The following is a 57,671-nucleotide window of genomic DNA, read 5'->3' as shown; positions in this document are numbered from 1 at the left end:
AGGTCGCCGCCGCCCTCGTACGCCGCCCTGATCCGGTCGAGGAAGCGGGCCCGGATGATGCAGCCGCCCCGCCAGATCGTGGCCATGGCGCCGGGGTCGACGCCCCAGCCGTACTCCTCGCTGCCCGCCTGGATCTGCTGGAACCCCTGCGCGTACGCGACGATCTTCGACGCGTACAGCGCCTGCTCGACGTCCTCGGCGAACCGGTCGGCGGCGGCGCTGTCGAGCCAGGTCTCCGTGGGGCCGGGCAGGTCGGCGGCGGCGGCGCGGAGTCCGGCGTGCCCGGAGAGGGACCGGGCGAACACCGCCTCGGCGATGCCGCTCACCGGCACGCCGAGTTCGAGTGCGGTCTGCACCGTCCACCGCCCGGTGCCCTTCTGCTCGGCCCGGTCGAGCACGACGTCGACGAAGGGCTCGCCGGTCGCCTCGTCGGTGTGCGCGAGGATCTCCGCGGTGATCCCGACGAGGTACGACTCCAGCCGGCCGCCGTTCCACTCCCGGAAGATGTCCGCGATCTCGCGGGGCTGCCGTCCCCCGGCGTGCCGCAGCAGGTCGTAGGCCTCCGCGATGAGCTGCATGTCGGCGTACTCGATGCCGTTGTGCACCATCTTCACGAAGTGTCCGGCGCCGTCCGGCCCGACGTGGGTGCAGCAGGGCTCGCCGTCGACCTCGGCCGCGATGTCCTCCAGCAGCGGGCCCAGCACCCGGTACGCCTCGTCGGTGCCGCCGGGCATGATGCTGGGACCTTCGAGGGCGCCCTGTTCGCCGCCGGAGATGCCGGCGCCGACGAAGTGCAGTCCGCGTTCGCGCAGGGCCTGTTCGCGGCGGCGGGTGTCGAGGAAGTGCGCGTTGCCGCCGTCCACGACGATGTCGCCCTCGTCGAGGAGGGGCACCAGCTCCTCGATGACCGCGTCGGTGGGCGCACCCGCCTTGACCATGATCACGAGGCGGCGGGGCCGTTCGAGTGCCGCCACGAACTCCTCCACCGACCCGGCCGGGACGAACGCGCCCTCCGCGCCGAACTCCTCGACGAGTGCGGAGGTGCGCGACGCGGTCCGGTTGTGCACCGCGACGCGGTAACCGTGTCTCGCGAAGTTGCGCGCCAGGTTGCGGCCCATGACGGCCAATCCGGTGACGCCGATCTGAGCCAGGGGCCGCGCAGTCATGACGGTGAACTCCAGGGGACTCGACGGGTGGACACACACCGACACCACCCTCCCGCGATCCCCGCCGGCCCGCATCCGGACCGCACCCGGACCGCACCCGGCGGCGATACGGCCGCGATACGGCCGCGATACGGCCGCGATACGGACGGCATCCGGCCCGGCGGGCGTCGAGGAACCCGCTCCCGCCGGGGCGGGTCGCTCCCGTCCGCGGGGCGGCGTTCCCGGACGGCGCAGTACGGGGGCGGGCCGGAGGAGGCCGTGGGTACGGTCGCAGCGTGCGCTTGTCATGTCACCTCATATGCCTGGTGTCGGCCGCCGCGATAGGTGTGGGGCCGCTGCTCGCCCCCGCCGTCCCCGCCGCCGCCACGGGCCGCCCGCAGGGCGCGGTCTCCCCCGTCGGCGGCCCTCGGCTGGGACGCTCCGGCGTCCAGGCCGACCCGCTGGTGGGCGCTCCGGCCCTGCCGTCCGAACTCACCGCGCTGGCCTGGCTGGTGGCCGACGCCACCACGGGCGACGTGCTCGCCGCGCAGAACGCGCATCTGCCGCTGCCGCCCGCCAGCACCCTGAAGATGCTCTTCGCCGACACGCTGCTGCCGAAGTTCGACCGGTCGCTGGTGCACCAGGTCACCACGGCCGACCTCGCCGGCATCGGCGAGGGCAGCAGCCTCGTCGGGGTCAAGGAGGGTCTGGGCTACCGGGTCCAGGACCTGTGGCGCGGGGTGTTCCTCAGCTCCGGCAACGACGCCGTCCACGTCCTCGCCCGGATGAACGGGGGCATAGCCCGGACCGTCACGCAGATGCAGGCCCGCGCGGAGGCGCTGCAGGCCCTCGACACCCACGTGGTCACGCCGGACGGCTACGACGAGGACGGCCAGGTCTCCTCGGCGTACGACCTGACGCTGTTCGCCCGCGCCGGGCTGCGCGACCCGGACTTCCGCGGCTACTGCGCCACGCGCACCGCGGAGTTCCCCGGCGCGGTCGACCTCGCCACCGGGGTGCGCAGCAGCTACGCGATCGCCAACACCGACCGGCTGCTGGGCAGTTACCCCGGCCTGATCGGCGTGAAGAACGGCTACACCACCAACGCGGGCGCGACCTTCACCGGCGCGGCCGTCCGCGACGGCCGCACGCTGCTCGTCACGGTGATGCACCCGGAATCCTCCGGCACGGTCTACGACGAGGCCGCTCTGTTGCTCGACTGGGGCTTCGCCGCGGCCGGCCGGGTCCGGCCGGTCGGCGTGCTGGCACCGGACGGCGCGCAGCCCGCCGCCGCGGCGCCGGACGAACTCCCCCGGGCCACCCCGCTGCCCGCCGGTGACGACGGGATCGGCGCGGCCTGGTGGGCGGCGGGCGCCGCGGCGGGAACCGCGGTGGTGCTCGCGGGCGCAGCGGCGGTCACGGGCCGGGGCGGCCGCCGCCCCTCGGCAGGTCCGGCAGGTCCGACAGGTCCGGCAGGTCCGACAGCGGGCGGGGCGGGCGGGGCGGTCGCGCTCCGGCCCCGCACGGTGGCCGGCCCGGCGAGGCGGCCGGTGCGGCGGGCCGTCCGCAGGATGGTCGGGACGGCCCGCCGACGGCGGCGGGCGCGCTGACCCCGGCCGGTACGGTGTCCGGGCCCCGCCGCCTCCGCCCCGGCGCACGAGCCTGCGCCCGCCCGCTCCTGCACCCGGCGGGACGCCGGCTCCGGCACTGCGGCAGCATGGGCGGCATGCGCATCCTCGGACTGACCTTCGCCGGTTCCTCGACACCGCACCGCCCTGAGATGGCCCGGTTCCTCCGCAACACGCTGGCCCTGCCCGTCAGCAGGGTGGAGGGGGTCGAGGCCGACCTGTTCGACCTGCCCGACGGGTCCGTGTTCGCGGTGGCGTCCCCGGGCGGGATGGGTGACACGGCACGGTCGGTCGGCTTCCTGGTGGACGATCTCGACGCCGCCGGGCGGGCCCTGCGGGAGGCCGGCGTCGAGACGGGTCCGGTCGGCGAGAACGCGCGTGACCGCTACCTGCACTTCCGGGCGCCCGACGGCGAGCTCTACGAGCTGGTCGAGCGCAAGGGCGACGCCGGACGGCCCTGAGCCCTCCGGCGCCGGGCCCCGCCACCGCTTCCTCGGCCCAGCCCGGCCCGGCCGCGGCCCGGCAACCCCTCCCCCGGCGGGTCCCCGGCCCGGGTGCTGCGGCTATCCTCCCGGCGGGGACGGCCCGGCCGGGGCCGCACGGGGAGGGGGCGTCCGTGTCCGAATGGTCCGGCGGCCCGGCGGGCGGCACAGCACTCGACCCGGCGCCCGGCGACACGTGGCCGGCCTCCGCGGTGCCGGCCGGCGAGGAGCTCCACGAGCCACCCGCGGCCCCGGGCCGGCGGCGGGTGCTGCTCGGCGCCGGCGCGGCCCTTCTCGGCGGCGCGGCGGCCTGGCGGCTCACCCGTGACGGCCGACCGCCGCGCGAGCCGCGCCTCTTCTCCGGCCCCGCGCCGGTGTGGAGCATCGACGGCCCCGGACCACGGACCCCCGAGCGGCTGGTCGGCACCCTGCCGAGTGCCGCCTACGTCACCGCTGCGGCGCTGCTGCTGCTCGATCCGGCGACCGGCTCCGTCCGGCACACGCTCCGCCTCCCCGAAGGCCGCCGCCCCGCGCCCGGGCCGACCGGCGGGACACCGGACCCCGACCGGCTGGTCGTGGGCGGCGGCCGGGTGTACTCCACGACGGCGACGACCGTCCACGGCTACCGCCTCACCGACGGCGTGCGCGACCGCGAGGCCGCCGCGACCGGGCTGCTGGGCCGCTCGGCCGCGTTCGCCCTGGACGGCTGGGCGGAGGGCACCGCGTACGGCCGGGCGGCGGCCGGCGGCCCCGCGGCGCCGCTGGTGTTCGGGCTCGGCACCGGCCCGGGCGCGGCCGGCTGGGTGCGCCCGGCCGGCGAGGGCGGCGGGCAGCTGCTCGACCTGCGGCCGGCCACCGGCGGCCTGCTGCTGGCGCGGAGCAGCCGCGACGAACTGGTCGCCCTGGACACCGCGGACGGCTCGCGCCGGTGGCTGGTCGCCGCCGACCAGGCACTGCGCTGGACGGAGACCGACGCGACCCGGGTGTACGTCGCGCAGCGCGGCTCCGGTCTGCGGGCGGTGCGCCTCGCCGACGGCGGGCCGGCGTGGTCGCTGCCGCCGGCCGACGCGGCATGGCGGCGTCTTCGGCCGCTGGCGGCGGGCGGGGCGCTGTTCGTGCCCCGGGACGACGGGGTGGTGACCCGTCACGCGGTCGGCGACGGCGGCGAGGTGTGGTCGTGCCGGCTGCCCTTCCGTCCGGACGCCCGCTGCCGGCCCGTCCTCGCCGGCGGCACGCTGTTCGTGCCCGGCCCGCGGACGGGCGGCATCGCCGCGCTCGACGCCGCCACCGGCGAACTCCGGTGGACCTTCCAGGACTACGCCCCCGGGGCCGGCTACTGGCAGCTCGACACGGACGGCCGTCAGGTGTACGCCGGGCACGACAGCGTCCTGCACGCCCTGCGGGTCTGACGGCCCGTCCACCTGCCCGCCTGTCTGCCTGTCCGTCCACCTGCCGGCCTGCCCGCCTGCCCGTCCATCCACCTGCCTGCCCGCCTGTCTGTCCGGCCGCCTGCCCGGCCGCGCGTCGCCCGGGAGCGGTGACGGCTGCCGGGGCGCTTCCCTCCGGTCGGGGGCGCGCTGTCCGCAGGGCCCGGTTCGGGCGCATTCCCGCGATGTATACACCGAGTGTATACACGTGGTGTACGGTCGCCCCATGAGTGTTCCCCTGACGCTTCTCGGCCTGCTGGAGCGCGAGCCCAGCCACGGCTACGACCTCAAGCGCGACTACGACGCCCTCTTCGGCCGGGGCAAACCGCTGCCGTACGGCCAGGTCTACGCGACGCTCGGACGCCTCGCCCGCGACGGCAAGGTCGTCGCCGCGGACGCGGAGCCCGGCGACGGGCCCGAGCGCAAGCGGTACGTCATCACCGACGCCGGGGTGACGGAGTTCGAGACCTGGCTCACCGAGCCCGTCGCGGCCGAACCGCACCTGCAGACCGTGCTGTTCACCAAGGTCGTGCTGGCCCTGATGCTCGGGCGCGACGCCGGGCAGTACCTCGACACCCAGCGCGCCGCGCACATGCAGCGCATGCGCGAACTCACCGAACTGCGCCGCAACGGCGCACTGGTCGACGCCCTGCTCGCCGACCACGGCCTCTTCCACCTGGAGGCCGACCTGCGGTGGATCGACCTGACCGCCGCCCGTCTCGACGCGCTCGCGCAGGAGGTACGTCCATGACCGCCCTCATCGAGGCCCGCGGCCTCGAACTCTCCTTCGGCGAGACGCCCGCCCTGCGCGGGGCCGACCTCGCCGTCGACGCCGGCGAGATGCTCGCCGTCATGGGTCCCAGCGGCTCCGGCAAGTCGACCCTGCTGCACTGCCTGGCCGGCATCCTCGTGCCGGACGCGGGCGAGGTGCACGTCGACGGCCTGCGGATCGACACCCTCGACGAGGCCCGGCGCAGTGCCCTGCGCCGCGACCGGTTCGGCTTCGTCTTCCAGTTCGGCCAGCTCGTCCCCGAACTGACCGCGGAGGAGAACGTCGCCCTGCCGCTGCTGCTCGGCGGCGCCCGCCGCGCCTCCGCCCTCGCCGAGGCCCGCCCGTGGTTCGCCCGGCTCGGCCTCGACGGGCTGGAGCACCGCCGTTCCGGCGAACTGTCGGGCGGCCAGGCGCAGCGCGTCGCCCTCGCCCGCGGACTCGTCACCCGCCCGCAGGTGCTGTTCGCGGACGAGCCGACGGGCGCCCTCGACTCCCTGACCGGCGAGCAGGTGATGGAGCTGATGGTCGCCGCCGCCCGCGCGGAGGGCACCACCGTCGTCCTGGTCACCCACGAGCCGCGGGTCGCGGCCTTCGCCGACCGCGAGGCCGTCGTCCGCGACGGCCGGGCGACCTCCCTGCGCACCGAGCGGCTCGCCTCGTGATCCGGTTCGCGCTGCGCCTCGCCGTCAGCGGCGGACGGGAGGCCGTGGCCCGGCTCGTCGTCATCGCGGCGGCCGTGGCGATCGGCGTCGGCCTGCTGCTCTCCACGCTCGCCGGCATCAACGCCGTCGCCGCGGCCAACGACCGGCTGCTGTGGCTCAACAGCGGGTCGGCCGGAAACACCGCAACGGCCGACGTCGCCCCTCTCCTGTGGCGGGCGCACGAGGACTACTACGCCGGCCGGCCGATCGTCGAGGTGGACGTCGCCGCGACGGGCCCCACCTCGCCCGTCCCGCCCGGTCTGTCGCAGGTGCCGGCGCCCGGGGAGTACCGGGCCTCGCCGGCGCTCGCCGACCTCCTGCGCGACACCCCGGCGGACCTGCTCGCGGACCGGCTGCCCGGCCGGATGGCCGGGCTGCTGGGAGAGGAGGCGCTGCAGTCGCCGGACTCGCTGGTCGCCGTCGTCGGCCGCACCCCGGAGCAGCTCCGCGCCGTGCCGGACGTCCGGTCGGTCACCGCCGTCGCCGACTCGCTCCCCGCCCGCTGCCAGGACTGCCCCGGTCTCGGTGTCCGCGGTGACGCCATGACGCTCATCCTGTCGGTGGTCGCCGGCGCGCTGATCTTCCCGGTGGTGATGTTCATCGGCACCGCCACCCGGCTCTCCGCGGCCACCCGTGAGCAGCGGTTCGCCGCGATGCGGCTGGTCGGCGCGACCCCCCGGCAGATCTCGGTGATCTCCACGGTCGAGTCGACCCTCGCCGCAGCGGTCGGCACGGCGGCCGGCTTCGCCGTGTTCGCCGCGCTCCGGCCCGTCGTCGCGACCGTGCCGTTCACCGGTGAGCGCTTCTTCACCACCGACCTGACCCTCACGGCCGTACAGATCGCGGCGGTCGCCGTCGGTGTCCCGGTGGCGGCCGCCGTGGCCGCCCGGCTCGCCCTGCGCCGGGTCGTCGTCTCGCCGCTCGGCGTCAGCCGCCGGGTGACGCCTCGGCCCCCGCAGGCCTGGCGGCTCGGGCCGCTGCTGGCCGGCCTGGCCGAGCTGGCCTGGTTCGTCGGCCGCCGCCCCGAGTCCACGAACGCGCAGACCGCCGCCTACCTCACCGGCTTCCTGCTGATCATGCTGGGCCTGGTGGTCGCCGGGCCGTGGCTGACCATGACCGCCGCCCGGGCCGTCGCCCTGCACACCCGCCGGCCGGCCACACTGATCGCCGTCCGGCGGCTCGCCGACGACCCGAAGGCCGGGTTCCGCGCCGTCAGCGGCCTCGTGCTGGCACTGTTCGTGACCAGCGCCACCATCGGCATCATCGGCACCATCGACACCAACCGCGGCGGGCTCGCGGGTGATCCGCTGACCCGCGCCGCCGTGGAGCACGGCGCGATGCTCGACGAGCCGCCGATGGCCGACTCGGTGCCGGAGCGGGTCCTCGCCGGCCTCCGGGCCGTGCCCGGCGCCCGCGGCCTGGCCGTCGTCCACGCCAACCCCGACCGGATCGGGATCGAGGCCGACCCGGCCCGCCGCTGGGCCCCCGGGCTGGTGCTCTGCTCGGACCTCGCACAGATCCCCGTCGTCGGCCACTGCCCGGCCGGGGCGAGCGTCGCGGCCGTGCCGCTGTACGAGTTCCTCGACCTGCGCGCGAAGACGGGCACGGAGTGGCCGGCCGCCGCGATCGCCCCGGAGAGCGTCGCCCGGCTGCCCGTCCAGATGGTGTACGCGACCACCGACGGGTCGACGGCCGCCATGGAACGCACCCGCACCGTGCTCACCCGCGCCTTCCCCGCCCAGCAGGCCCGGACGGTCGGCGACTGGGGCTCGTCCCAGCAGCAGGAGCTGGCGGGCTGGCGGCGGCTCGCCGACGTGGTGCTGCTCACCACCCTGCCCATCGCCGGGTGCAGCCTCGCGGTCGGCGTGGTCGCGGGGCTGTCCGACCGGCGGCGGCCGTTCGCGATGCTGCGGCTGACCGGCGCGCCGCTCGGCCTGCTGCAGCGGGTGATCGCCCTGGAGAGCGCGCTGCCGCTGCTGGTCGCGGCGGTGGTCGCGACGGGCACGGGATTCCTCGCGGCGCAGATGTTCCTCACCTCGCAGATGCACTACGACCTCGTGCTGCCGGGCCTCTCCTTCTACGGGCTGAGCGGGCTCGCGCTGGCTGCATCGCTCGGGATCATCGCCTCCACCCTGCCGGTGCTGCGGCGGATCACCGGTCCGGAGGCGGCACGCAACGGGTGACGGGCCGCGCCGGGGGGTGCGGAGCCGGAGGGCGGGGTGAGGGGCGGTGTCCTCACCCTCCGGCGTCGGCGCTGCGGCGCGCGGCGGCGGCCCGCACCTCGGGCTCCTCCATCGGGTCGTCGCGCAGAGCGGCGACCTGCTCCCGTACGCCCGGCCGGTCGGGGGCCTCGGCGATGCCGAGCAGGCGGGCCTCGGCCTGGCAGTCCCACAGCGACTCGACGTGCGCCTCGTCCAGCCCGGATGGGTCGATCGCGGCGAGCGCCCGCAGGTAGGCGGGGCGCTCGTACGAGTGCGGTGTACGCAGCCAGAACCGGCGCAGTACGGGGACGGCCTCCGCCGCGGCCGGGCCGCACCGGGCCAGGCCCGCCGCCAGGGTCTCGGGGCCGCACCAGGCACGCTCCCGCCAGTTCGCCTCCAGGGCGGCCACCAGGACGGGCAGGTCGCGCGGCTCGCCGTGCCGGGCGAGCACGGCGAGGCCGATCCGGGCCAGCCAGGGCCTGCCGTCGGCCGCCCACTCGCGGGCGGCGGGCACGGCGGGGGCGCCGATCCGGGAGACCGCGCGCGGCAGCCCCGACAGCGGCCGCTCGCCGTCCGCCGAGCCCAGCGAGGGCACGAGCGGCAGCAGGTCCGGCCGACCCGGGCGGTGGGCCAGCCTGAGCAGGGCGGCGGCCCGGGCGGCGGGGTCGGCCGCCGGGTCGGCGAGCACGGCGACGAGACGGCGGCTGCTCGCCTCCACCTCGACGGCGCGTACCCGCGGCCGCGGGGGCGGTGCGGGCGCTGTCGCGGGCAGGCCCCAGCGGGTCCACGGCTCGGAGCACCGGAGCAGCGGTTCCTCGCCGGTGAGCCGGGCCCGCGCCGTGCCCGCCAGGTCGTCCCACCAGGCTGCCGGCCATCGGCGCGCGACCGCTTCGAGGACGTCCGTCCAGTGCTCGCCCTCCCTGATGTACGTCCGCAGCGCCTCGCGGGCCGGGAGGGAACCGGAGAGGGCGAGCAGCTCCAGCACCCCCGTGGCCTGTTCGCGGGCGTCCGCGTCGCCGGTGAGCAGATCGGCGATCGGGCCGGTCGGCAGGTCGAGGTCGCGGACCAGACGGGCCAGGTAGAGGTGGCGCTCGTCCACGAGGGAGTCCCAGCTCCAGTCCTGCCGGATCATCTCGTGCACCGGCGCGGCGGCCCCGGAGTCGCGGGGCGCGGCAGCGGCTCCGAGGCCGCGGCCGCGCTGCAGCAGCCCGCGGAGGGTGGAGACCGGCGCGTAGGCCTGGCCGGGATCCGGGGCGGGCTCGGGGTGCGGGGCGTGCGGTCCGTCGGGCGTCGCATCGTTCATCGCGCGGAGCCTGCCGGGGAACGGGCGTCCGCGCCAACGCTTTTCGGCCGCGGCCGGGCCGGCGGCGGTGTGGCGGCGGTCGCATTCGGGGTCGGCGGTCGCGACCGCGCGTGGTGGCAGGAGTTCACCGGGTGACGGGCGGGCCGGGGCCCCCGGTGAGGGTCCTCACACGAACGACCCTTCCACGACGGTGGGTAGTAGCGGCGCACGGGCAGTACGGCGGCGGGCTCGCCACCGCGCGGCACGCATCCGCCGCGGCACGTCCCCGCAGGTCGGACGGCACGGACCGGCGCCCGGTCATCGGCGGGGGCCCTCGGCGGCGGAGTGCATTCCCGGGCGCACCGTCGGGGCCGGTCTACGACGGAGGGTCGTAGCCGGGGGTCTTGGCGGGGCCCGGGGTGGTCTGGCAGCTTTGGCCGAGTCGAAGCCGTACCGGCACCTGTCCCGCCGGGTGCGGCGAATCGCCGAGTCCCGCCCTCGCTCCCACGGCCCCTGTCCGGCCCGGGAAGGTCGGCGGACGGGACACCGGCCCAACCTGATCGAGGTCAAGCTCTTCATGCCCGCTTTCAAGCTTCGTATGCGCACTTCCGCTGCTCTTCTCGCCGGCACCGCCGGAATCGCCGCCCTGGGCGCCGGCCTCATGCCCGCCACCGCCACCGCCGCGACCGCCTCCCCGCAGAGCATCGCCGCGCAGATCGTCCCCGCCGGCCAGCTCGCCTCGTTCAAGCAGATCATCAGCCACGAGTCGGGCTGGAACGTCCACGCCACCAACCCCTCCTCCGGCGCCTACGGCCTCGCCCAGGCACTGCCCGGCTCCAAGATGGCCTCCGCCGGAGCCGACTGGAAGACCAACCCCAAGACCCAGATCAAGTGGGCCTACGACTACATGAACTCCCGCTACGGCAGCCCCAACGCCGCCTGGTCCTTCTGGCAGACCCACCACTGGTACTAAAAACCGGCCGCTCCCCCCGAGCGCCCGCACCACCCGTACCACCCGCACCACCCGTCCGGCACGAGCCACTCCCCCCACCGCCCCGGTGGCCGGACAGGGACCACCAGGGGCGCCCGAGGGGGCCCGGCAGGCACACACCGCCGCCGGGCCCCCTCGACCCGTCTCCGCACCCGGCCCGTTTCGCAGACCCGAATCCCGCCTCGCACCCCGCACTACCGCTTCCGGCAGGTCGGTCGCCGCCGCACGGCGCGCGCGACACGGACCCGGCGACATGACGGTCCGTAATATTTTCAGGTTAACCTGCCCTGTACACAGCAAGACGAACGTGAACATGTACGGGGGTGGGTGGGGTGGGCGTTGTGCTGCCCGACGAACTGGCGTGGGTGCTCGACCTGATAGGCATCGACTGGCCGAACGTCGACGAGGACGACTACCGGGAGATGGCGGACTCGCTACGGGAGTTCGCCGCGGACATCCGCGATCACGCGGCGGAGTCGCACCAGGCCGTCCAGCGGATGATGGCCTCGAACTCCGGAGCCTCGGCCGAGGCCTTCAACGCGCACTGGGAGAAACTCTCCGGTGAGCACATCGAACAGCTCGTGACCGGCTGCGGGGTGGCGGCCGCCGTGCTGGACGGGGTGGCCGTCGTCATCACCGCCGCGAAGATCGCCGCCATCGTCCAACTCGTCATCATGGCGGCCGAGGTGATCGCCGCCCAGGCGGCGGCGCCCTTCACCTTCGGCCTGTCGGAGGTCGCCGCGGTCAGCGCCACCCAGGCGACCCGGGTGATCGTCCGGCGCGCGCTGAAGGAGGCCGAGGAGCAGATCGTCGAACAGCTGGTCTCCGCCGCCACCGGGCCGATCATCAGCGCCGTCGCGGGCATGGCCGCGAACCTCGTCATCCAGCTCGGCTCCGAGGCCGTCGGCCTCGGCGACGGCGTCGACATGACGGAGGTCGCACGGGCGGGCGAGGACGGACTGCGCAGCGGCGCCGACGACTCGATGGACCAGCTGGGCATCGGCGGAACGAGGACCCAGGCATGAGCGGCGAGTTCCGGCACGACCCCCTCGAAGTCGACACCCTCGCGGGCAGGTTCGGCGAGCACTCCGAGAAGATGAACGACTCCGGCGACCGGCATCTCGGCCGCGCGCGCCGGGCCCAGGGCCGCACCCGGGGCCGGGGCGCGCTCGCGCAGGCCGCCGAGACCGGCGTCGACCAGCTGATGGAGGCCGTCACCAAGGGCCAGAAGGCGCTGGGCAAACACCTCGACGACGTCGGCAAGGGGCTGAAGCAGACATCCGCCAACCACCGCGCCAACGAGGCCGACGTCGCCCGGAGTCTCGGCGGGATCACCAGCGGCACCCCCGCCCCGCGCACCGTCCCGGCCGCCGGCTCCGGCACCCGGAGCTGGGCGAGCGTCGCAGGAGGCAGCGGCAGCGGCGGCGGCGCGCCCAAGCCGACCCCGCCGAAGCCCGCCCCGCCCAAGCCCCCGGCCGACCTCCGCGGCAACGCCGACGGGCCCGGCCGGACGGACATCCAGTCGAACCGCCGCAACACCCGGAGCGACCCGGTCGACATCGCCTCCGGCGAGGTCGTCCTGGCGCAGACCGACGTCACCCTGCCCGGTGTGCTGCCCCTGGTGCTCTCCCGCACGCACGTGTCGAGCTACCGCAGCGGCGGCTGGTTCGGGCCGAGTTGGGCCTCCACCCTCGACCAGTACCTCGAACTCGACGACGAGGGCGTGGTGTTCGCCACCGAGGACGGCATGCTGCTGGTCTACCCGGTGCCCGCGCACGGGCAGCAGGTGCAGCCCGTGCAGGGCCCGGCCTGGCCGCTCTCCTGGGACGGCCCCGACGGCGGACTGCGCGTCACCGACCCCTACTCCGGCACCTGCTGGCACTTCGCCCCGCTGCCCGACGGCGCCCGCCCGCCGACGCGCCGCACCGGGGCGCTGCCGCTGCCGCTCGCCGCGGTGACCGACCGGGCGGGCAACCGCATCGAGATCCTCCACGGACCGCGGGGCGTGCCCACCGAGCTGCGGCACAGCGGCGGTTACCGGGTCGGCATCGACACCGCCGGGCCGCGGATCACCGGTCTGCGGCTGCTCCCGGCCGAACCACCGGCACCGGACCCGGTGGCGGCCGGGCAGGCACCGGCGGACACCGTCCAGGGGGATGCCGCCCAGGCGGCTGCCGTCCAGCCGGACACCGCGGGCGCGGACGCCGCGCCGGCCGAACCCGACATCGTGCTGGTCGGCTTCGGCTACGACGGCAACGGCCACCTCTCGGCCGTCACCAACTCCTCGGGCCTCGCCATGGGGTTCACCTACGACCCCGCCGGCCGGATCAGCTCCTGGACGGACCGTCTCGGCTACCGCTACCGCTACCTGTACGACCGGGCCGGCCGCTGCGTGCAGACCCGGGGCGACGGCGGCCACCTCGACGCGGTGTTCGCCTACGACGACGTCCGGCGCACCACCACGATGACCGACTCGCTCGGCCACCGCACCGTCTTCCACCTCGACGAGCACGGCCGCACCGTGCGCGAGACCGCCCCGCACGGCGCGGTCGCGCTGACGGAGTGGGACGACCGCGGCCGCCTCCTGTCGCGAACGGACCCGCTGGGCGGCACCACGGCGTTCCGCTACGACGCCGCGGGCAACCTCGCCGTGAGCATCCTGCCGGACGGCACGGCCGGCGAGGCCGTCCGCGACGAGCAGCACCGCATCACCGCCCTGACCGCGCTCGACGGCGCGCAGTGGCGCTACCGGTACGACGAGCACGGCGCGCTGGCCGAGTCCACGGACCCGCTCGGCGCCCGCACGGTCTACCGCAACGGTCCCGGCGGCCACGCCCGTACCGTCACCGACCCGCTCGGCCGCACCACCTCCGTGGCGACCGACCGGGCCGGGCTGCCGGTGCGCACCAGCGACCCGACGGGCGCGGTGGTGGAGGTCGTCCGCGACCACTTCGGCCGCCCGGCCACCATGACGGACCCGCTCGGCGCGGTCACCTCGTACGGCTGGACGGTCGAGGGGCGGCCCGCCTGGCAGGTCGAGCCGGACGGCTCGCGCCAGGAGTGGGGCTACGACCCGGAGGGCAACCTCGTCGAGCACCGCGACACCTCCGGGGCGGTCACCCGGTTCGCGTACACCGCGTTCGGCCGGCTCGCCGCCCGCACCGCCCCGGACGGCACGCGGTACGCCTTCCGCTACGACACCCAGCTGCGGCTGGTCGAGGTGGCCCGGGGCGACGGCGCCCGGTGGACGTACCGGTACGACGAGGTCGGCGACATCGTCGGCGAGACGGACTTCGCCGGGCGCAGCATCGCCTACACCCGCGACCCGGCCGGGCGGATCGTCGCCCGCACCAACGGCGCGGGCCAGACGGTCGAGTACCGCCGCGACGCGCGCGGCCGCACGGTCGAGCTCGTCGCCGACGGCCGCACCACCCGCTACACGTACGACGCGGCCGGGCGCGTGCTGACGGTCTCCGACGGCAGCAGCGTGCTGCGGCACACCTACGACGCCGCGGGCCGCCCCCTCACCGAGGAGTGCGACGGCGCGGTCGTCACCTCGCAGTACGACGGCACCGGCCGGCGGGTGCTGCGCCGCACGCCGAGCGGGACGGAGTCGCGGTGGAGCTACGGGCCGGACGGGCTGCCGCAGTCCCTCGCCGGGCCGGACGGCACCATCGCCTTCGAGTACGATGCGGCGGGCCGGGAGGTGCGGCGCACCTTCGGCGCCGCCGAACTCACCAGCACCTGGGACGCCGCCGACCGCCTGACCGCGCTGGCGCTGGCCTCCGCCGGCGGGCCGGCGCGGCGGCGCGGCTACCACTACCGCGCGGACGGCGCGCTCGTCGGGATCACCGGCCCGGACGGCGGCGACCGGACGTTCGAGCTGGACGCGGCGGCCCGGGTGACGGCCGTCACCGGCGCGGGCTGGACGGAGCGGTACGCCTACGACAGCGAGGGCGCCGTCACCCGTGGCGAGGCCCCCGGCCCGGCCGTCGAGGACAGCGACGGCGCACGCCTGCTGGAGCTGGGCCGGCTGCGGACGGCCGGGCGCACCGCGTACGAGTACGACGGGCAGGGGCGACTGGTCCGGGAGACCCGCCGACTGCTGTCCGGCGGGCGGCAGGTGCGCGAGTACCGCTGGGACAGCCACGACCAGCTGGTCGAGGTGCGGGTGCCGGACGGGACGCTCTGGCGCTACCGGTACGACCCGACGGGCCGCCGGACGGGCAAGGTGCACCTGACGGCGGACGGCACCGCGGTGCTGGCGCAGACCCGGTTCGCGTGGGACGGCGCGCAGCTCGCCGAGGAGGTGCACGCCGACGCGTCCGGCACCACCGTGACAAGCTGGGACTGGAGCGTCGGCGGGCAGCGGCCGGTCGCGCAGACCCGCCGGCACCTGCCGGCCGGGGCGCTGCCGCAGGACGAGGTCGACCGGCGCTTCCACGCGATCGTCACCGACCTGGTCGGCGCGCCGACCGAACTGGTCGGCGCGGACGGCACGGTGGCGTGGCAGGCGCGGTCCACCCTGTGGGGTGCGCCCGCCGCCGGCGACCCGGCCGTGCCGGGCGCCGCGGACTGCCCGCTGCGCTTCCCCGGGCAGTACGCCGACGCCGAGACCGGCCTGCACTACAACGTGCTGCGCTACTACGACCCGCGCACCGCCCGCTACATCAGCCCGGACCCGCTCGGACTGGAGGCCGGACCCGACCCGTACGGGTACGTGCCGAACCCGCACGCGTGGAGCGACCCGCTCGGCCTGGACGCGGGCATGGTCAACCTCTACCACGGCACCACCGGGAACGGTGCCCAGTCGATCGTCGACAACGGCATCAACCCCAACTTCCGTCCCCGGCCGATGGACTTCGGCCGCGGCGGCTTCTACGTCACCAACGACCGCCGACAGGCGGAGCGCTGGGCGCAGCGGCTGGGCAACGACACCAACGGCGGGCCCGCGGTGATGCACTTCCAGGTGCCGCGCAACGAGCTGGACGCGCTGAACAGCCGCCGGTTCGGGGCGAACGAGGACCAGGCGCTCGGCGACTTCATCCGCCACAACCGCGGCGGCGGCGCGATGCACGACTACGACATGGTGGAGGGCAGAATGCTGATGAACATGCCCGCGCTGCGCAATCCCAACATCCCGATGACGCTGCGCGGCCACCAGATGGCCTTCTACACGGACCGGGGAGCGAGCCTGATGCAGAACTCGTACGCGGGGCTCGTATGAGCGACGCGTTCCTGATGCACGCCGACGCGGAGACGACCGCGTACTTCTCCGAGGTCGCCGACGCGCTGTGCGCGCTCTTCGGTATCCCGCGGGCCGAGGCCGTGGCCCGGCTGAACGCGCAGTGGGGGGCGGTGGAGTTCGAGCCGTACCCCGACCTGGTGTGCCACGAGGAGCCGGAGCACTGGGCGTACCTCCTCTACCACGGCGACGTGCCGTACTGGGAGGCGGACGCCGACCGGTCGGCGTGGCCGGTGCTGCCTCCGCCGCCGGCCGGGTCGGCGGCCTGGACGGCGCCGCCGCAGGGTTGACGCCGGAGGACCGGGAGCCCGGCCCGGGCGGTCTGGCCCGGGCTCCCGGCCCTCAGTTCTCAGCCATCAGGCCTCAGTTCTCGGCTCTCAGTCCTGGTAGTGCAGGACGAAACGGACGGCGTCGCCGCGCAGGCGGCGCCGGACGAAGTACACCGGCGTGCCGTCGGCGGTGCAGCTGACGCCCTCGCGGACGAGCAGCGGGTGGCCGGTCGGCACGCCGAGCAGCGGGGCGTCGGTGAGGTCGGCGGCGGTCGCGGAGAACGCCCGCCAGGCGTACCGCACGGGTTCGCCGAGCACCCGGTGGAGCGCGGCGGCGAGGTTGGCGGTGTCCTCCAGCGCGGGCAGCACGGCGGGCAGGAGGTCGGCGGCGAGCCAGTAGCTGCTGACGGCGAGCGGGCTGCCCCCGGGGTCGATGAGGGTGTCGATGCGGCGGACGTGCCCGGCCGGCAGGCCGAGGGCGCGGGTCGCCTCGCCCTCGGCGGTGTCGGCGGTGCGCAGGACGCGTTCGACCCGGGCGGTCGCCGGGTCGGGCTGCGGGGCCGTGGGGTCGGCCGGTGCGGCGGGGCTCCCAGAGGCGATCCGCTGGCTGCGCGGGCTGACGTCGACGGACACCTGGGTGGGCGGTGTGCGGACGAAGGTGCCGATGCCGCGGTGGATCTCGACGGCCCCGGCGCGGTCGAGCTCGGCGACGGCCTGACGCACCGTCAGCCGGTTGACGGCGTACCGGTCGGCGAGCTCGGACTCGCTCGGCAGTCGCGCGCCCGGGGGGAGGTCCCTGCTGTCGATGCGGCCCTGCAGGTGCCGGGCGAGCTGGAGGTAGAGGGGCACGGTCCCGTGGCGCTGCAACACCCGGCGCATCCTACGGCAGCGCGGTGGAGCGGCGCCGACACGTCACGTTCATCTCCGCTCCTCGTGCGGTCGCCCTGCGCGTCAGCTCCGACATCTAGACGTATAGATGTCCGCCCTGACCTTGGAGAACAGCATGTCCCAGCCCCTGAACGCCGCCGCTGCCGCCGGCCACCCCACGGCCCGCCCCACCGCCCGCCGGCTCGTCACGGCAGGCCTCGCCGGGGCGCTCGCCCTCGGCACGATGGCCGGCACCGCCTCCGTCGCGGACGCCGCCACCGCCCACCCGGCCGCCGCGCACGGACCGGCGCGGTCCGCGCAGGCGATCCCCTTCACCGCGGCGACCGTGACCCGGCAGGCCGACGGCTCGTTCACCGTCGCCTGGTCCGCCCCCGGCGTCCGCCACGTCACCGTCCTCGCCGGCCGCGACCCCCAGCACATCGACCGGCGGCACGCCGTCGCCACAGGCCGCGGCAGCGACACCGCCACGATCACCGGACTCGGCAGCGCGGACCGCTGGTGGTTCGAGATCGTGCCCGACCACGGCGCGTCCCTCACCCTCGCCGACCGCTCCCTGCACCTCGCCTCCGCCCCCAACTTCCGCGACGCGGGCGGCTACCGCACGAGCGGCGGCCACTGGGTACGGATGGGCGTCCTCTACCGCTCCGGCGACCTCGCCCGCCTCACCGACGCCGACCTGGCGACGCTCCGCCGCCTCGGCATCCGCACCGACATCGACCTGCGCACCGCCTCCGAGCGCGCGGCCTCCCCGGACCGCGTCCCCACCGGCACCACCTACGTCGTCGCGGACGTCCTCGGCAGCGGCATCGCCGGCTCGCTGCCCGCCACGGAGGCCGCCGCGGTGCAGATGATGGAGGACGTCGAGCGCACCATGGTCTCCTCCGACAGCGGCCGCGCGGCGTACACCACGCTGGTCGGCGCCGCCGCCGACCGCGGCGCGGCCGCCGTCCTCTACCACTGCACGGCCGGCAAGGACCGCACCGGCTGGGCGAGCGCCGCCGTCCTCACCGCCCTCGGCGTGCCCCGCGCGACCGTGAACGCCGACTACCTCGCCAGCAACACCTACCGCGCCGCCGAGAACGCCGCCGCCCTCCAGCAGGTGCCCGCGTCGATGCGGCCCGCCTACCAGGCCCTCCTCGACGTGCGCCCGTCCTACCTCGACGCCGGCTTCGCCGAGGTCACCCGCGTCTACGGCTCCTTCGACGGCTACCTGCGCACCGGCCTCGGCCTCGACGCGCGCGACCTGCGCGACCTGCGCCGGCAGCTGCTCGTCGGCTGAGCCGACCCGCAGCCCGCACCCGCGGTTCGGTCCCGGGCCGCGGGGCGATCCCGGCCCGGGCTCAGCCCCGGGTCGGGACGACCAGCGAGTGCGCGAGGTGGACGTGCCGGGGGCGACTGACGGTGTAGGCGATCAGGTCCGCGACGTCCTCCGCGCGCAGCACCGGGACGGCGTCCATCATCGCGGCGAACTGCGCGCTCAGCCCGGGGTTGTCGATGTGCTGCACGATCTCGGTGTCGGTCAGGCCCGGCTCGACCGCACTCACCCGCACGTCCTTCGGGCCGTACTCGGTGCGCAGCGAGGCGGACAGGTGGCTGACCGCGGCCTTGGTGGCGGCGTAGACGGCGAACGCCGGGTAGGTCGTGCGGGCCGAGACGGACGAGACGGTGACGAGGTCCGCGGACCGGCCGGCGGCGGCCGCGGCGACCAGGTCGTCGGCGAACGCGTCGATGACGTGCAGGGTGCCGGTGAGGTTGGTGTCGACCATCCGCGTCCACTCGTCGAGCCGGTGCAGGTCCGCCGGGTTGGGCAGGGCCACCCCGGCCGCGTTGACCAGGAGGTCGATGCCGCCGAGCGCCGTGCGGACGGTGTCCGCGGCGCCCTGCACCGCGTGCCGGTCGGTGATGTCCGCGGTCACCGCGAGGGCGCGTCCGCCGTCGGCGGCGATCTTCGCGGCCAGCTCGGCGAGGCGGTCGGTGCGCCGGGCGAGGAGCGCCACCGTGGCACCGCCCGCGGCGAGGAGCCGTGCGGTGGCGGCGCCCATGCCGCTGGCCGCTCCGGTGACCAGGGCGGTGCGTCCGGCGAGGGAGGGGTAGGTCATGCGGGTGTCCTTCGGTCGGCTCCGGTGCCGGCCCGGACGGGTCGGCGGTCCCACCCTCGCCCCGGGCACGGGGTTCCGCCCAGGGCTCGGCCCGTCGTAGGTCCGGCAGTACCAGGCTCGCCCGGCCGACGGCCCGTAAGCTGGGCCGATGGACAACGCCCTGGGGGACTTCCTGCGCTCGCGTCGCGCCCGGCTGCGCCCGCAGGACGTCGGGTTGGTGGGATACGGCCCGCGGCGCGTGCCGGGGCTCCGCCGCGAGGAGGTCGCCCGGCTCGCCGGGGTGAGCGTCGACTACTACGTGCGGCTGGAGCAGGGGCGCCGGGGGCCCGCGGCGTCCGACTCCGTGCTCGGGGCGGTCGCCCGCGCGCTGGCCCTCGACGAGGTCGAACGCCGGCACCTCTTCGACCTGGCCCGCCCTCCGGCGCCGCGGACGCCCGCGCAGCCCGCCGTCCGGCCGGGCGTCCGGTCGGTGCTGGACGCCCTGGGCGGCGCACCCGCCTTCGTCCTCGGCCGCCGGATGCAGGTGCTCGCGTGGAACGCGATCGCCGACGCCCTCCTCGGCTTCTCGGCCGTGCCCGGGGGCTACAACGCGGCACGGCAGATCTTCCTCGACCCGGCGGCGCGGACGCTCTTCACCCGCTGGGAGGAGGAGGTGGCCGCCGACGCCGTCGCCTTCCTGCGCCTGGACGCGGGCCGGCACCCGGACGATCCCCGGCTGACCGCGCTCATCGCCGAACTCTCCTACCGGAGCGGCGACTTCCGCGCCATGTGGGCGGCCCACCGGGTGAAGGACAAGACCCACGGCCGCAAGCACCTGTGGCACCCGGCCACCGGCGCGCTCGACTTCGCCTACGAGAGCCTCACCCTGCCCGGCGACCCGGACGTCCTGATCGTGGCCTACACCGCGGAGCCCGGTTCGCGGACGGCGCAGCGGATCGCCCTGCTCGCCGAGCTGTCGGCCCCGGCGATGGCGGGCGCGGGCGCGGGCTGACCCGTCGCGGGCCGCCCCGGACACGGCGGCCGGAAACCCGGAGTTCACCGACCACCCCTACCCAGGGTGGACATGGACACGGCACACTGGTGCCCGCACCGCGCGCCGCGCACGAACGGCCCGTGCCGCGACGGCACCGGCGCGTCCCGGCCGCACCGTCAGGAGCACCGTCCGGCAGAGGAGCCGACCATGCGGATGTCCCTCGCTCGCGCCCTGGTGGCGGTCGCCGCCGTGGCGGCACCCTCCGTCGCCGCCACCGGCACCGCCGGGGCGGTCGTCCCGCCCGAACACGCGGTCATCGTCTGTCAGAGCGCGAGCTTCTACGCCAACTACGACAGCGCCTCCGGCCCGGTGGGGCTGGTCCGGGTGCTCGGCGCCGGCAACAAGGTCGGCCACACCAGGGGCGCCCACCCGGTCTACAACGGCTGGGCGGCGACCTTCGACTTCGGCAAGGGCGACTGGGGCTACGTGCGCATCGAGTGCCTCGGCGGCTACGGCTCCTGGTGACGCGGCACGCCGCGCCCACTCCCCCGACCCGCCCGACCGAGGAGCATCTCCGTGACCGTCACCCGCACCCTCCTGCGCACCGTCGCGGCATCGGCCGCCCTCGCCGCGGCGACGCTCACGGCCGCACCGGCCCTGGCCGCCGACGGCACCGTCGGGCGGCGCGAGACCGTCTGCGCCCACGACCTGTACGTCCGCACCGCACCCGGCGGCGCCTGGACGGGCACGCTGTACACCGGCCAGACGTTCCTGGTCGAGCGCACCCAGAGCGGCTGGGTGTACGGCTTCGCCTACGGCGACATCAACCGGCACGGCTGGGTGCAGGACGGCTGGTTCTGCTGACCGGCCCCGCCGGGCCGCCCGTGGTACCTCCTGCGGCACCGCCGACCGGTGCCGCAGGAGGAGCTTCAGGAGGAACTGCCGTGACCCGCCCGTGGATCAGCCCGTCGGCAGGGCCTGCATGGCCTTGACGAAGCCGTTCTCGTCGATCCGGCCGGCGAAGAAGTCCTGGACGGCCCGGTGGATGGGCGTGCTCGCCGCCGGCGGGTACGCCTGGTCCCAGGACAGCTCGAACGACGGCGCGGCCCTGACCAGGTCGAACTGGTAGGTGGAGTAGGCCGGGTTGGGGGCGGTGGCCAGGAACTTCGGCGTGTTGGTGGTGGTGGGCAGGTTGCCGACGCCCAACTGCGCCTGCACGAACTCGTCGGAGTACTGGAGCTTGAGGAACTCCGCGACGGCGGCCGGGTGCTTGGTCCGCTTGGCGACGGAGTAGAAGTTGTTGGTGTTGCCGACGACGTTCTTCGGGTCGCCCTTGCCGCCGGGGACGGTCGGGAAGGAGCCGTAGCCGAGGTCGGACGCGGCGAACTCCGGGGCGGCGTCCTGCTGCGTGGAGTACTCCCAGGAGCCCATCAGCTCGAAGGCGGCCCTGCCGTGGGCCAGCAGCGCCGGGGAGCCCCCGTCGGTGAACTTCACCGAGTCGTACGAGGTGCCGAAGGCCCCCGCGTCGACGAGCTGCCGGATCAGCCGGAGGGCCTTCCTGCTGTCGTCGCCCGCCCAGGCGTCCCGGTTGCCGTTCAGCGCCTTCTGGAAGAGGCCGGGGTCGGTGAGGCCGCTCGGGCCCGCGATGCGGTCGTAGAGGTACTCGAACCACATCAGGGTGGGCCACTGGTCGCCGCCGCCGAGGGCGATGGGGGTGACGCCCTTCGCCTTCAGGGTGCGTACGGCGTCGAGCAGTTCGCTCCACGTCCTCGGCGGCGTGAGGCCCGCGTCGGCGAGCACCTTCTTGTTGTGGAAGAGCAGCACGGGCTGGGTGCCGCGCATCGGCACGCCGTAGGCCTTGCCGTCGATGACCGCGGTGTTGAAGACCGACTGCAGGAAGTTGGCCTTGAGACCGGGGTCCTGGACGATCATGTCGTCGAGCGGCATGAGCAGCCCCGCGTCGACGAAGGGCTTGATGCTGCCGCCGCCCCAGTTGAAGAAGACGTCCGGCGCCTGCTTGGTGTTGATGACGGTCTGGAGCTTCTGCTGGTAGTCGGCGCCCGGGATGGTGTCCAGGACGGCCTTCACCTCGGAGGTCTTGTTGAAGGTCTCGACGAGCTGCTTCTCGACCTTGTTCGCGGCGTCGCCGTAGACGAGCACGTGGATCTCGCCGGTGCCGCTGTCGACGGCCTCGGCGTCGGCGCCGGGGTCGGATCCGCAGCCGGCCAGTGTCAGGCCGAGGAGCAGGGCGGTGCCGCCCGCGAGCAGGTGAGGGAGCCGGATGGGGCGTTGCATCGGAGCATCAAGCCTTTCGAAACTTTTCGGCATCATTGCCGAAATCTGTGGCGCGGCTGCGACGCTAGGACCCGCCCTGACAGAGGGTCAACCCCCGTGCACAGGGTTATCGGAACGTGACGCACCGACCTCCCGGCCACGCCACGCCCGCACATCCGGGGGCGACAACCCGCCGACCGCGGGTGGGGAACAGCGCCCCCGGCAGGCCCCGACCCGGCGTCGACCCGCAGGTTCACCCCGTCCGGCCAGGCTCGACAACGGTGCGCGAAAGGGCAACTGACCTGCCGTCAGGAACGCGGCACGCCCGGAGGTCCGCACCGGTGGCGGCAAAAGTTACTTGGGGGTAACTCTTGCGGGCTCGAAAACAGCCGGACCATACTCCGCAAGGTTTCCGGAACGTGTCGGCCGCCTGTCGACGCACCCGAGCACCCCCAGCACCCCGAGCACCCCGTGCCACCCGTGCCACCCGGAGCCCGCAACCGCCCCGACCCCCCACCCATCCACCCCACCCACCCCACTCGACCGGGCACCCCCACTTCCCCAGGGCCCGGTCCGACGAAGGAGACCGACGTTGAGGAAACTCCCGCGCCGCATCCGCCCGACCGTCGTCCGCGCCCTCCTCGCGACGGGCCTCGCCGGCGCCGTCGTGACGACCGGCCTGGCCGGCAGCGCCCACGCCGCGTCCACGCTGGCCGGGTCCGCCGCCGCGAAGGGCCGCTACTTCGGCGCCGCCGTCGCCGCGAACCACCTCGGTGAGAGTGCCTACGCCTCCACCCTGGACGCCGAGTTCAACGCCGTCACACCCGAGAACGAGATGAAGTGGGACGCCGTCGAGGCCACCCGCAACACGTTCACCTACGGCGCCGCCGACCAGATCGTCAGCCACGCCCAGAGCAAGTCCATGAAGGTCCGCGGCCACACCCTGGTCTGGTACTCCCAGCTCCCCGGCTGGGTCGGCGGCCTCGGCGCCACCGACCTGCGCACCGCGATGAACAACCACATCACCCAGGTCATGACCCACTACAAGGGCAAGATCTACGCCTGGGACGTCGTCAACGAGGCCTTCCAGGACGGATCCAGCGGCGCCCGCCGCAGCTCCCCGTTCCAGGACAAGCTCGGCAGCGGCTACATCGAGGAGGCCTTCCGCACCGCGCGCTCCGTCGACCCCAACGCCAAGCTCTGCTACAACGACTACAACACCGACGGCCAGAACGCGAAGAGCAACGCCGTCTACGCCATGGTCAAGGACTTCAAGCAGCGCGGCGTGCCCATCGACTGCGTCGGGTTCCAGTCGCACTTCAACAGCGCCTCGCCCGTGCCGTCCGACTACCAGGCGAACCTGCAGCGCTTCGCCGACCTCGGCGTCGACGTGCAGATCACCGAGCTCGACATCGAGGGCTCCGGCACCGCCCAGGCCACCAGCTACGGCAAGGTCACCACGGCCTGCCTCGCCGTCACCCGCTGCACCGGCATGACGGTCTGGGGCATCCCCGACAAGTACTCGTGGCGCAGCAGCGGCACCCCGCTGCTCTTCGACGACAACTACGGCAAGAAGCCGGCCTACACCGCCGTCCTGAACGCCCTCGGCGGCACCACCGGCGGAGGCGGGGGCGGCGGCGGCACCGCGACCTGCACCACCACCTACGCCCGGACCAACGTGTGGTCGGACCGCTTCAACGGCCAGGTCACCGTCACCGCGGGGAGCAGCGCCATCACCGCGTGGAGCGTGAACGTCACGCTCACCTCGCCGCAGAAGATCTCCGCCACCTGGAGCGGCACCCCGACCTGGGACAGCAGCGGCAACGTCATGACCATGAAGCCCAACGGCAACGGGAGCCTCGCCGCCGGGGCGTCCACCAGCTTCGGCTTCACCGTCATGACCAACGGCAACACCAACGCGCCCAGCATCGGAGCCTGCACCGCCTCGTGACCCGTCCCGGCTCCGGCGGCTCCCCCGCTGCCGCCGGAGCCGGCCCGTCACCGCGCGGCCCCCGGCGGCCCCATCCGCCGGGGGCCGCCGGTGCGGGCCTCGTCACGTCGTGCGTCCGCGCTCCGAGCCGCTCACGGAGGACACCCGAACCATGGACCGAACCACCCCCACCCGCCCCCTGGCCACCGTCGCGACCGGCGCCGCCGCGGTGGCAGCCGTGGCCGCAGTGGTCGCCGCGACCTCGCTCGCCGCCACCTCGCTCGCCGCCGGTGCGCCGGGCAACGGTGCGCCGGGCGACGGCGGCCGCCCCACCGCCGCGCCTGCTGCCGGATCCGCCGCCTCCACCGACGGCCGGGCGGCCCCGGGGCACTGGCTGGACACCTGGGCGTCGATGCCCCAGCTCACCGAACCCGGCAACATGCCGCCGGCGCCGTTCACCCGGGACCATCTCGTGCTCCCCGACACCACGCTGCGGCAGACCGTCCACGTGTCGGCCGGCGGGCGGCAGCTGCGGCTGCGGTTCTCCAACGCCTTCGGCGGTGCCGCCCTGCCCGTGACCGCTGTCTCGGTGGCCCTGCCCGCCGGCGGGCAGGCGGGCGCCAGCGGCATCCGGCCCGGCAGCTCCCGGCCGGTCACCTTCCACGCGCGCCCGTCGGTGTCCGTGCCGGTCGGCGCCCAGGTGGTCTCCGACCCCCTCGACTTCGACCTCGCCCCCGGGACCGACCTCACCGTCACGCTCCACCTGGCCCAGGGCCAGGCGTCCGACGCCATCACCTCGCACCCCGGCTCCCGGACCACCAGCTACCTGCTGGCGGGCAGCCACGTCCAGGACACGGACCTGCCCGGGGCGACCCCCACCGACCACTGGTACTTCCTCAGCGGGGTCGAGGTGTGGTCGCCCCGGGGCGAGGCCGCGGCCGTGGTGCTGGGCGACTCGCTCACCGACGGCCGGGGCTCGACCACCAACCGGAACGACCGCTGGCCCGACCAGTTGCTCCGCCGCCTGCAGGCGCGGCCGGACACGGCCGGCACCGCGGTGATCAACGAAGCCGCGGGCGGCAACCGGGTGCTCGACGACGGCCTCGGCCCCAACGCCCTCGCCCGGCTCGACCGCGACGTGCTGGTCCGCAGCGGCGTGCAGTGGCTGATCGTCTTCGAGGGCGTCAACGACATCGGCACCGCCGCCGCCACCGAGGAGGCCCAGACCCGGGTCGCCGACGACCTCGTCGCCGCGTACGACCAGATCGTGGCCCGCGCGCACGCCCAGGGCATCCGGGTCTACGGGGCGACGCTGACGCCCTTCGGCGGCAACGCCGCCTACGACGACCCGGACGGCCGCCGCGAGGCGGCACGGCAACGGGTCAACCGGTGGATCCGCACGAGCGGACGGTTCGACAGCGTGATCGACTTCGACCGGGTGGCACGCGACCCGCAGGCGCCGCGGCGGTTGCTGCCGGCGTACGACGTCGGCGACCACCTGCACCTCGGCCCGGTGGGCTACGGCGCGCTCGCCGACGCCGTGCCCGGCACGCTGTTCCGGCAGGCTCCCCTGCCGCCCGGCTTCGACCGCGGGTAGCCGGAGCCTGCCGCGTCCCGCGCCGTACCGCGCCCCGCGCTGGGGCGGTACGGCGCAGGCGGCACGGCGCGGGCGGGCCCCACTCAGGCGGGCGGGGCGTCGGCGGGGGCCGGATGCCGGCCGTACCAGTCGAGGCAGACGAGGAGGGCGTCGTCACGGGGGTCGTCGTCACGGTGCCGGGCCAGCTCGGTCAGCACCGCGCGGGGCACCTCCGCGGCGGGCAGCAGCTGGGTCTCCAGGATGGCACGGGACAGGGCGCGTTCGCCGTAGGGCTCGCCCGCCCGGGAGGCGACCGCGTGGACGCCGTCGCTGACGAAGATCAGCCGGTCACCGTGCTCGACCCGGATGCGCTGCGCCTCGTACGGCGTGTCGTCGGCGAGGCCGAGCGGCAGCTGCGCCTCGAACGGGATGTGTTCGACCGTCCCCGAGCGGAGCCGCAGCAGCTGCGGCGATCCGGCGTCGACGATCTCCACCAGGCCGGTGTCCAGGTGGAACTCCAGGAGCAGCACCGAGACGTGGGCCTTGCCGCGGTACTGCCCGTACACGGCCTGGTCGGCCAGGGCCGCCTGGTCGGCGATGTCGACGCCGGCCCGGCGGGCGTTGCGCAGGGCGCTGATGACGAGGTTGGTGAGGAGGGACGCCTCAATGCCCTCGCCCATGCCGTTGGTGACCGTCAGGGTGAGGCGGTCCTCGGTGGCTGACCAGTCGAAGTTGTCACCGTGGATCGCGTACGCGGGTTCGAGCTGGGCACCGATGGCGTACTCGTCACGGATGCAGGCGCGCGCCGGCAGGAGCTGCCACTGCATCTCGGCGGCCAGGGTGAGGCGGTCCTTGCGGCGGGCCTGGAGGTAGAGGTCCGTGTCGCGCTCCGCGACGACGATGTGGTGCCCCAGGATCTCGGCGACCTCCCACAGCTCGTCCTGCACGGCCCGCGTGAGGCCGGACCGGTCGAGCTCCAGGCTCAGGACCCCGAGCCGGTCGCCCCGGACGGTCACCGGCAGGTGCAGCAGCACCGCGCCGCCGGCCGGACCGGGCTCGGTGAAGGGCTCCTGCGCCCCGAAGGCGCGGCCGGGAGCCGTCGTGTGCACCGGGAGCGGCCGGGCCGTGCGGGGCAGTTCCGTGACCGGCTGCAGCACGGTCAGGCTGTAGTCGGCCAGCAGCAGCTCGACCCGCCGTGCGCCGTAGAGGCCGGTCAGGCACTCCCGCGCGGCGTCGAGCAGGGCGTAGGGGGCAGCAGTGCGCAGTGCGCGCTCGACCGTCGACAGATTGGCTGTCACTCGATCCGCCTTCTCGTCCGACCGCCGGCCGTTCCGGCCGACGGGTTGTCCTGTGGTGTGGCAGGGGTGTCAAGATAGGCCCCATGAACACCGTCTCCCCGCTTCCGGGCCGCTCAGACACCGCGGCCGTCGCGTCGTCCGTGGTGGAGCTGCTGGAGGTGCTCTGGGGCGGCGGCCGCGACCTGGTCTCCGCGCCGGTGTCGGTGTCGCAGCTGCGGGTGCTGTACGTGCTGGAGAGCAACGACGGCATCAACCTCCGCACCCTCACCGAGACGCTGGACTCCCGGCCGTCCTCGGTGAGTCGGCTGTGCGACCGGCTGGAGGCGATCGGCCTGGTGCAGCGCACCGCCAGCGCGGCCAGCCGCCGGGAGCTCGAACTGCATCTCACGCCCGCCGGCCGGACGTTCCTCACCGATCTGCGCACCACCCGGGAGCAGGCGCTGGAGCGGATCCTCGACGGCATGCCCGGTGCGGACCGCCGTGCCCTGCTGGCCGGGCTGCGGTCCTTCCGTACGGCCGCCCTGGACACGGCGGCGCTGGACACGGCGGCGTCGGGCGTCCCCGCCGCGGGGACGCGCACGGGGCCGGTCGGCGGCACCGCCGGGGACACGGGAGCGTCCGGGAGCGTGCACGGCGCCGGAGCCGCCCGCAGCGCCTGACCCGCCCGGAGCGCCTGACCCGGCCGTCCCGCAGCCGGTCCGGGCCTCTCCCGGCGGGCCTCTCCCACCGGGCCCGACGGGCCCCTCCCACCTGCCGGCGGCCGCCCCGGACGGCCGTGCCCGGAGCGACCCGCCGATCGTTGCCGAGGGTGGATTGTTGTCGAAGTGCAAACGTTGCCTCTAGGGTGGGCACGTGCCGCAGTTCGCGGCCCCGGGCTGCGTCCTGCACGCCGCCCGGTGAAGGGAGGCCGTTGTGGCCGAACGACCCAGCACGGCACCGGGCTACCTGGCGGTGCGCATCAGGACGGGCACGAGCGTCATCTCCGTCGAACTGTCCGGCGAACTCGACATGGACACCGCCCCACAGGTCGAGGAGGCCGTCCGGCAGTCCCTCCTCGCCCATCCCCGCATCGTCGTCCTCGACGCGACGGCGCTCACGTTCTGCGACTGCGCGGGCCTCGGCAGCCTGCTGCGGGCGCGGCAGCGCATCGACGGCGCACGCGCCACCTTCCACCTGGAGAACCCCTCACCCGCCCTCCTGCGCCTCGCGGCCCTCAGCGGCACCTCGCACGTCCTCGGCCTGCCGGGGGCGCTGCCCGCGGCGCGGACCGGACCGGCCCGCCCCGAGAGCGCCGTGGTCGGCGCCGGCCACTGACCACGCGACGGCGCGGACGGGCCCCGGGAGCACGCTGTCCCGGGGCCCGTCCGCGCCGTCGTACCCGCGCCCTCAGCCGACGTGCACCCGGGGCCGGCGGGCCCGGTCGGGCTCGGCCTCGCGCAGCACCTCGCGGGTGACCGGCGCGACCTCCCCCTGACCGAACAGGAAGAACCGCAGCAGCTGCGCGAAGGGGTTGCCCTCCGTCCACTCGAAGTAGATGTGCGGCTGGCGCCCGGTGGAATCGCGCACGTGCAGGAGCAGCGCCGCGAGCGCGTTCGGGATGGACGAGTGCTCCAGGGTCAGGACGCGGTAGCGGTCGTGCAGCACCTCGCCGCGCACCCGCAGCTCGGCCTCGAAGTCGGACGGGTCGCGGACCACCACCTCCACGAAGACCAGGTCGTCCTCGGCCGGGATGCCGTTGTCGGTGCGGATCTGGTGCGCCTTGTCGCGGTACTCGGCGAGGTCGCGGCCGCTGGGCTCGTTGGCGATCAGCCGGATCGAGCGGTGCGCGCAGTCGCGGACGAACCGCTCGGCGGTGTCGTCGAGGACCACCTCGGTGACCCGCAGCTCGAACGCGCGGGCCAGCCGGGACGCGAACGAGATGAGGAGGATGCCGGCGATGAAGCAGGCGCCGATCTTCACGCCGTCCGGGCGCTCGGCGATGTTGAGGCCGGTGGTGTAGAGGAACACCGCGGCGATGACGCCGAACGCGGCCGTCAGGCCGTGCTGGCGGGCGCGCCGGGCGGCTATGGTCACGGCGATCGCGGCCGAGCTGATCAGCACGAGCACGCCGGTCGCGTACGCGCCGCCCTGCTTGTCGACGTCGGCGTCGAAGATCCACGTGACCAGGAAGGCCACCGCGGTGAGCACCAGCACGGTGGGCCGGACGGCCCGGGCCCAGTGCGGCGCCATGCCGTAGCGCGGCAGGTAGCGCGGGAGCAGGTTGAGCATGCCGGCCATCGCGGACGCCCCGGCGAACCACAGGATCGCGATGGTCGACACGTCGTAGACGGTGCCGAACGCGCCGCCGAGGTACGCGTGGGCGAGGTAGGCGAGGGCGCGGCCGTTGGCCTCCCCGCCCGGCTGGAAGGCGTCGGCGGGGATCAGCAGCGTGGTGATGAAGCTGGTGGCGATCAGGAACACGCTCATGATCAGGGCGGAGGTGGTGAGCAGCTTGCGGGCGCCGCGGATCCGGCCGACGGGTTCCTCCTCGGTCTCGCCCGGCCCGCCCTCGATGTGCGGCATGACGGCGACACCGGTCTCGAAACCGGACAGGCCCAGGGCGAGCTTCGGGAACACCACCAGGGAGACCCCGATCATCGCGAACACGTTCCCGTGTTCGAGCGTCAGCGCGTGCGACCAGTCCGCGACCACGTGCGGCGCCGTCGCCACGTGCCACAGGCCCACGGCGACGACCACGACGTTCAGCGCCAGGTAGACCCCGACCAGCCCCACGGCCAGGCCGATGGCCTCGCCGAACCCCTTCAGGAACACCGCGCCGAGCAGGGCGACGAGCACGAGGGTGACGATCACCTGGCGGCCGTGGAGCACGCCGCTCAGATGCGGGTTCTCGATCAGGTGCGCGGTGGCGTCCGCCGCGGACAGCGTGATGGTGATCAGGAAGTCCGTCGCCGCGAACCCGAGCAGCACCAGTACGAACAGCTTGCCCTGCCAGAAGGTCAGCAGCCGCTCCAGCATCGCGATCGAACCCTCGCCGTGCGGGCTCTCCCGGGCCACCCGCCGGTAGACCGGCAGCGCCCCGCAGAGCGTGACGACGACGAGCACGATCGTCGCGATCGGCGACAGCAGCCCGGCGGCGAGCGCGGCGATGCCCGGCTGGTAGCCGAGCGTGGAGAAGTAGTCCAGGCCGGTCAGGCACATCACCCGCCACCACCGCTGCCCCTGGTGCGCGGGCGCCTTCGCGTGCGGGCCGGGATGCCGGCTGGCCCGGTCCGCCAGCCCCTCCAGCAGCCACGCCCGGAGGCGGCCCGGCGACCCGGACGACGAGGGATCGGGGAGCGGAGCAGGAGAAACGGACACGGTGGACTCCGGGGAAACGCCGACGATCGAGCCGCCCGGCAGGGCGGCGACGCCAGCGTAGGCGGAGCCGTCACCCGGCCCGCCGCCCCGTCCGGGCCGCCCCGGGCCACTTGGGGCACGCGTACCCCGCCGGGCCCACCGGCCACCCGCTGCCGCCGGCCCCGCGCTGCCGCCGCCGTACCCCGCCCGGCGCAGCACCCGGTCCGGCTCCCCGCTCACGCCTCAACGTGCCTGCTCCGCAAGCCAGTCGGCGCCGGACCGCAGCCGTACGGGCCGACCGCCGGAGGCACCTGCCGAGCCGCGCCGACCGGCCGGCCGGCCGACCCGCAGGGCCCGGACGCACGGGCCGCGCCGCCCTCCCGGCGGCACCCTCGGGGCGGGCGGCGGGCCCTGCGGGCCGGAGCGGCGGGGCGAACCTTGACGCATCCTTAACGCCGCGCGTCCCCGCGCTCGGCCACGCCACGCCGCAGGCTCAGGGCCGGGCGTCGCCGCCGACGACGACGTGACCGTCGAACTCGCCGACACCGGCCTGTTCGACCGCGCGGTCCAGGCGCGCCCGAACATCCCGGACCGCTGCCCGGTAGCCGGACGCACCGAAGCCGCCGTCCGCGGGCCGGTACCCGCGCGAGTTCGGCGCCGCTCTCCGCGACCGCCCCTTCCATGTCAGCCATGCGGACACGGTCCCGTCCCGGACCGACATCACTGACGGACCGCCGCCCGGCCCGACCCGGCCCCACTGACTTTCGACGCCCGGTGGCAGGCCTCCGACGAGACGCGGCCGGACTGTCACGGCGAGGGCAAAGACCCGCTGAGTGCAGGTTCCTTGGGTGACCTCCACCTGGGACGACAGCAATGTGATATGCGGCACATCGCCTGGGTCATCTGATCCCGATTACTCCCCCCTTGGTCGCATGCGTCTGGTTACGGAGCGTCAAAACATGCTGGTCAGACGAATTTTGTCGTTGACTGCCCATGTGTGCGTGCCCGAGGCTTCGCAGTCGAATCTCCGAGTGTGAGTGAGTGCCGTTCATGGGGTCTGAAAGTGACCACGGCCGGTGGGGGTGGACCGCGGGGCGCCGAGCGCTCGCGGTGTGCCTGTCCGCCGGTCTGATAGCGAGTGCCGGGGCGGCGGGTGCTGTTCCGGCTGCAGCCGCCGGAGACGCGCGAACCGTTGACGTGCCCGCCTCGGGGTCGTCGTCGACCAAGCCGTCGACAGGGACCGTGGAGAGCATCGCGGTCGCGGAGGCGAAGCGGACCGGGAAACCGGTCGACGTACCGTCGATGCGCACGGAATCGGTCGATGTCGTCGCACAGCCCGACGGCCGGCTGAAGTCGACCGTCTACGCGCAGCCGCAGCGGGTACGCCGCGCCGGCGGGTGGGTGGACATCGACCCGGCGCTGCGGAAACGGACGGACGGCACCGTCGCCCCGAAAGCAGCGGTCGCCGACGTGACGTTCTCCGGAGGCGGCAACAGCGCACCACTGGTGCGCATGACATCCGCCGGAAAATCGCTGAGCCTGTCCTGGCCCCAGCCGCTGCCCGAGCCGGTCATCGACGGCGCGACGGCGGAGTACCGCACGATCCTGCCCGACGTCGACCTGAAGCTGACCGCGACCCGCACCGGCTTCACCCAGGTCTTCGTCGTCCACACCGCCGAGGCAGCCAAGAACCCCGCCCTGAACGCGCTGCGCCTGGGAATGAAGGGCGACGGCCTGCGGATCGAGGAGGCCGCTGACGGCTCTCTGTCGGCTGTGGACACGGGGGCCGGCGGTACGATCTTCAAGGCGCCGGTACCGGTGATGTGGGACTCCACCACAACCGGGGCCCCGGCAACCGGGGCCAGCGCTCCGGCCGCACCCGTCGCGGCGTCCGCTTCCGGTGCGCCGTCGCCGTCCGCCGACGGCGCGAAGGCGGCGGGCCGCTCCGCGGCGACCGCCGTACCGGCCGTTTCCGCAACCACTGTGCCCGCTGCGGGTACGCGAGTGGCGAAGATTGCAGTCGACTTTCCCGCTGCGCAGGACCAGCTCGTGCTGACGCCGGATCAGGGGATGCTGGACGATCCGGCGACGGTGTTCCCGGTGATGATCGACCCCTCGTGGGACACCCCGCACGCGAGTGACTGGGCGGGCGTGTCGAAGTACTACCCGACACAGGCGTACAACCACTTCACGTACAACTCGAACGTGGTGCATGACTGGGGCGTCGGTTACTGCGGCGACACCACCCGGTGCCAGCCCACTGATGTGAAGCGGGCGTTCTTCCAGTTCCCGACAGGGCAGTTCGTCGGGAAGCAGATCCTCAAGGCGACGTTCGGCGCGTACGAGAGCTGGTCGTACAGCTGCCAGAAGACGTCGGTGGAGCTGTGGAACACCGGGCACTTCACCAACAAGCTGACGTGGAACTCGCAGAACAACTCGACGTTCTGGAGCCGGTACCTGCAGACGATCGACGATGCGAAGGGCTGGACCGGTCCGGGCAGTTCCTGCAGTGCGGGCGGCTGGCTGGAGTTCGGCGGGGAATACTCGGACGCCGTGCGCACGCTGGTGCAGGACGGTGCGAACTGGGGGTGGCAGAGTTCCTCGTTCGGGTTGAGGGCATCCAACGAGAGCGATCTGAACGGCTGGAAGAAGTTCACCGACGGCGCCTACCTGCAGGTGTACTACAATCTGCCGCCCCGTCAGCCCGCCAACGCGGATCTGTCGATGCAGCCGGGTTCCGTGTGCTCGGGCACGGCCGTGCAGGTGCAGACGGTGCCGCAGCTGACCGCAGTGCTGAAGGACCCGGACGGCGAGGCGGTCGGTGCGCAGTTCGCGCTCGGCTGGGACGACGGCACCGGGTGGAAGCGCCGCTGGTTCAGCACTGGCACCGAGGCGACCGTCCCGGCGTCGAACACGTTCAAGGCATCCGGTTCGCTCTTCAACCAGACGCCGCCCGCGAACACCCCGACCGACCGCTCCTTCACCTGGGAGGTGCGGGCCTGGGACGGCGCGGCCTGGGGCCCGTGGAACTCCGACGGTAACCCGACAGCCTGCTACGTTCGGGTCGACTCCTCGATCCCGGCAGGGCCGGGCGTCACCTCCAGCACGTATCCGATCAGTACGTCCGCCGGATCGGTCCCGCCTGTTGACGGCGTGGGACGCTACGGCACCTTCACGATCGACTCGGTGGAGACCAACGTCGTGAAGTACCAGTGGGGCCTGGACACCGCCGCGTCCGCGGCCCACGAGGTCGCCACGACCGCCGGCGCTGCACAGACGATCAGCGTGCTCATGGACAAGCCCGGCCCACACCTGCTTTCGGTGCGGGCGATCAGCGGCGCGGGTGTGTCGTCCCAGTTGGAGACCTACTACTTCAACGTGCTGAGCGGGCAGGGCGCGCGCGACATCTGGTCCCTGGACGACTCCGGAGGCGGCACAACCCTCGCGGGTAGCAGCAACAGCGCCACCGCCACCCTCGGCAGCACCGTCACTGCGGGTGCGGCGGGCCATGCCGGCCAGGCCCTGGCGTTCAACGGCGCTGCCTCGACCGGCTACGCCCAGACCGACTCGGCTGTCCTCGACACGTCCATGAGTTACACGGTCTCGGCATGGGTGCGCCCGGACGCTGCGACGACCACTCGCGTCGCAGTCAGCCAGAACGGGGCCGACTCCTTTTCGTTCACCCTCGGGATCGGCATGGTCGGCACCGACCCGCGCTGGTCCTTCAAGGTTCAGAGCGACGGCGCGGGCCAGGATTCGACCAGCACCTACGTCGTCTCCGCCGCGACCGCGGCGAGCGGACAGTGGACCCACCTCGCCGGTGTCTACGACAAGGCATCCAACACGATCCGGCTGTACGTCAACGGCACCTCCGCAGGCTCGGCCGTCGTCCCGTCCTCCGTCTGGGACGGCCACGCCACCCTTCAGATCGGGCGTGACCGCTGGAACAAGCTGTGGGCTGCTCCATGGTCCGGTTCCATCGACGAAGTCAAGATGTGGGACCGCGCACTGTCCCCGGCAGATATCACCAAAGTCGCCACCGACCAGCCTCTGACCACCGGGGTACCGGCGAAGTCGGTATGGCACCTGGACGAGGCAGCCGGCGCCACCTCGGTGTCCGGCGCACCGGAGACCGACACCCTCACGCTGAACGGCGGAGCCCAGGCCGGCACTGCCGTCGGTGTCAGCGGCAGCGCCGTCACGTTCGACGGCACGGACGACACCGCCCTCACCGCCCGCACCGCCGTCGACGCGACGAGGAGCTTCTCCGTGGCGGCCTGGGTTCGTCTGCCGGCGATCACCAACGGTTCGACGGCCGCGCGTGTGGTGCTCAACCAGACCGGCGTGCACAACAGCGAGTTGTCCCTCTACTACTCGGCGTACGCGAAGAAGTGGGTCTTCGGCCGTTACAAGGAGGACTCGACCGGCGCCACCCTGATCAGCGCCAACCAGGTGGCCTGTACCGCTCCCGTCGGTGCCACGCCGTGTTTCGGTGCCACTGACGGCCAGTGGACCCACCTCGTCGGGGTCTCGGACGCCGTCGCACAGAAGATCCGCCTCTACGTCAACGGCTACCTCGCCGGCGAGGCCGACTACACGCAGACCACCCCGTGGCCGACCCCGGGACCGCTTCAACTGGGTGCCGCCTCCCGTGAGGGCGCCAGTGAACAGTTCTTCGGCGGCGACATCGACGACGTCCGCGTCTGGGACCGCGTCATCACCACCCCGGAGGTCGGCGACCTCGTCAACAGCGTGCCCCAGCTGCTGGGCCACTGGAAGCTCGCCACCTCCAGCGGCGACCCGCTCGCCTCGCCGAACGAGATCAGCGGCGGCGCTGCCGTCGTCCTCGGCGGCAGCGCCAAAGTCAACCCGACAGGCGGTGTCATCGGCGCAGGGAGCCTGTCCCTCAACGGCACCACCGGCTTCGCGGAGAACACCCCCACCCTGCTGCACACCGACCGCAGCTTCAGCCTGTCCGTGTGGGCGGCCACCGCGGGTGCTCCCGGGCGGGACATGACGGCCCTGTCCGTACCCGGCGCGAACGGCGGTTCGGTGACGCTGCGCTGGCACTACCTCGGAGACGATCCCGGTTCGGGCGCGCACCTGGGTGAGTGGCAGGCGTCGGTGCGGTCCACCGACACGGCAGGAGCCGCCCAGACCACCATCACGCACGTCCCGGACAGTGAGTGGGGGCTGTGGTCGCACCTGGGACTGGTCTACGACGGCCTCGCCGGGAGCCTTGCGCTCTACGTCAACGGCGACCTGGACCGGCCAGGCTGCGAGACCAGCGACCTGTCCTGCGCCGGCCGCAGCCTGTCGCTCTCCTCGTACAGACCGTTCGAAGCGGCCGGCGGCGGCCTGCAGTTCGGTCGCACGGAGTCAGCGGCCGCCTGGGGCGAGTACTTCTCCGGAGAACTCGCCGACGTCCGCGTCTACCAGGGAGTTCTGACCGGCGAGCAGGTCAGCGCCCTGTCGACGTCGTTCTGACCAGTACCCGGCGTCCGGTCTGACCGCGGCGCCACACGGGGCCGGGCAGCGATCGCTGCCCGGCCTGCTTTCCCTCCTGCTCCGCCCCCACCGCTGCGGTGGGGGCGGCAGTCTTCCGGGCCCCACCATCCGTGGCCGCTCGGCCGACAGCGCCCCAAAACGGGACGCCGACCTGAGGAAATATGTCCATGATTGTGAACAGGGCTGCCTGGCGGCGGTCCCGGCCCAGGACGGCTGCCGTGGTGGCTGCCGTCCTGGTCGGGTCCCTGCTGCCCACGCTCCCGATGGCCGCAGCAGCGTCCGCGGCCGGATCCCCGAAACTCGCTCCCCCCTCACCGGGTAAGCCGGTCAGGGTCAGCGACACCAAGGTGAAGGCTCGCAAGCCCGACACCACGGTCAGCAAGCCGGAGGCCAAGCACACCGCCTGGCCCAAAGCCGGCACCGCGAAGGTCACCGCACCCCCCGGCAAGCCCATCAAGGCCGGCGACCTCCCCGTCACCCTCACCACGACCGGCGGTGGCACCTCGCCGTCCGCCGACGTCCAGGTCCTCGACCAGGAGACGGCCCGCAAGGCCGGTATCTCCGGCGTCCTGCTCACCGTTGCCGCCCCGGGCGCTCCTGCCGGCACGAGTGCCAAGGTCGCCGTCGACTACTCCGGCTTCGCCCAGGCCGTCGGCGCCGGCTTCGGCGCCCGCCTGCACCTGGTACAGCTGCAGGCGTGCGTACTGACCACGCCCGAGAAGCCCGAGTGCCGGGTGCAGACGCAGCTCGAGGGCGGCAACGACACCGAGCACCAGGCCGTCACCGCCGATGCCGTGCCATTGACCGCACCTGCCACACCGGTGGGGCAAGTGCGTGTGCAGTCCGCGTCGGGCGGGGTGACGGTGCTGGCTGCGACCGCAGGCGATGCGGGTCCGACCGGTGACTACAAGGCGACGCCGCTGTCGGCGGCCTCCACGTGGTCGACGTCGCTGAACAGCGGCTCGTTCACGTGGTCCTACGACATGCCGCTCACCGCGATGCCCGGCGGCCTGACCCCGAAGGTCGGTCTCGCGTACGACTCGGGCAGTGTCGACGGCCGCACGTCGAACTCCAACAACCAGGGGTCCTGGGCCGGCGACGGCTTCACGCTGGACTCGGGCTCCGTGGAACGCACCTACAAGGCGTGCGCGGACGACGGTGCGCCGAAGACCGACGGCTCCGACCCCGGTGACCAGTGCTGGGCGACGGACAACGCGACGATCTCCTTCGCCGGGCACGCCGGTGAGCTGATTCCCGTCTCGGCGGACGAGTGGCGGATCAAGGGCGACGACAACACCAAGGTCGTCCGGGTGCGAGACACCGGCCGCGGCAACGGCGACAACGACGGCGAGTACTTCAAGGCCACCACCCCCGACGGCACCAGCTACTTCTTCGGCTACAACCGGCTGACGAACTGGACCTCGGGCAAGGCGGAGACGAAGTCCGTCTACACGGTGCCGGTGTTCGGCAACAATGCCGGCGAGCCCTGCTACAGCAGCAGTGGTTTCGGGTCGTCGTGGTGCCAGCAGGGCTGGCGGTGGAACCTCGACCTGGTCGTCGACGCCCACGGCAACGACATCACGTACTGGTACACCCCGGAGACCAACAACTACGGGCGCAACCTCAAGGCCACCGACCGCACCCCGTACGTGCGCGGCGGACGCCTGGACCACATCGAGTACGGCCAGCGGCAGAGCGACATCTACTCCGCGACGGTCAAGCCGATGGCGAAGGTGGAGTTCAAGACCGCCGAACGGTGCCTGGAGACAACGGCCTCCCTGTGCGACGCCGCGAACATCGACACCAACAGGCAGTACTGGTACGACACTCCGTGGGACCAGAACTGCAAGGACAACACCGACTGCACCGGTGTGCTCAGCCCCTCGTTCTTCACCCGCACCCGCCTGACCCAGGTCGTGGCCTCCACACTGCAGGGCGACGGCACGTACAAGGGCATGGACACCTGGGACCTGACCCACAAGTGGGGTACGGCCGACTTCGACTACCAGCTGCTGCTGGACACCATCCTGCACACCGGCACCGCCACCACCCCCACAGTCACCCTGCCGAAGACCACACTGGCCTACAAGCAGCTGGTCAACCGGATGGACCGCACCGGTGACGGCCGACTGCCGTTCATCAAGCAGCGGCTGGGCACCGTCACCGACGAGCAGGGCGGCCAGACCGACGTCAACTACTCCGCCGCAGCGTGCGACCCGGCCGCACTGCCCACCCCACAGACCAACATCACCCGCTGCTTCCCGCAGCAGTACCAGCCGAACAACGACACCCCGGTGACCACCGAGTGGTTCAACAAGTACGTGGTCGAGTCGGTGACCGGCACCGACCGCACCGGTCACGCCCCCGACATGGTCACCCACTACACCTACCTCGGTGATGCGGCCTGGCACTTCGACGACCTGGACGGCATCACCAAGGAGAAGCTGAAGACCTGGTCCCAGTGGCGTGGCTACCAACATGTGAAGGTCGAGACCGGCGGCACCACCGCCATGTCCACGCAGACCGACCACTGGTTCCTGCGCGGCATGGACGGTGACCGCACCAGCCCCACCGACAAGACGCAGAAGCGCACCGTCACCGTCCCCGATGGCCAGGGCACCACCATCACCGACGACCAGGCGTGGGCCGGGTTCGAGTACCGCACCGAGCAGTACGACAAGCCCGCCGGCAAGATCCTCACCAAGGCGGTCAACACGCCGTGGAAGAAGACCACCGCCACCCGGGTCCGTGACTGGGGCACCACCACGGCGAACCTCACCGGCACGCAGATCACCAGGGCGTTCACCTCCCTCGACCAAGGCGTCGGTGCGGCGTGGCGCGAGACGCGAGCGAATACGACGTTCGACGCCTACGGCCGGGCCACCCAGAGCGAGGACCTCGGTGACACCGCGGTTGCCGCCGACAACCGGTGCACCCGCACGACCTACGCCGACAACGCCACCGCCTGGATCCTCGTCGGTGCGATCCGCACCGAGACCGTCGCCGCGGACTGCGCCACGACCGTCGATCGCGTGACGAAGGCCGACGGCACCTCCGCCGTCCTCACCGACAACCGGATCCGCTTCGACGGCCAGGCCTACGGCAGCGCCCCCACCAAGGGCGACATCACCGTCACCGGAGCCCTCAAGAGCCGTACCTCGGCCGCCGCCACCTACCTCGACAACACCAGCACCTTCGACGTGTACGGCCGCGTGTTGTCCACCACCGAACTCGCGAACAGCACCGCCGTCGACAACACCACCGGCACCAGCACCAGCACCGCGCTGCCCGAGGCCCGCACCACCACCACCGTCTACACCCCCGCCTCCGGTCGTCCGACGCAGTCGGTGATCACATCACCCCCCGCCAAGGCCACCGACAGTACGACCACCCAGGTCACGACGAACACCTTCGACCTGTTGCGGGGCCAGACGGTCACCGCGACCGACGCCAACACGAAGAGGACCGACAGCACCTACGACGCACTCGGCCGGGTTCTGAAGGTCTGGCTGCCCGACCAGTCCAAGTCCAGCGGCAATACCCCCAACTACGAGTACGCCTACACCCTGACCGATCAGCAGATCACTGCGGTCTCTACGAAGACGGTTGCGAACGACCAGTCCCAGGAGACCTCCTACACTCTCTACGACGGCTTCGGACGCACACGCCAGGCTCAGGTCCCGGGTGACACCGGCGGGCGCCTGATCGCCGACACCTTCTACGACGAGCGAGGCCAAGCCGTCCTCGCCTACGCCCCCTACTACGCCACCGGCGCCCCCTCCAAGACCCTGTCCAAGGTGGAGGACGCCACCGGCGTCGACACCCAGACCCGCAGCGAGTTCGACGGCCTGGGACGTGTCACCAAGTCCACCGTGCTGGCGGGCAGTGGCGTCGGAACGCCGCTGGCGACCACAGTGACCGAGTACGGCGGTGACCGCGTCACCGTCATTCCGCCCGCCGGAGCAACCGCCACCACCACGATCAGCGATGCGGCCGGGCAGGTCACGGAGCTGCGGCAGTACAAAGCCTCGCCCCCCGGCCCCGGTACGGCCTACGACACCGTCAGCTACAGCTACGACCCGGCCGGTCACCTGACCGGGCTCACCGGCCCCGGCGGCGCGCAGTGGGCCTGGCTGTACGACCAGCTCGGCCGGCAGACCAAGGCCGTCGACCCCGACACCGGCACCAGCACCAAGGCTTACAACACCCGGGGCGAGGTCACCTCGACGACCGACGGGCGCGGCAAGACGATCGCGACCGTCTACGACAACATCGGCCGCCTCCTGGAAACCCGCGACGGCTCCGCGACCGGCCCGCTGCTGACCTCCCGCACCTGGGACCCGTCCGGCTACAAGGGCCAACTCGCCTCCAGCAGCCGCTTCACCACGGTCGGCGGCACCACGTACGAGTACAAGACCGCCTACTCGCTCTTCGACACGCTCTACCGCCCCCGCAGGACCAGCTACACCGTCCCGTCCGTCCCCAACGGACAGCAGAACCTCGCCGGCACCTACGACGCCCTCACCACCTACAACACGGACGGCACCACCAAGTCCGTCTCCTACCCGGCCGCCGGCAACCTCGCCGCCGAGACCCTCAACCTCACCTACGACCTGCTCCACCGGCCGACCAAGGCCTCCGGCCTGAACACCTACCTCACCGGCCAGATCTACGACTACGTCGGCAAGCCGCTGCAGTCCACCCTGTCCAACGGCACCGCCAACAAGGTGTTCCACGTCACCAACGCCTACGAGAGCGGCACCCAGCGGCTGAAAACGTCCACCACCGACGTCAACGCGACGACCGTTCTCCGCCAAGCCGGCTATACCTATGATCAGGCCGGCAACGTCACCTCCCTGACCGATGCCAGCGCCTCCGGTACCGACCGGCAGTGCTACCAGTACGACTACCTCACCCGTCTCACCGACGCGTTCACCCCCACCGCCGGCACCTGCCCGGCCACGCCCACCGGCGCGGCCCTCGGCGGCCCGGCCGCGTACTGGACCAGCTGGACCTACAACACCGACGGCACCCGCGCCACCGAGACCCGGCACAACCCCGCCGGCAACACCGCGCAGGACGCCACCAGCACCTACACCTACCCCCAGACCCACCGCCTCGGCGACACCTCCACCGTCACCGGCGCCCTCGGCAGCCCCGTCTCCGAGACCTACGCCTACGACCTCTCGGGCAACACCACCGACCGCCACCTCAAGCCCGCCGCCAACCAGTCCAGCGACCAGAAGCTCACCTGGGACGCCGAGAACCACCTCACCCAGGTCGCCGACACCGTCAAGACCACCAGCGGCAGCACCACCACCACGACCAACCGCACCACCGACTACCTCTACGACGCCGACGGCAACCGCCTCCTCGCCCACAACCTCGACACCGCCGCCCCCACCGCCGAGAACTGGACCCTCTACCTCGGTGGCACCGAACTCAAGCTCACCAAGGGCATGGCCAAGCCCGCCGCCACCCGCTACTACCCCCTCGGCGCGGCCACGGCCGTCCGCACCGACGACAACACCCTGACCTTCCAGACCGGCGACCACCACGGCACCGCCGAACTCAACATCAACGCCACCACCGGCGCCGTCGACCAGCGCCGCACCACCCCCTTCGGCAGCACACGCGGCACCCCGCCCACCGGCTGGGCCGGCGCCCACGGTTTCCTCGGCGGCACCACCGAACCCACCGGACTCACCCACCTCGGAGCCCGCGACTACGACCCCACCACCGGCCGCTTCATCTCGGTCGACCCCGTCCTGGCCGCAACCGACCCGCAGTCCCTCGCCGGCTACACCTACAGCAACAACAACCCCCTGGCCTACAGCGATCCGAGCGGCCTCAGGCTGGCACCGGTCGACGGCGGAGGCGGCACCGGATGCGAAGGCGCATCCTGCACCATGCAGTACCTGCCGCAGGAGGAACTTCCCACCGACGGCAAGTACACCGAGGTCTATCCCGGAATTGTCATCCGCAACAGCCACCGCCTGTTTAAGAAGATCCGCACCGCGCTCTACAAGGCGATCGAAGCGGATTGCGATGGTTGGATCCACGGGTTCGGGTGCCTGGACGTCACGGCCTACAACACCATGTCGGACGAGGGTCGCACTGTCACCCAGTCCATCCTTGCCCGGGACCTCTTCCTCGGCTGCGTCGATGCCGACAGCTGTGACTCCAGGATGCTCGCTGGTGCGATCATCGCCGGCAGCAATATCAATGACATGTTCGGTGACTTGCCGTCCGGCCGCTACGACAAGCTCAAGGGCAAGAAGCCGGGCGCCGAGCCCACGACCAACCCCAAGACCTGCAAGAACAGCTTCCCCGCCGGCACTCTTGTCCTCGAAGCCGACGGCTCGATGGTGCCGATCGAACAGTTGGCAGTCGGCGACGAGATCACCGCAACCGACCCTGAGACCGGCGAGACCGGCCCCCGCAAGGTCGACGCCACCATCGCGACGCCTGACGACCGCCAGTTCACCACCCTCACCATCCGGACTGCTGACGGCGCAACAAGTTCCCTGACAGCAACCGATCACCACCCGTTCTGGTCCGAGAACCGGCACCAGTGGCTCGATGCTGCGGATCTGGTGGCGGGCGACTCACTGCGCACGAGCACCGGTTCGACGGTCACCATCGCCAAGACCAATCACTGGGCCGGGCTGCAGGCCGCCTTCAACCTGACTGTCCGAGACCTCCACACGTACTATGTGCTCGCAGGCAGCACCCCGATCTTGGTGCACAATGAAGATAGGTGCTTCTTCGCGGGAGCAGCGAAGGCTCGCCCAGACGACCTTCCTGTGGACGCTGATGGCAATATCCACCCTCCCACGCCCGAGGATCTCGCCAATCTAAACGTCCACGGCAAGTCCGCATATTCCAGCGTTGATGATCTTGTATCGGCAAGACTGTCCGCTGGCCAACAGATCCGCTCGTTTTCTGAGCTGCCCGATGGCGTGGGATCGATCGCTGATGGTGTAAATGTTGGAGGGACCATGCCCGCGGGGCACGTGACCCTATATCCCACACGGGTCATGACCAGGGGGGAATTCGACCAGCTCCTGACGGACGGCGGATGGAATAATATTGGACAGAAGACCCCATAAACTCCCAAGGCCAGTCGCGGGTGGCAGACTGGCCTGCAACTTAGCAAGTCATTAGTGAAGGAGATGTCATATATGACCACTGGCGATACAGCCCTGTGGGAGTCCTTGGTCTCGATGGAGCAAAGTGCGGCAAAGTTGCGGGCTGCTGTAAATAACTCGAGCACGCGAATCGAGATGCTGACTGCTGCACTGAGAGTGGAGGCGAGCGTATGGGATCAAGGTGCAGCCTTGAACTTCCTGAGGTTGTTCACTCGAGACGTCTCGCAGTTCGTTCCGCAGATTTTCGGGTTTGCGGTCAGTGGAAGATGGGAGCGCGAGGCCCGCGAGGTTCTGGCAGCAGGCCCTCGAGGTGAAGTCCTTCCCGAGGTGATTCGTCGTGCAGCTGAATACCTGCCTAGACCTGATGTCGAGGACTACCTGCAGCTTGCTTCGATTTTGGCCTCCCTTGAGTCAGCCGAGGCTTTGGCTGGTGTCGCATCTGACGCGATGGCGAGCTCGGATCCTGAAATTCAGGAGGCGGGTACGTTTATTCGCCAACAGTACGCAAATATCATCGGCATGGGATTTTACGAATAGGAAACGGGCCACGCCTCCGATGGTCAGGCGCTGGCAAAGTTCTAAGAGTTTCTTCGATCGGCGCATTCGCAACCAACTAAAGAGATTCTGGAATTGCGCGAAAATTCGACCATCCGGATGATTTATACGAGCTCACAGCCGCAATTTCGGCGAAACTAGATTTCACGCCCAGCGGCCCCGCTGAAGAATCTTCAGCGGGGCCGCTGGGCGTCCTGACGGCCAGGCCTCGTTGTTTCACGGCAGCGGCCGGTTGATCTCGTGCCCGTGATGTCGCGTTGGTCCGTTCCCGGGGGCGGTGTCGGGTAGGGCTGCGCGTCGGCTGCCGTGCCAGTGACACCGGGTTCCACGGGCCCGGTGGACTGCGGGTCGGCCTCCTCTCACTGTTCGGCGGGGCCAGATGCGCTGGTCAGGTGGGTCGGGCCAGGGCCTGGATGCGGGTGAAGGCCCGCACGATGGCGTCGGCCCAGGGCCAGGTCGAGGGGATCTTCAGGCGGCGTCTGCGCTGGCCGCGTACGAGCCGGGCCGGGACATGCAGGATGCGGTAGCGCAGGGGCTTGGGGGTTGCGGTGGGACATCGAAGAACCGGCTCCACTTCGGCCGCGACACCGCCTTCGCTGAGGACGCTCTCCCGGCCTCCGGCCTGGGGTACCCACACAAAGATACTGACCGGCCACGGCCCGGAGAACATAGCGACCTGCGAAGCCTCGCGATCAACACCCTCCGCGCCCGGGCATCGCAACATCGCCGCCGGTATCCGGCAGGCCTCCTACGAGCCCTTCATCCGCCCGCTCGACCTGCTGGGCATCTCTGACCAGCGCGATTACAAGATCACAGGAATGTGCAACGGCCCTGGCCACAGGATCCGCCGCTTCGCCCAGCGGCTCGCGCACCTGCTCCGCGCCGCGGTCCCCGCGTGAGCGCACCGGGTCGTACGACCATGCCAGGCATTCCCTCGCCCGGCGGAGGATGTCCGCGGCCGTGCCGACCGTCGCACCCGGCCTCGCCCGACGTGCCTCCGGGCCGGAGCCACGGCGCACGGCGGGCCGTCAGGAAGCTGTCGAGCCGGGCTGGGTGGTGGGGATGCGTCCGGTGAAGAACAGTGCGACGGTCGCGGCCAGCGCGAGGATCGCCAGCGCGGCCCGCAGGCCGTCCAGGCGGGCCGCGGCGTTGGCGTCGAGCGCGGCCGCGGAGACCTCCGGCGGGACCCCGGCGTCGTCGAGTGCGGCGGTGAGCTGGGCGTCCGACAGGAACGGCACACCGCTCGCCAGCTGGACCGTCGCCTTGTCCGTGACCTGCGCCGGGATGTCCGGGCTCTCGCCGATGCCGGTCAGGAAGGAGGTCGTCAGTGCGGCGATCATGAGCGAGCCGGCGAGTGCCGTGCCGATGGAGGCTCCGAGGTTGGTGACGGCGTTCTGCACCCCGCCGACCTCCGCGCTCTGCTCGTCCGGCACCGCGGAGACGGTGACCGCTCCGAGCTGCGAGGCCAGGGCCCCCATGCCGAGCCCGATGAGGAGCAGCGGCACGGTGGTGATCTCGGCGCCCGCGTCCGCGTCGAGCGCGGCGAGCAGCACGACGGCGCCCGCGAGCAGCGCGATGACGCCGCACCGCACCACCCGCCGCGGCGAGACGTGCGGCAGCAGGCGCGGGATCAGCACCGCGGCGGCGAGCAGGGTCAGCGAGAGCGGCAGGATGCGCACGCCCGTGGCGAGGGCGGAGAGGCCGAGCGCGACCGACAGGTACAGCGGGACGACGAAGAACACCCCCATCTGCACGAGGTACTGGAAGAAGAACATCGTCAGGCCGCCGGTGAGCTGCCGGTTGTGCAGGAGGCCGGGGTCGACCAGCGGTTCGCGGCCGCCGCGGACCACCCGGGCCTCCCAGCGGAGGAAGAGCCAGACGAGCAGCAGACCGGCCAGCATGAGCCAGACGACGAGCGAGACGCCCAGCCACGACGGGGCGTCCGCCTTGGGGACGAACCAGCCCCACTCCGCGGAGCGGAGCACGCCGTAGACGAAGATGCCGAGGCCCAGCGCGGAGAGCGCCGCCCCGACGAGGTCGAGTCGGGAGCGGCCACCGGTGGGTGCGTCGGCGATGCGGCGGGCGACCAGCAGGATCGCGACGACCACCAGGACCTCGCCGGCGAACACCCAGCGCCAGGAGAAGTACGTGGTCGCGATGCCGCCGATGAGCGGGCCGAGCGCGATCGCCACGGCGCCCGCGGCCGCGACCAGCCCGTACGCGGCGGGTCGGCGTTCCGCGGGGAAGTTGCCAGCGACCAGCGCGACGATGGCGGGCAGGATGAGGGCCGCCCCGACGCCCTCCAGGAAGGACCAGCCGAGGAGGAGCACGGGCAGGTTCGGTGCGAGGGCCGTCGTCAGGGAGCCGCAGCCGTACACGGCGCAGCCGATCATGAAGGCGCGCCGGCGGCCGATCAGCACGCCGACCTTGCCGCCGGGGATCATGAACATCGCCATGACGAGCGTGTACGCGGTGATCGCGCCCTGGATGCCGGTGACGGTCGTGCCGACGTCGTCGGCGACCGTCGCGATCGCGACGTTCATGACCGAGCTGTCGAGTGCCATCAGGAACTGGCCGGCGGCGAGGGTCGCCAGCACCAGGCCGGCAGCCGCGGCCCCGGCCCCGGCAGGAGTGCCCGTTCTGGATGCCATGGCCGCATCGTCCCAACGGCGCTGCGCGGCGGGTGCCCGACCCGCCCCGGGGGTCACCCGTTCGGCTCCCGGCGCTGACGGCCGACACCACGGGGCGGCCTGCCCGACGGATCGCGCCGGGCGGGCCGGAACGTGCCACACCGGCCACAGGGCGTGTCGGCGCCCCGGGCGGGCGGCCGCGGGCGACCCTGTGACCGGCGGTTGTCCGCCGCCGGCCGTCGGCGGGAACGCCGGACACCGGGAGGTCGGGGCACATGCTCGTCATCGGGCGCTCGCAGGTCGAGGCGCTGCTCGACACGGACACGTTGATCGACGCCCTCGCGGCGGCGATGGCGGATCTGAGCGCGGGCCGCGCGTCGGCACCGGACCGGGTGGCCGCGACGGTGCCCGAGCAGGACGGCCTCCTGGCCGCCATGCCGGGCTACGTGCCGTCGGTGGGGATGCTGATGGCCAAACTGGTCTCGCTCTTCCCCCGCAACGCCGGCACGCCGCTGCCGACCCATCAGGCCGTGATCGTGGTGTTCGATCCGCGGACCGGTGAGCCCGCGGCGCTGCTGGACGGTGCGGCGATCACGGCGGCGCGGACCGCGGCCTGCTCCGCACTGTCGGCCCGGCTGCTGGCCCGCCCGGACGCGACGGTGCTGGCGGTGCTCGGCACCGGCGTGCAGGCCCGGTCCCACGCCCGTGCGATGTGCCGGGTCCGACCGATCCGGCAGATCCGGGTGGCGGGACGGGATCAGGCGAAGGCCGCCACCCTCGCCGGGGAGCTCGCCGCCTCGCTGGAGGCCGAGGTCCGGGCGGTGGCCACGTACGCCGAGGCACTCGACGGTGCGGACATCGCCGCGGCGGCCACCCACGCCGTCGAACCCGTGGTCCGCCGCTCGTGGCTGGCACCCGGGGTGCACGTCACGTCGGTCGGGTTCAACCCGGCCGGGCGCGAGGTCGACGACGCGACGGTGGCGGAGGCACTGGTGTGCGTCGAATCCCGGCAGGCCGCGCTCGCGCCCTTCCCTGCGGGCAGCAACGACCTGCTGGCTCCGATCCGCGCAGGCGTGGTCTCCGCCGGGCACGTCCACGCCGAGCTCGGCGAACTCGTCGCGGGCACCCGGCCCGGGCGCTCGTCCGCGGAGCAGATCACCCTCTACAAGTCGGTCGGCGTGTCCGTCCAGGACGCCGCGGCCGCGGCACTCGTGGTCGGTGCCGCCCGCGAGCGGGGCGTCGGCGAACGGATCACGCTCGGATGACCTGCCCGTGCCGGGCGCCCGGACGGGCCGTGAGCGAGCGCGACGCCCGCGTCCGGCTCCTCGCCGCCGCCTACCGCTCCGGACTCGTCCGGCCGGGGACGCCGCCGCGCTGCCGGACGCCCCGGCCCGCCGGCCCGCCCGGGCGGACCGGCAGGGCGGACGGCAGGCGGGTGCCGGGGTCAGTCCGCGCGGGCGGCCAGGCGGTCGTGCACGGCGGTGAGGATCCCGACGACGTCGGTGAGGTCGGGCCGCCCGGAGCAGCGCCGGATCGCGGCGGTGAGCCGTGCCTGCGCGTCGGCGGTGCGGCCGAGCGTGCTGCCCTCGACGAGGGCGGCAACCCGGACGACCTCGGCGCGGGGGCGTTCGCCCTCCGGGCCGCCCGCCTCGTAGGCGGTGATCGCGCGTTCGGCCCAGGTGAGCGACTCCTCGTGCCGGTCGGCGACGGCGTAGGCCCGGGCCCGCTCGTAGTGGGCGGCGCCGGTCAGGTACCAGGAGGTGACCGGGTCGCCCGCGGCCTCGGCGCGCTCGCGGAGGCCGTCGGCCTCCGCGAGGCGTTCCAGGGCCGCGTCGAGCCCGTCGGGGCCTTCGGCCTCCATGGTGAGCCGGGCGATCTCGCGGAGCATCGCGGCGACCTGGTCGGGCCGGGGTGCCCGGTCGTGCGCGGCGAGGGTGCGGAGGCGGGCGGCGTGGGCGGCCTCCCAGATGCCGGCCTCGGCGAGGGCGACGGTCGCCTCGCAGGCGACCATCGTGTGGGTGTCCGGGTCGTCCTCCCACTGGGCCGTGATCTCGGCGAGCCGGAGGAACTCCTCGGCCGCCTCGCGGTGTTCGCCCAGGCCGGCGAGGCCGCGGGCGAGGTTCAGCCGGGCCTGGGCGGCGAGCCGCACGGGGAGGTCCGCCCCGGCACCGGCGCCGAGCACCGACTCCAGCACCGCGACGGCGTCCGCCGGCTGTCCGGTCCGGTCGAGCACGTCGGCGAGTTCGAGCCGGGCGCCGGCCGCGTCCACGGTCTCGCCGGCCCGGTCGAAGCGGGCGGCGGCCTCGGACAGGGCCCGGACGGCGCCACCGTGGTCGCCGGTGTGGACGGACACGTGGCCGAGCATCATGTACGTGGTCGCGGCGGGGAACAAGTCGTCGGCCCACCGGACGCTCTCGGCCAGGGCACGGTGCAGCAGCGGCACCGCGTCGGCGTGTTTGCCCTGGACGGCCTTGACCTGGCCGAGGAGTCCGAGGACGCGCGGGGCGCGCCAGGGGCGGTCGGCGGCGTCCACCAGGTCGAGGGCGCGCAGGAGGTCGGCCTCGGCCTGCTCGAACCGGCCGCGGCGGGCGGCCAGGTCTCCGCTGAACTGGAGGGCGGCGGCGACCCGGTGGAGGTGGCCGTGGCCTTCGGCGGCCTCACGGTAGGCGGCGACCTCGGTGTCGAACCGCCGGGCGGCGTCCTCGAACCGCGCGGCCGCGGCTGCGGCCTCCGGCCCGTCGGTGGCCGGGGCGGGCGCGTCGCCCCCGGCCGGGGTGCCGGTGTCGGGCTGTGCGGCCAGCGCGTCGTGGTGGGCGGCGAAGGCGCGGGCCTGCCGGAGGGTCAGGTGGTCGTCGGGCTCCAGCAGGCCGGCGGCCAGCAGGTCGTCGGCCTGCTGCAGGTGCGCGTCCAGCAGCGCCCAGTCCGCCGCGACCTCGCGGCTCTCCGTGCCGCGGTGGCCGAGGGGGGAGACGTCGGCGCGGACCCGGGCGCCGAGGGCCCGCCCGGGCAGCCCTTCGGCGTCGAAGAGTTCGGCGGCGGTGCGCAGGGCTGCCTGCACGGTCGGCACGTCGGCGTCGTCCGGTGCGTCCACGGCTTCGCGTTCGGCGAGTTCGGCGCGGAGCAGGCGCTCGCTGCCGGCCTCGGCGGTGTGGTCTCCGGCGGCCGTCCGCTCGGCGATCCGCCGCCACAGTGCCGTGGCGTCGGGGTGGGTCTGCCGGGCGAGTTCGCGGGCCCGCTCGACGAGGGCGGTGAAGTCCTCCGGTACGGGCTCCGCGGGTGTGCGGCGGGCCGTGCCGAGCGTGGGGGCCGGGTGGCCGGGCACGGCGGGTGCGGCGTCGGCCGCGGCCGGGACGGCGGCGGCGCGGACGCCGAGTGCGAGGGGCTCGGCGAGCAGCGGCTGCCGGGCGAGGCGTTCGCGGCGGCCCGCGCCGACGGTGTCGCTGCCGTTGCGGGCGTCGAAGCGCGCGGCCAGGGCGTCGGCCTCGGCGGCGACGTGCGCGAGCAGGGTGTCGGCCGTCCAGGTGGCGCCGGGCGGGCCGCCGACGGCGAGGGCGCCGTGGCCGAGTTCGCCGAGCCGGGCGGCGAGCACCTGCACGCCGGTCAGGAACTGCAGGCGGCCCAGCAGGTCGCCCTGCCCGTCGAAGAGGTCGCGGTTCTCGGCGAGGATCTCCAGGCCGCGCGGCTCGTTGCCGGAGAGCGCGCAGAACTCCAGGTGGAGGCCGATCTGGGTGGCGGTGCTGCTCTTGCCGCGGGCCCAGCGGTAGCCGGTGAGGTGGGCGGAGCGCGCCTCGTCGGTGCGGCCCTGGCGCAGCATCGGCAGCAGCGCGTGGGCGTGGCTGGTGTACGGCTCCTCGCTGCACGAGCTGTTGCCGTCGAGGACGGGCTGCCAGACGGCCAGGGCCCGGGCGTCGTCGCCGGCGCGGAGGTGGTGCAGGGCGGTGGCGCGGATCTCGCAGGCCGTGCAGTCGCTGAGGCGGCTGCGCGGGCGGGTCGCCCACAGGTCGAAGGCGTCGTCGGTGCCGAGGCCGGTGTGCGCGGCGAGGTGGTGGCGCTGCGCGTAGTACGGCTGCAGGTCGAACTCGGCGGCGACGTACCGGTCGCGCATCTCGGTGTGCCAGCGGTGCAGCGCGTCGAGGGGCACGTCGGGGGTGCTGAGGAGCGCGGAGGCGACCCACTTGAAGCGCCAGTAAACCTGCAGGCGTGCCCAGTCGCCGAACGCCTCGGGGTGGGTGTCCCAGAGCCTGAGCACGCGGGCGAAGACGACGGGCGCCTTGCGGGGCTCGCCGTCGTACTCGTAGGCCTCCATCAGCTCCAGCAGCGCCGACGCGGACAGCTCCGGGTCGTCGAACTGCTCTGCCGTGTCGACGAGTTCCTCGGCGGTGACGGTCCGTGTCCGGCCGTAGGGGCGGGCGTCGTTGTCCCGCAGGGCCTGCTGGACGGCTTCCTTGGTGTCGAGCATTACACGTCCTTCCGCGGGGCGTCCGGCTCGTGGCCGAGCATGGCGTGGTCGAGCAGGCTGATGAACGACCGGTTGAGCAGGGCGCTCTCGGCCGCGCGCAGCGGGCGGCGGGTGAGCAGCACGGCCTGGCCGTAGAGCGCCTCGACGGCGGTCACGACCAGCTCCCGGTGGGTGATGGACGCGGCGCGCCGCACCAGCGGGTTGAGGTGGTTGAGGACGAGCTGTGCGCGCGGCACCTCGGAACGCAGCGAGCCGAGGATGTCGGCCCAGAGGCCGTCGGCCTCGTCGGCGAGCCGGGCCCGGGTGCGCTCGTGGCGGGCCTCCCGGTTGTCGAGCAGCAGGGCGGGGGCGCTGGTGGGGTGGAAGCTGCGGAGGGCCACGTCGCAGTCGAACCGGCCGACGACCTCGCGGGCGACGGTGAGGAAGGCGGCGGCGGCGAGTTCGGCGGCGGGGTCGACGCTGTCGAGGTGGGCGGTGACGGTGCCGGGGTCGAGGTCGGCGACGGAGCTGCCCGGGCGGATCTCGGGCAGGCGGTGGACGAGGTCGCGGTCGTAGGTGTAGCCGCCGTTGACGACGCCGAGGCCGGCGGCGCCCGCGATCGGGGCGACCTGGCGGAACTCCTCCACCGTGCGGGCGACGAGGATCACGGGGTGGGAGCGGGCGAACTCGTCGAGGGTGACGTTGCCGTCGGTGGTCTCGAACGGCAGCCACGGGAGCAGCATGCGCAGCAGTTCGTCGTCGTAGCGGGCGAGGGCCTTCACCGCGAGGTGGTGCACGCCGAGGAAGCGGTGGAGCAGGGCGGGGTCGCTGGCGGAGAGGCCGGTGAGCCAGTCGCGGACGCGGGCGCCGAGGGCGTCGCGCACGGCGGCGAGGGTCTCGTCGGCGTACAGGCCCTCGCGTGAGGCGGTGGGCCGCAGGCCGTCCGTGTCGACGACGCAGCGCACGAAGAACGCCCAGTCGGGGAGGAGTTCGTCGGCCTGTTCGGAGAGCAGCATGCCCTTGAGGTGCACGCGGTGCCCGGCGCGGCGGGACGGCGGGGCGGCGTCCGGCAGGACGTACGCGACACCGCGCAGGCCGACCAGCGGGAGGTCGAGCTCGATGCTGTCCAGCGGGGTGAAGTCGAACGCCCGGCGGCAGTGCGCGGTGAAGGCGTCGCGGCGGGCCTGCGGAGAGGCGTGCCGTTCGGCCCACGGCGGGGTGGCGTTGATGCGGGTGCGGGTGCCGCGCGGGTCGACGACGGTGACCTCGTGGCGGAGCATGCTGCCGTAGTTGCGGGCGAGTTCGAGCACGCGGCCGGGGGCCGTCCACTCGGCGGCGTCGGCGCGGGGTGTCAGCCGCACGGTGGTGCCGGGCTCGGGCTTCGCGGCGGACGGCAGGGTCGTGATGGTGTAGCTGCCGTCGGAGCGGCCGCGCCACTCGATGACGGGCGCGTCGGCGGCGGCCGCGGAGCGGGTGACGACGGTGATCTCGTCGGCGACGACGAAGCAGGCGAGCAGTCCGATGCCGAACTGCCCGATGAAGTCGCCGCGGGCGGCGGCGAGTCCGGTGCCGTCGAGGCCGCCGTCGGCGTCGCGCTTGGAGCTGCGGCCGATGGTGGCGAGGAAGGTGTGGACGTCGGCCTCGGTGAGGCCCACGCCGGTGTCGGTGACGGTGAGTCCGTCGTCGGCGTGGACGGTGATGGCGGCGGGCGCGCCGGGGTCGAGGGCGTGGCGGCCGGAGATCGCGTCGACCGCGTTCTGCAGGAGTTCGCGCAGGTAGACGCGGGGGCTGGAGTAGAGGTGGTGGGAGAGGAGGTCGACGAGGCCGCGCAGGTCGACCTGGAAGGTGTGGGCGCTCGGGGCGCGCTCGGTTTCGGACACCGTGGGTTCTTTCGCGACGGAGGGGTGCGGGGCCGGAAGGTGCGGGGCCGGAGGGTACGGGGCCGGGGACGAGGCGCCGAAGGGTGCGCGGGTCAGCGCGCGCAGGCGCGGCGGGCTGCGCGGTACGCCTTCACCGGGTCGTTGTCGAGGTAGTTCCACGGCGACTCGGTGACGGTGCCGCCGAGTTCACGGAAGAGCAGGTCGGCGGCCCTCGGCTGCCCGGAGAGGTGGAACACCATCGCGAAGGTGTTGAGGGCGGACTTCCAGCCGCGCGGCCGCGCGTAGGCGGGGTGGCGGATCGAGCGGTCGGCGGCCTCGTGCAGTTCGTCGCGGACGTCCTGGCGGAGGATGTACGCCCGGTCGTCGCCCGGGTCGAGGTCGAGCCAGTGCTCCAGGTGGGCGAGGGCGACGAGTTCGCCCAGCGGGCTGCCCTCGGGGGCGGAGAGCATCGCCGTCCGGGCGAAGTCGTGCATCTCCTCGTGCGAGCCGCCCCACTTGGCGCACACCTGCTGGAGCCGCTGCCGGTGCGAGCCCAGGTGGTCCGGGCGGCGCCGCAGCGCGGCCTCGAAGCGGTACCGGCCGATGTCGGCGCCGAGCGAGGCGCCGCGGGCGCTGATCTGCAGGAAGTACCAGGGGGCGAGCCACTGCGGTTCCCGCTCGGCCACCTCGTACAGCTGGGCCTCGGCGGTCTCCAGCCGCTCGTGGAAGGTCTTCCACTGCTCCTCGGAGACGTACTTGGCCCGGGCGCTGGTGCGGGCCTCCCAGGCCCAGGCGATCTGCCGGGCGCCGGAGAGGAGCAGCGGCAGGGCGGAGTCCGGCTCGGCGGCGACGGCGGCGGGTATCCACGCCTCGACTCCGGGGGTCTCGGAGACGACGGCGAGCATCCAGGTGAGGTCGGCGGAGTCGTGGACGCCCGTCAGCCCGCCCCGCAGGGTCGCCCAGTCGCCGGCCGCGGCGGCGGTGCGGAGGGCGGAGAGTTCCGCGTCGCCGCACGCCGGGTCGGCCGCCGTCGTGTCGGGGGCGGACCGGCCGCGGAGGAGTCCGCGCAGGCCGGCGGGGCCGTTCGCGGTCTCGCTGTCGTCGCGGCGGCGGAAGAGCGGCATGCGGGCCCCCAGGGTGTCGGTACGTCAGCCGGCCTTTCAACGGCCGTTCGAACGCAGTACATATCACGGAGGGCGGGGCGGGGCCCGAGCCGCCCCCGGGTGTTCGTGTGCCGAACGCCGCTGCTGGGGGCGCCCGCGGTGGTCCGCCCGGTGCCCGGGCCCGCGGCGGCGGGCCCGGCGGACGGCGCTTCGGCCGATCGGCGGGCCGGTGTGGTGCTCGGCGAGTCCGGCGGCGGCGTGCGGGAAGGCCGCGACGCCGTCCCGCGGGGAGCGCCGGGGGCGGGTCGGAACCGGGCGCGGTCGGAGTCGGGCGGCGGCGGAGGCCGCGCCCGGACGGGCCTCTGCGGGGGAGCCGTCCGCCGCTGACCGCCATGGGCATGACTAACCGTGCAGGTGGTGCGGCCGGAAGGCGCTGCCCCCGATCCATTGACACCGTCCGGACCCACTGCTGAAATGGCGTCGCCCGATGGGACGGGAGCGGCGGTCCACTACTACGTGGGAGCGCTCCCACAGCTGGCGGGCTCCACCCGCGCGCGCCGACCACCGACCCCGGCGCACCCACCCTCACCGCCCGGCCCAGCCGGCGCCCGACGCTGCCCTGCACGTCCCGCGCCGCGAAGTGGCCGTGCCGCCGTACCTGCACAGGGAGAACAGCCATGCACGCCTTGCCCGCCCGCGGCAGCGCCGCCACCTCCGCAGACGCGTCGCCGGGAGCGAGACGGTGAGCGCCACCGAGGAGGGCGTCGCCCGCATCTGGGCGGAGTCCGTCGGAGCGGCGCCGGCCACCCCCCACACCGACTTCTTCGACGCGGGCGGCACCTCGCTGGCGCTGGTGCACTTCCTCGCCGGCGTGCACGACGCGTACGGCGTCGAGCTGCCGCTGGACCGGCTGTTCACCGAGGGCTTCACCGTCGCCGGGGCCGCGGCAGCGGTCGAGCAGTTGCTGACGGAGGGCGTCAGTCAGGAAGAACTCGACGCACTGGCAGCTGAGTTGGACGGCCTGAGCGACGACGAGATCCGCGCCCTCCTGGCCGAGGAGGTGTAACCCCGCCATGGCCCTGTTCCTGCTCGTGACACACGGCAGCGACGGCGACGTCCTGCCGTTCGTGAGCCTGGGCGCCGCGCTCGTCCGCGCCGGCCACCGGGCCGTGCTGCTCACCCACGCGCCGTACCGGGAGGCCGCGGCCCGCGCGGGCCTCGGCTTCGAACCGATCGACGGCGAGGACGCCTTCGAGCGGGTCCTCGCCGACACGCCCCACCTGCTCGGCGGCACGCGGGCCCGGCTCGGCTGGGACGCCTTCTACCGGCGCAACGGCATGTTCGAGCAGATCGCCGCCGAGTGCCGCACCCTGCGGCGGCTGCACTCCCCCGGCGAGACCGTCCTCGTCGGCCGCCACACCTCGGCGGTCTCGGTGCGCTTCACCGCCGAACTCCTCGGCGCACCCGCCGCCTGGGTGGCCCTCGCACCCACCCAGCTGATGGCCGCACCCGTCGCCGCCCACCTCTACGGCACCGAACTCGCCGACGGCCTGCAGGCCGTCCGCGCCGGCCTCGGGCAGCCGCCGATCCGCGACTGGCGGGCCTGGTTCGCCGCGAGCGACGCCGAGATCGGCCTGTGGCCGAGCTGGTTCGACGCCGCCGGCACCCGCTCGCCGGCCCGGACCTCCCTGACCGGCTTCCCGCTGCCCGACGGCACGGCGGACGCCCTCGGCGCCCGGCAGGCCGGGCCGACGGACGCACCGGGCACCCTGCGCGGCGGCCCCGCGGACGGGCCGGCCGACGTGTTCGGCGGTGCCTTCGCGCCCGGCGTCCGGCCCGTGCTCGCCACCGGCGGCACCGGCCGCATGCTGGACCCCGACTACTACCCGGCCCTGGTGGCCGCCGCCGCGGAGACCGGGCTGCCGACCCTCCTGGTCGTCCGGCACCGCGATCTGCTGCCGGCCTCGCTGCCCGGCAACCTCCGCTGGTCGCCCGGGCTCAGCTTCGCCGCGGCCGTGCCGCGGGCCGCCGCGGTGGTGCACCACGGCGGCATCGGCACGACCGCACGGGTGCTCGCCTCCGGCACACCGCAGGTGCTGATGGCCGACGGCATCGACCGGCCGGACAACGCCGCCCGGCTCGCCCGCTGGGGCCTGGCCCGCACGGTGCCCGCCGCCCGCTGGCGGACGGCCGACCTGCCCGCCGCCGTGCGCGCCGCGGCCTCCGACCACGGCTACCGGGCGCGGGCCCGGGCCGTCGCCGGACTGCCCGACCCGCACGGCGCCCAGGACGCCGCCGCGGACCGCCTGGTCCGGCTGCTCGACCGTACGGAGACCGCGGCCCCGGACGGCTCCGTCCGTGACCGCCTGCGCGACCTGCCGCCGCGCGACCTCGAACGGATCCGGGCGCGCCTGCGCCTGCGGCTCGACCGGCCCGCCACGGCAGCCCCGGCCGACCTGCCCGCCACGGCGACCCCGGTCACCGGGCCCGCACCGGCCGACCGGCCCGCCACGGCGATCCCGCAGCAGGCCACCGCGCGGACCGCACGCCGCGCCGGCGACGCGCCGGACGGCCTGCTGCTGGGGGTGGAGCGGTGAGGATCCTGCTCGCCCAGAACCTCATCCACCTCCCGTCGCACGGCGGCGCCAACCGGTCGAACCGGCTGCTGCTGGAACGGCTCGCCGCACGCGGCCACACCTGCACGGTCGTCGGCCCGCTCACCGGCGCGCTCGCCACCGTGACGGGCGGCGCGGCGGACGCCGTCCGCGCGCTGACCGAGCGGGGCGCCACCGTGCTGTCCGACGGACCGGACGCCGTCGTCTACACCCACCGGGGCGTCACCGTGCACGCGGTGCGCACGCCGTCCCTGCTGCCCGGGCGGGTCCGGGCGGTGGCGGCCGAGCTGCGGCCCGACCGCACGCTCGTCCCCGGCGACGATCCGGGGCACGTCATGCTGAGCGCGGCCCTGGCGGCCACCCCGGACCGGGTCGTCTACCTCGTGCACACCATCCAGCAACTGCCGTTCGGCCCCGGGGCGTTCCATCCCAGCGAGGCCGGCACCCGGATGGTGCGGCGGGCCGCCGCCGTCATGGCGGTCAGCCGGGCCGCCCGGGAGTACGTCCGGCAGCACGCCGGGCTCGACGCCCGGGTGATCCATCCGCAGGTGTACGGCGACGGACCGTTCCCCGCGCTCGGCCGGTTCGGCCGCGGAGCGGTCACCATGGTCAACCCCTGCGCGTACAAGGGCATCTCGATCCTGCTCGGCCTCGCCGACGCGCTGCCCGCAGTGCCGTTCCTGGCCGTTCCCACCTGGGGTGCCGACCGCGCGGAGCGGGAGCAGCTCGAACGCCGTCCCAACATCACCGTCGCCCCGCCGGTGGACGACATCGACGAGGTGCTGCGCCGCACCGGCGTCCTGCTGATGCCCTCGCTGTGGGACGAGACGTTCGGCTACACCTGCGTGGAGGCGATGCTCCGCGGCATCCCGGTGCTCGCGTCGGACGTCGGCGGCCTCACCGAGGCCAAGCTCGGCGTGCCGGGCCGGCTGCCCGTCCGGCCCGTCACCTCCTACCTCCCCGGCGCGGGGTCGGCCCGGCCGCTGCCCGTGGTGCCCGCGCAGGACCTCGGCCCGTGGCGGGAGGCGCTCACCGCGCTGCTCACCGACCGCGGCCACTACGAGGGCCTGGCCGCGCACTCGCGGGCCGCCGCGGCCGCGTTCGCCACCGGCCTCGACCCGGACGCCTTCGAGCACTACCTCGCCGAACCCGTCACGCCCCCGGCACCGCCCGCACCGGTGCAGCCGCCCCCCGCACCCCGCACCGGTGCCGACCCCGGTGCCGACCGGACGGCCGTGCTCCGGCTGCTCGCCGCCCGCCGGGCCGCCGCCCGGCACCCGGCACCCGACGCCGCA

At 73.7% G+C, this 57,671-nt stretch carries 37 protein-coding genes (2 of these 37 cut by a window edge); 25 read left to right on the top strand and 12 right to left on the bottom strand.

Going from position 1 to position 57,671, the window contains the following annotated elements:
• Positions 1 to 1,166, bottom strand: partial view of an NADP-dependent phosphogluconate dehydrogenase gene (gene gndA / locus OG335_RS39380; RefSeq protein ID WP_405009049.1) — the 5' portion only. Its footprint begins 280 nt before the window's first position; the window shows 1,166 of its 1,446 coding nt (coding positions 1–1,166); it begins with the start codon at positions 1,164 to 1,166; its stop codon lies beyond the left edge, outside the window.
• A 275-nt stretch (positions 1,167 to 1,441) separates the two neighbouring features.
• Between gndA and OG335_RS39375 the strand changes: the two genes are divergently transcribed.
• From OG335_RS39375 to OG335_RS39350, 6 genes are all read left to right on the top strand, one after another.
• Positions 1,442 to 2,755: a D-alanyl-D-alanine carboxypeptidase family protein gene (locus OG335_RS39375; protein WP_405009050.1), complete on the top strand. Its 1,314-nt coding sequence runs from the start codon at positions 1,442 to 1,444 to the stop codon at positions 2,753 to 2,755.
• Between the two features lie 116 nt (positions 2,756 to 2,871).
• Positions 2,872 to 3,234: a VOC family protein gene (locus tag OG335_RS39370; protein WP_405009051.1), complete on the top strand. Its 363-nt coding sequence runs from the start codon at positions 2,872 to 2,874 to the stop codon at positions 3,232 to 3,234.
• Between the two features lie 155 nt (positions 3,235 to 3,389).
• Positions 3,390 to 4,664 (top strand): PQQ-binding-like beta-propeller repeat protein, encoded by a 1,275-nt coding sequence (locus tag OG335_RS39365; RefSeq protein ID WP_405009052.1) that lies wholly within the window; start codon positions 3,390 to 3,392, stop codon positions 4,662 to 4,664.
• A gap of 244 nt (positions 4,665 to 4,908) precedes the next feature.
• Entirely contained in the window at positions 4,909 to 5,433 is a 525-nt protein-coding gene (locus OG335_RS39360) for a PadR family transcriptional regulator (RefSeq protein ID WP_405009053.1), read from the top strand.
• Complete coding sequence (locus OG335_RS39355) at positions 5,430 to 6,116, top strand: ABC transporter ATP-binding protein (protein ID WP_405009054.1); 687 nt, start codon at positions 5,430 to 5,432, stop codon at positions 6,114 to 6,116. The genes OG335_RS39360 and OG335_RS39355 overlap by 4 nt, the downstream gene beginning before the upstream one ends.
• Entirely contained in the window at positions 6,113 to 8,338 is a 2,226-nt protein-coding gene (locus OG335_RS39350; protein ID WP_405009055.1) for an FtsX-like permease family protein, read from the top strand. Before OG335_RS39355 ends, OG335_RS39350 begins: the two co-directional genes overlap by 4 nt.
• Before the next feature lie 52 nt (positions 8,339 to 8,390).
• On the opposite strand, the gene OG335_RS39345 is transcribed toward OG335_RS39350, so the two are convergent.
• Positions 8,391 to 9,659 (bottom strand): hypothetical protein, encoded by a 1,269-nt coding sequence (locus OG335_RS39345; RefSeq protein ID WP_405009056.1) that lies wholly within the window; start codon positions 9,657 to 9,659, stop codon positions 8,391 to 8,393.
• Positions 9,660 to 10,236: 577 nt separating this feature from the next.
• Between OG335_RS39345 and OG335_RS39340 the strand changes: the two genes are divergently transcribed.
• From OG335_RS39340 to OG335_RS39325, 4 genes are all read left to right on the top strand, one after another.
• Positions 10,237 to 10,611, top strand: coding sequence for a transglycosylase SLT domain-containing protein (locus tag OG335_RS39340; protein ID WP_405009057.1), 375 nt, complete (start codon positions 10,237 to 10,239; stop codon positions 10,609 to 10,611).
• A 350-nt stretch (positions 10,612 to 10,961) separates the two neighbouring features.
• Positions 10,962 to 11,654 carry a hypothetical protein gene (locus OG335_RS39335; RefSeq protein ID WP_405009058.1) on the top strand — a complete coding sequence of 231 codons (693 nt, stop codon included), beginning with the start codon at positions 10,962 to 10,964 and terminating at the stop codon, positions 11,652 to 11,654.
• Entirely contained in the window at positions 11,651 to 15,856 is a 4,206-nt protein-coding gene (locus OG335_RS39330; RefSeq protein ID WP_405009059.1) for a DUF6531 domain-containing protein, read from the top strand. Before OG335_RS39335 ends, OG335_RS39330 begins: the two co-directional genes overlap by 4 nt.
• The gene (locus tag OG335_RS39325; protein ID WP_405009060.1) at positions 15,853 to 16,164 is read left to right on the top strand and encodes a hypothetical protein; all 312 of its coding nucleotides are present in this window, start codon (positions 15,853 to 15,855) and stop codon (positions 16,162 to 16,164) included. The genes OG335_RS39330 and OG335_RS39325 overlap by 4 nt, the downstream gene beginning before the upstream one ends.
• Before the next feature lie 87 nt (positions 16,165 to 16,251).
• Here OG335_RS39325 and OG335_RS39320 read toward each other — a convergent pair whose 3' ends face one another.
• Complete coding sequence (locus OG335_RS39320) at positions 16,252 to 17,013, bottom strand: GntR family transcriptional regulator (protein ID WP_405009061.1); 762 nt, start codon at positions 17,011 to 17,013, stop codon at positions 16,252 to 16,254.
• Between the two features lie 133 nt (positions 17,014 to 17,146).
• Here OG335_RS39320 and OG335_RS39315 point away from each other — a divergent pair, with 133 nt between their 5' ends.
• The gene (locus OG335_RS39315; protein ID WP_405009062.1) at positions 17,147 to 18,310 is read left to right on the top strand and encodes a tyrosine-protein phosphatase; all 1,164 of its coding nucleotides are present in this window, start codon (positions 17,147 to 17,149) and stop codon (positions 18,308 to 18,310) included.
• Positions 18,311 to 18,371: 61 nt separating this feature from the next.
• Here OG335_RS39315 and OG335_RS39310 read toward each other — a convergent pair whose 3' ends face one another.
• Complete coding sequence (locus OG335_RS39310) at positions 18,372 to 19,130, bottom strand: SDR family oxidoreductase (protein WP_405009063.1); 759 nt, start codon at positions 19,128 to 19,130, stop codon at positions 18,372 to 18,374.
• 148 nt (positions 19,131 to 19,278) lie between these two features.
• On the opposite strand from OG335_RS39310, the gene OG335_RS39305 reads away from it, so the two are divergent.
• The 3 genes from OG335_RS39305 (at position 19,279) to OG335_RS39295 (ending at position 20,967) form a co-directional block, all read left to right on the top strand.
• Entirely contained in the window at positions 19,279 to 20,121 is an 843-nt protein-coding gene (locus tag OG335_RS39305; protein ID WP_405009064.1) for a helix-turn-helix domain-containing protein, read from the top strand.
• A 189-nt stretch (positions 20,122 to 20,310) separates the two neighbouring features.
• The gene (locus OG335_RS39300) at positions 20,311 to 20,628 is read left to right on the top strand and encodes a hypothetical protein (RefSeq protein WP_405009065.1); all 318 of its coding nucleotides are present in this window, start codon (positions 20,311 to 20,313) and stop codon (positions 20,626 to 20,628) included.
• Between the two features lie 51 nt (positions 20,629 to 20,679).
• Positions 20,680 to 20,967, top strand: coding sequence for a hypothetical protein (locus OG335_RS39295; protein ID WP_405009066.1), 288 nt, complete (start codon positions 20,680 to 20,682; stop codon positions 20,965 to 20,967).
• A 96-nt stretch (positions 20,968 to 21,063) separates the two neighbouring features.
• On the opposite strand, the gene OG335_RS39290 is transcribed toward OG335_RS39295, so the two are convergent.
• Positions 21,064 to 22,398 (bottom strand): ABC transporter substrate-binding protein, encoded by a 1,335-nt coding sequence (locus OG335_RS39290; protein WP_405009067.1) that lies wholly within the window; start codon positions 22,396 to 22,398, stop codon positions 21,064 to 21,066.
• A gap of 571 nt (positions 22,399 to 22,969) precedes the next feature.
• On the opposite strand from OG335_RS39290, the gene OG335_RS39285 reads away from it, so the two are divergent.
• On the top strand, positions 22,970 to 24,328 hold the full coding sequence (locus OG335_RS39285) for an endo-1,4-beta-xylanase (RefSeq protein ID WP_405009068.1): 1,359 nt from the start codon (positions 22,970 to 22,972) through the stop codon (positions 24,326 to 24,328).
• 151 nt (positions 24,329 to 24,479) lie between these two features.
• The gene (locus OG335_RS39280) at positions 24,480 to 25,904 is read left to right on the top strand and encodes an SGNH/GDSL hydrolase family protein (RefSeq protein ID WP_405009069.1); all 1,425 of its coding nucleotides are present in this window, start codon (positions 24,480 to 24,482) and stop codon (positions 25,902 to 25,904) included.
• An 83-nt stretch (positions 25,905 to 25,987) separates the two neighbouring features.
• Here OG335_RS39280 and OG335_RS39275 read toward each other — a convergent pair whose 3' ends face one another.
• Positions 25,988 to 27,181, bottom strand: a complete 1,194-nt coding sequence (locus tag OG335_RS39275; protein ID WP_405009070.1) for a PP2C family protein-serine/threonine phosphatase — start codon at positions 27,179 to 27,181, stop codon at positions 25,988 to 25,990.
• Positions 27,182 to 27,264: 83 nt separating this feature from the next.
• On the opposite strand from OG335_RS39275, the gene OG335_RS39270 reads away from it, so the two are divergent.
• Both OG335_RS39270 and OG335_RS39265 read left to right on the top strand, forming a co-directional pair.
• Positions 27,265 to 27,840, top strand: a complete 576-nt coding sequence (locus OG335_RS39270; protein WP_405009071.1) for a MarR family winged helix-turn-helix transcriptional regulator — start codon at positions 27,265 to 27,267, stop codon at positions 27,838 to 27,840.
• Positions 27,841 to 28,093: 253 nt separating this feature from the next.
• Entirely contained in the window at positions 28,094 to 28,495 is a 402-nt protein-coding gene (locus OG335_RS39265) for an STAS domain-containing protein (RefSeq protein ID WP_405009072.1), read from the top strand.
• Between the two features lie 72 nt (positions 28,496 to 28,567).
• On the opposite strand, the gene OG335_RS39260 is transcribed toward OG335_RS39265, so the two are convergent.
• Entirely contained in the window at positions 28,568 to 30,538 is a 1,971-nt protein-coding gene (locus OG335_RS39260) for an amino acid transporter (protein WP_405009073.1), read from the bottom strand.
• Positions 30,539 to 31,759: 1,221 nt separating this feature from the next.
• On the opposite strand from OG335_RS39260, the gene OG335_RS39255 reads away from it, so the two are divergent.
• The 3 genes from OG335_RS39255 to OG335_RS39245 all read left to right on the top strand — a co-directional run bounded on the left by OG335_RS39255 (position 31,760) and on the right by OG335_RS39245 (position 43,713).
• Entirely contained in the window at positions 31,760 to 36,004 is a 4,245-nt protein-coding gene (locus OG335_RS39255) for a LamG-like jellyroll fold domain-containing protein (RefSeq protein WP_405009074.1), read from the top strand.
• 239 nt (positions 36,005 to 36,243) lie between these two features.
• Positions 36,244 to 43,137, top strand: coding sequence for a polymorphic toxin-type HINT domain-containing protein (locus OG335_RS39250; protein WP_405009075.1), 6,894 nt, complete (start codon positions 36,244 to 36,246; stop codon positions 43,135 to 43,137).
• 72 nt (positions 43,138 to 43,209) lie between these two features.
• Complete coding sequence (locus OG335_RS39245) at positions 43,210 to 43,713, top strand: hypothetical protein (RefSeq protein ID WP_405009076.1); 504 nt, start codon at positions 43,210 to 43,212, stop codon at positions 43,711 to 43,713.
• A gap of 406 nt (positions 43,714 to 44,119) precedes the next feature.
• Here OG335_RS39245 and OG335_RS39240 read toward each other — a convergent pair whose 3' ends face one another.
• Positions 44,120 to 44,368, bottom strand: a complete 249-nt coding sequence (locus tag OG335_RS39240) for a hypothetical protein (protein ID WP_405009077.1) — start codon at positions 44,366 to 44,368, stop codon at positions 44,120 to 44,122.
• A 391-nt stretch (positions 44,369 to 44,759) separates the two neighbouring features.
• The gene (locus tag OG335_RS39235) at positions 44,760 to 46,382 is read right to left on the bottom strand and encodes an MFS transporter (protein ID WP_405009078.1); all 1,623 of its coding nucleotides are present in this window, start codon (positions 46,380 to 46,382) and stop codon (positions 44,760 to 44,762) included.
• 254 nt (positions 46,383 to 46,636) lie between these two features.
• Here OG335_RS39235 and OG335_RS39230 point away from each other — a divergent pair, with 254 nt between their 5' ends.
• Complete coding sequence (locus OG335_RS39230) at positions 46,637 to 47,626, top strand: ornithine cyclodeaminase family protein (RefSeq protein WP_405009079.1); 990 nt, start codon at positions 46,637 to 46,639, stop codon at positions 47,624 to 47,626.
• A 179-nt stretch (positions 47,627 to 47,805) separates the two neighbouring features.
• Here OG335_RS39230 and OG335_RS39225 read toward each other — a convergent pair whose 3' ends face one another.
• The 3 genes from OG335_RS39225 to OG335_RS39215 all read right to left on the bottom strand — a co-directional run bounded on the left by OG335_RS39225 (position 47,806) and on the right by OG335_RS39215 (position 53,782).
• Complete coding sequence (locus OG335_RS39225) at positions 47,806 to 50,820, bottom strand: hypothetical protein (protein ID WP_405009080.1); 3,015 nt, start codon at positions 50,818 to 50,820, stop codon at positions 47,806 to 47,808.
• On the bottom strand, positions 50,820 to 52,679 hold the full coding sequence (locus OG335_RS39220; RefSeq protein WP_405009081.1) for an HSP90 family protein: 1,860 nt from the start codon (positions 52,677 to 52,679) through the stop codon (positions 50,820 to 50,822). The genes OG335_RS39225 and OG335_RS39220 overlap by 1 nt, the downstream gene beginning before the upstream one ends.
• A 92-nt stretch (positions 52,680 to 52,771) precedes the next feature.
• The gene (locus OG335_RS39215; protein ID WP_405009082.1) at positions 52,772 to 53,782 is read right to left on the bottom strand and encodes a hypothetical protein; all 1,011 of its coding nucleotides are present in this window, start codon (positions 53,780 to 53,782) and stop codon (positions 52,772 to 52,774) included.
• Positions 53,783 to 54,503: 721 nt separating this feature from the next.
• Here OG335_RS39215 and OG335_RS39210 point away from each other — a divergent pair.
• The 3 genes in view from OG335_RS39210 to OG335_RS39200 are tightly spaced (at most 7 nt apart) and all read left to right on the top strand, a layout consistent with a single transcriptional unit that may run on beyond the window.
• Entirely contained in the window at positions 54,504 to 54,827 is a 324-nt protein-coding gene (locus OG335_RS39210; protein WP_405009083.1) for an acyl carrier protein, read from the top strand.
• Between the two features lie 7 nt (positions 54,828 to 54,834).
• Positions 54,835 to 56,358 carry a glycosyltransferase gene (locus tag OG335_RS39205; protein WP_405009084.1) on the top strand — a complete coding sequence of 508 codons (1,524 nt, stop codon included), beginning with the start codon at positions 54,835 to 54,837 and terminating at the stop codon, positions 56,356 to 56,358.
• On the top strand, positions 56,355 to 57,671 hold the 5' portion of the coding sequence (locus OG335_RS39200; RefSeq protein ID WP_405009085.1) for a glycosyltransferase family 4 protein. It continues 36 nt past the right edge of the window; 1,317 of the gene's 1,353 nt are visible here — the first part of the coding sequence; it begins with the start codon at positions 56,355 to 56,357; its stop codon lies off the right edge, out of view. Before OG335_RS39205 ends, OG335_RS39200 begins: the two co-directional genes overlap by 4 nt.

The sequence above is a fragment of the Kitasatospora sp. NBC_01539 genome, assembly GCF_045040525.1.
Classification (GTDB): Bacteria; Actinomycetota; Actinomycetes; order Streptomycetales; family Streptomycetaceae; genus Kitasatospora.
Note: the sequence above shows the minus strand (reverse complement) of the source record. Positions and strands in the feature narration are given on the sequence as shown.

What these genes read in the sequence shown, in the direction of transcription:
- OG335_RS39270 (WP_405009071.1), top strand. Translation starts at nt 27,265, where the DNA reads ATGAACACCGTCTCCCCGCTTCCGGGCCGCTCAGACACCGCGGCCGTC.
- OG335_RS39230 (WP_405009079.1), top strand. Translation starts at nt 46,637, where the DNA reads ATGCTCGTCATCGGGCGCTCGCAGGTCGAGGCGCTGCTCGACACGGAC.
- OG335_RS39245 (WP_405009076.1), top strand. Translation starts at nt 43,210, where the DNA reads ATGACCACTGGCGATACAGCCCTGTGGGAGTCCTTGGTCTCGATGGAG.
- OG335_RS39315 (WP_405009062.1), top strand. Translation starts at nt 17,147, where the DNA reads ATGTCCCAGCCCCTGAACGCCGCCGCTGCCGCCGGCCACCCCACGGCC.
- OG335_RS39235 (WP_405009078.1), bottom strand. Translation starts at nt 46,382, where the DNA reads ATGGCATCCAGAACGGGCACTCCTGCCGGGGCCGGGGCCGCGGCTGCC.
- OG335_RS39215 (WP_405009082.1), bottom strand. Translation starts at nt 53,782, where the DNA reads ATGCCGCTCTTCCGCCGCCGCGACGACAGCGAGACCGCGAACGGCCCC.
- OG335_RS39205 (WP_405009084.1), top strand. Translation starts at nt 54,835, where the DNA reads ATGGCCCTGTTCCTGCTCGTGACACACGGCAGCGACGGCGACGTCCTG.
- OG335_RS39225 (WP_405009080.1), bottom strand. Translation starts at nt 50,820, where the DNA reads ATGCTCGACACCAAGGAAGCCGTCCAGCAGGCCCTGCGGGACAACGAC.
- OG335_RS39280 (WP_405009069.1), top strand. Translation starts at nt 24,480, where the DNA reads ATGGACCGAACCACCCCCACCCGCCCCCTGGCCACCGTCGCGACCGGC.
- OG335_RS39290 (WP_405009067.1), bottom strand. Translation starts at nt 22,398, where the DNA reads ATGCAACGCCCCATCCGGCTCCCTCACCTGCTCGCGGGCGGCACCGCC.
- OG335_RS39340 (WP_405009057.1), top strand. Translation starts at nt 10,237, where the DNA reads ATGCGCACTTCCGCTGCTCTTCTCGCCGGCACCGCCGGAATCGCCGCC.
- OG335_RS39370 (WP_405009051.1), top strand. Translation starts at nt 2,872, where the DNA reads ATGCGCATCCTCGGACTGACCTTCGCCGGTTCCTCGACACCGCACCGC.
- OG335_RS39355 (WP_405009054.1), top strand. Translation starts at nt 5,430, where the DNA reads ATGACCGCCCTCATCGAGGCCCGCGGCCTCGAACTCTCCTTCGGCGAG.
- OG335_RS39345 (WP_405009056.1), bottom strand. Translation starts at nt 9,659, where the DNA reads ATGAACGATGCGACGCCCGACGGACCGCACGCCCCGCACCCCGAGCCC.
- OG335_RS39360 (WP_405009053.1), top strand. Translation starts at nt 4,909, where the DNA reads ATGAGTGTTCCCCTGACGCTTCTCGGCCTGCTGGAGCGCGAGCCCAGC.
- OG335_RS39325 (WP_405009060.1), top strand. Translation starts at nt 15,853, where the DNA reads ATGAGCGACGCGTTCCTGATGCACGCCGACGCGGAGACGACCGCGTAC.
- OG335_RS39305 (WP_405009064.1), top strand. Translation starts at nt 19,279, where the DNA reads ATGGACAACGCCCTGGGGGACTTCCTGCGCTCGCGTCGCGCCCGGCTG.
- OG335_RS39310 (WP_405009063.1), bottom strand. Translation starts at nt 19,130, where the DNA reads ATGACCTACCCCTCCCTCGCCGGACGCACCGCCCTGGTCACCGGAGCG.
- OG335_RS39330 (WP_405009059.1), top strand. Translation starts at nt 11,651, where the DNA reads ATGAGCGGCGAGTTCCGGCACGACCCCCTCGAAGTCGACACCCTCGCG.
- OG335_RS39300 (WP_405009065.1), top strand. Translation starts at nt 20,311, where the DNA reads ATGCGGATGTCCCTCGCTCGCGCCCTGGTGGCGGTCGCCGCCGTGGCG.